Genomic DNA, 56,872 nt, shown 5'->3' with positions numbered 1-56,872 from the left:
CGCTACTTCCCGACGCGCGATGCCGGCATCACCGGCTTCAGCCACATCGGGCTGAACACCACCGATCCCCGTCGCGACGAGCGGTTCTGGACGCAGGTGTGCAATGCCCGGGTCAGCGACCGCATCGGCGACATCGCCCTGATGCGGGTGAACGCCATCCACCACACCATGGCGCTGGCGCCGGCCTCGGGGCCAGGCATCCAGCACATCAACCACCAGGTGGCCAGCAACGACGACGTGCTGCGCTCGTTCTACCATCTGGCGGAGCAGAACGTGCCGATCGTGTTCGGGCCGGGGCGGCACCCGACCTCGGGGGCGCGCTTCCTCTACTTCCTCGGGCCCAACAACATGGTGTTCGAATATTCCGTCGGCGTCGACGCGATCGAGGACGAGGCCAGCCACCGCCCCCGCCAGTTCGGCTTCGAGCCCTCGAGCCTCTGCATGTGGGGGTCCAAATCGACCATGCCGCGGCGCTGAGGGCAGCGTCGGCGGAGTTCGACAAGCGCGATGGCCGCTGCCTGTTGTTCGGTCCGATCCAGACTGCCCATGGGAGGCGGAACCCGGCGGCCGGCAGTGCGATGCCGCTGCAGGGCCGCGCGGCTCGGGTCTCTCGGGTGACTGGGCCGCCGCTGCGGCCGGCTGCGCGCTCGAGGTCGGGCTGGGCGAAATCGACGGTCGCCGCCCAGCGGCAAACCTGCTAGAGCTGGCGCAATGGGACTGTTCCGGCCTCTTATGCGGCTTCTGGCGCTGGCAATCGTATGGGTTGCCGCGAGCTTCGTGCCGGTGACGGCCGAGGCGCATGCGGGGCACGCGGTCGAGCCGTCACACGAGGTTGAGATCAGGCCTATCACGCCGCACGATCTCGTCACGGCTGTGACCGGCGGCTTGACGTCCCGGGGCCTCGTGCTCGCGGGCGCCGACACGATCGTTGTCCAGCATGGCGAAACGGGCTTTCCGCCCACGGCCGTGACATGTCATGGCGGCTGCTGTTCAACCGGCTCGGCCTGCTGCTCGCTCGCCATGCCTCCCGACGCGGCGGGCTTTTGCACACCGGCGCGCCGCGGACAGGCGCTCAGCTGGCCACGCGACCTTGCGCACCCCGGCATCACGCCCGAAGCGCTTCCGGAGCCCCCTCGATCCTTTGCCTGACACCGGCGTCCCGAGGCACCGCATGAGCGGCGCCCCGCTGGAACGTCCTTGTTCAACGGCAAAGGATTCCAGACATGCATGTGAGATTTGCCGCAGCGCTCGGCGCGGCGGCGCTGGCGGCAGCCCTGCTCACCACGGGGGCGCAGGCGCACGAAGGTCATGACCACGGCGAGACGCCCGCCTCCTCGGCGACGCCGGCGGCGCCACGCGGCGAGGCGGCCAGCGCGGAGGTCGAACTCGTTGCGGCGGTGCGCGAGGGTGTATTGTCGGTCTACCTGGACCGGTTCGCCACCAACGAGCCGATCACCGGGGCGAGCGTTGCCGTCGAGGCTCCCGACGGGCCGGTGACGCTCAAGCCCGAGCCCGAGGGCCGGTATACGGTTGCGGTCCCCTGGCTCGGCAAGCAGGGTCGGCATGATCTGCTGCTGACGCTGACCGTCGACGGCGCCGACGACGTATTGCCGGTGACGATCGTCGTTCCGAGTTCGCCCGAGGCCGGAGGGGTGCCGGACGGTGCCGCAACCCATCGCAGCGAGCGTCTCCTCCCCGCGGATCCGCTGCTGTCCGGCGTTGCCCTGCTGGCCTTCGCGCTCGGTGTCGCAGCGACCCTCCTCGTCCGCCGTCGTCGCGCCGCTCCGGCTGTCGCCGTACTCGCGCTCGCCCTCCCGCTCGCAGTAGCGACCGCGCGCGCACATGAGGGCGATGACCATGGCGAGGCTGGCGGTGCGCCGCCGGCGGCCGCAGGCAGTGATCTGGCGCGGCGCCAGCCGGACGGCAGCGTTTTCGTGCCGAAGCCGGTCCAGCGCATTCTCGCCATCCGCACCGTTGTCAGCGAGGCGGAGAGTCACGGCCGCACCACCGAGCTGCCCGGACGCATCGTCCCCGATCCCAACGCGAGCGGCGTGGTGCAGTCATCCGTCGGGGGCCGGCTGTCGGCGCCGAGCGGCGGCTTTCCGCGGCTCGGCACCGCAGTCCGGAAGGGCACCGTCCTTGCCTACGTGACGCCGCCGGTGCAGCGGGTGGACGTGTCGGACATGCGCCAGCGCCAGGGCGAGCTAGATCAGCAGATCGCCACCGTGGAGCGGCGGGTCGCGCGCTATCGACGCCTCGTCGGCTCCGGCGCCGTTTCCCAGGTGCAGCTCGAGGAGGCGACGGACGAACTGCAGGGCCTGCGCGATCGCCGCGCGGCGCTCGACACGGTGCGCCAGGAGCCGGAGCCGCTGGTCGCACCCGTCGATGGCGTCGTCGCCGAATCGACGGCGGTCGCCGGCCAGATGGCGGCGCCGGGCGCCGTGGTGTTCCAGGTGGTCGACCCGGCGCGCCTCTGGGTCGAGGCGCTCAGCTTCGACGCCGTGGCGGGCGCCAGCGCGGCGACGGCCCGCCTGGCGGACGGTCGTGTTCTACAGCTCGCCTACCAGGGGGCGGGGCTGGCCGACCGCAACCAGTCCGTGCCTGTCCAGTTCGCCATCCGCGGCGATACGTCGGGGCTGCGCATCGGCCAGTTCGTCACCGTCCAGGTCGGCACGGGGGGGCGCGAGCATGGGCTTGCGCTGCCCCGCGCCAGCGTCGTGCGCAGCAGCAGCGGCCAGGAGGTCGTCTACGAGCACGTCACTGCCGAGCGCTTCGCGGCCCGGCCGGTGCGGACGACGACGCTCGACGGCGGCCGGGTGCTGATCGAGGCCGGGCTGTCGCCCGGCAAGCGGATCGTCACCCAGGGGGCCGAGCTCCTCGACCAGGTGCGCTGAGGAGGCGGTCATGTTCACCTTCCTGGTCACCCAATCGCTTCGCAACCGCGTGCTGGTGCTCGCGGCCGCAGCTGCGCTCATGGTCTTCGGCGCCCTGACGGCCGCGCGCCTGCCCGTCGACGTGTTTCCCGACCTGAACCGGCCGACCGTCACCATCATGACGGAGGCGGATGGCTACGCACCGCCCGAGGTGGAGCAACTCGTCAGCTTTCCCATCGAGACACGGATGAACGGCGTGCCCGGGGTGACCCGGGTGAGGTCGGTGTCCGGGGTCGGCCTCTCGGTTGTCTACGTGGAGTTCGACTGGGGCACCGACATCTACCGCAACCGTCAGCAGGTCGCCGAGCGCCTCGCCCAGGTGCGCAGCCAGCTGCCGCCGAACGTGGCTCCGCAGATGGCACCGATCAGCTCGATCATGGGCCAGATCGTCATGGTCGCGGTGACCAGCGATCAAGCCTCGCCCATGGAGGTGCGGGAGATCGCCGACTTTGTCATCCGCCCTCGGCTGCTGACGATTCAGGGGGTCGCCCAGGTCATCCCGATCGGGGGCGAGGTGCGCCAGTATCGCGTGAGCCCGCACCCGACGGCCGTCCGCGCCCTGGGGGTGACCTACGGCCAGATCGAGAAGGCTCTCGGTCAGTTCGGTGTCAATGCGGGCGGCGGCTTCGCCGATCAGAATGGCCGTGAATACCTGATCCGCAACATCGGCCGGACCACCCGCCTCGACGACTTGCGCAACATCGTGGTGGCCACCACGGCCAAGGGCCCGGTCTACCTGCACCAGGTGGCCGATGTCGCATTCGCCGCCAGGAGCAAGCGCGGCGATGCCGGCTACAACGGCGCTCCGGCGGTGATCGTGTCGATCGAGAAGCAGCCCGGGGTCGACACGGTCAAGCTGACGGGCGAAGTCGAGCGCGTCCTGCGCGACATCACGGCCACGACGCCAGGCCTGAGCGCCGACAAGATCGTGTTCCGGCAGGCGGATTTTATCCAAACCTCCATCCGCAATCTCGAGCGCGTGCTGGTCGAAGCAGTGCTCGTCGTGGCCGTCGTGCTGTTCGCGTTTCTGCTCAACCTGCGAACTACCGCGATCTCCCTCACGGCGATCCCCGTTTCGGTGCTGGCGACCGCGGTGGTGTTCCATATCGCCGGTCTGTCCATCAACACCATGACGCTGGGCGGCCTCGCCATCGCCATCGGCGAACTGGTTGACGACGCGGTCGTCGACGTGGAGAACATCTTCCGCCGACTGCGGGAGAACCGGGAGCACGGCAACCCTCGCTCCGTCATCGACGTGGTCGTCTCGGCCTCGCAGGAGGTGCGCTCCGGCATCGTCTACGCCACCGTCATCATCGTCCTGGTGTTCGCGCCGCTGTTCGCGCTCTCGGGGATCGAGGGCCGCCTCTTTGCCCCGCTCGGGCAGGCCTACATTATCTCGATCCTGTGCAGCCTGGTGGTGTCCATCACGCTGACGCCGGTCATGGCCTACTACCTCCTGCCGTCGCTCAAGCGGCTGGACGAGCGCGACAGCGGCCTGGTGCGGTGGTTGAAGGCCTGGAACGAGAGGCTCCTGCGCTCCGCCTTCCGCCATCAGGGCCTGTTGTTCGGCGGCGCCGCGCTGGCGGTGGCCACGGCGGCCATCGCCGCGAACCAGCTGCCGCGCGCCTTCCTACCGCCCTTCAACGAGGGCTCGTTCACCATCAACATGACCTTCAACCCCGGGATCTCGCTTGCCGAGTCGAACCGGGTGGGGCTCATCGCCGAAGGGCTGCTTGCCGCCGTCCCCGAGGTGGCGGCCGTCGGGCGGCGCACCGGCCGGGCCGAACTGGACGAGCACGCCGAAGGCGTCCATTCCTCGGATCTCGAGGTGGAGCTCAAGCCCCGCGGGCGGTCCAAGCCGGAGGTGGTCGCCGACCTGCGGCGGCGCCTGGCTGTGCTGCCGGTCTCGGTGAACGTGGGCCAGCCCATTTCGCACCGGCTCGACCACATGCTGTCGGGCGTGCGGGCCGAGATCGCGCTCAAGATCTTCGGCGAGGACCTCGACACGCTGCGCACGCTTGCCGAGGATCTGCGCGGCCGCATGGCGCGCATCCCGGGCCTCGTCGACCTCCAGGTCGAAAAGCAGGTGCGCATCCCGCAGCTCGACGTCCGCGTCGACTACGGCCGGGCGGCGCTCTACGGTGTCCAGCCGGCGGCCGTCGTCGAGCAGCTGAGCAGCCTCTCCAGCGGTCGTGTCGTGTCCACGGTCGTCGACGGCAACCGGCGCTTCGATGTCACCATCCGCCTCCCCGAGCGTCTGCGGACCACGCAAGGCCTCGGCGACCTGCTGGTCGAAACGCCGGCCGGCTGGGTGCCGGCCCGCCAACTCGCCGACATCCGCGAGACCACCGGTCCCAACCAAGTCCTGCGGGAGAACGGGCGCCGGCGCCTGGTCGTCCAGGCCAATACCGACGGCCGCAGCGACATGGCCGCGATCACTGCGCAGATCCGCCAGCAGATTGCCGCGGCGCAGCTGCCTCCGGGCTATTCGGCGAACCTGGAGGGGAGCTTCCAGGCGCAGGAGGAGGCGAGCCGCACCATCGGCGCGCTGTCGGCGCTGTCGCTGGCACTCATCTTCGCCATCCTCTACAGCCGCTACCGGTCGGCGGCGCTCGCGCTGATCATCATGGGCAACGTGCCGCTCGCGCTGATCGGCAGCGTCGCCGGACTCTGGCTCGCCGGTCAGCCGCTGTCCGTGGCCTCGATGATCGGGTTCATCACGCTGACCGGGATCGCCACCCGCAACGGCATTCTCAAGATCAGCCACACCATCAATCTTGCGCTGTACGAGGGCGTGCCGTTTGGCCGCGACCTCGTGGTGCGCGGCAGCCTCGAGCGGCTGGCGCCCGTGCTCATGACCGCGCTGGCGGCCGGCGTGGCGCTCGTGCCATTGCTCGTCGGCGCCGATGCGCCGGGCAAGGAGATCCTGCATCCGGTGGCGGTGACGATCTTCGGCGGCCTGGTCTCCGCCACGCTGCTCGACGCGTTCCTGACACCGGTGCTGTTCCTCAGGTTCGGCCGCAAGCCGCTCGAGCGCCTGCGTTCCACCCAAATCCCGGCGACGGACCGCGCACGCGCCAAGGCGGCGGCCGAGGCGTTCTGACCATGAGAAAGCTTGCCATGAAGATTACGTCGATCACACTAGACCATTTCCGCGTTTCGTTGAATCGCCGAAATGGTCTATCTCTTTGTTTTGGCGCGTTTTCTTCACGCGAACCGGCGTCCACTTCGCTCAAAAGCGCTCTAGCCTCGGCCACGCTTGCCGCGGCGGCCTTCGTGAGCCCGGCATGGGCCCATGACAGCGTCCAGGGCCCAAACGGCGGCCGCGTCGTGGAGGCCGGCGCCTATCACATCGAGCTGGTGGCCAAGGGGCCAGCGCTCGAAGCCTTCCTCACCGACGCGGACGAGAAGCCGCTCTCGCCGGGGAAGTTCAGGGGCGTCGCCGTGCTGCTCGTCGACGGCAAGGTCCAGCGCATCCCCCTGGTGCCGGAGGGCGGTGGCCTGGCCGGCCGGGCGCAAGGTTCGCTGCCGGCCGCTCCCAAGGGGGCCGTGCAGATCACCGCTCCGGACGGACAGGCGATCAGCGCCCGCTTCGATTGAGCGCTCCGATGCAGCTCTGACGAAGCAGACGCCGTCCGGTTATCGTAGCTGGCGGCGGCTCGCAGGCCTCGATCCAGGAGCCCGTTTCGGCACCAGGAGTGATCATGAGTTCAGTACTGGTGACCGGCGGCTCCGGGTTCATCGCCAGTCACACCATCGTGGCGCTCCTCGCCGCCGGCCATCAGGTCCGCACCACGGTGCGCAACCTCGCCCGAGCGGACGAGGTGAGGGCCATGGTGCGGCAGGGCGGCACCGACCGCGGCGGCGAGGTGGCCTTCGTCGTTGCAGACCTCATGGCGGAGGCCGGCTGGCCCCAGGCCGTGGCCGGCTGCGATTACGTCTTGCATGTGGCCTCGCCCTTTCCTGCAAGGGCTCCGGATAGAGAGGACGAACTGATCGGCCCGGCACGGGACGGCACGATGCGCGTGCTGCGTGCGGCACGAGATGCAGGTGTCAAGCGCGTGGTGGTGACGTCTTCGTTCGCCGCGATCGGCTATGGACACGCACCGCGGACGACGCCCTTCGACGAGACCGACTGGACGGATCCGAGCGGACGTGACGTGCAGCCGTACATGAAGTCCAAGACCCTGGCCGAGCGCGCGGCGTGGGACTTCGTCGCCCACGCCGGCGGCCGGCTCGAGCTTGCCGTGGTCAACCCGGTGGCAGTCTTCGGGCCGGTTCTGGGGCCGGATCTGTCGACCTCGGTCACGCTCGTGAAGGCGATGTTGGACGGCGCCGTGCCCGCGACCCCCCGGATTCATTTCGGCATCGTCGATGCGCGCGACGTTGCCGACCTGCATGTCGCGGCGATGACGCATCCCGAGGCCAAGGGGGAACGCTTCATCGCGGCGGCCGGCCCCAACCTGTCGCTGCAGGCGATCGCGCAGGTGCTCAGGGCGAGGCTCGCGGCGCGGGCGCGCCGCGTGCCGCGCCACGACCTGCCGGACTGGCTGGTGCGCCTGCTTGGCCCCTGGGTTCCGACGGCCCGGGCAACGGTGCCGCACCTCGGCATCATCAGGAACGCGACGAGCGACAAAGCCAGGCGCGTGCTCGGCTGGACCCCGCGCTCGTCCGAGGAGGCCATCGTCGCCACCGCGGAAAGCCTGATCCGGCTCGAGCCGGTGAGAGGCCGCCGGGCTGGCGCCTGAGCTGAAGGCCGCCGCGACCGAGCTTGCCAAACGGGGACGGGGACGGGGACGGGGCCGCGGGCCAACTCTGGGCCGAATGGTCCGGTAGCCTCAGCAAAGACGACCGCCCGCCTGAGCGGTAGAACGGACCGTGGATCAACGCGATACGCGCCCAGGTGAGTCATGGTCACGGCTGACACCGACCGCTTCATTGCGGACCTGCAGGATCTCAGACGCATCGGCACCTTCAAGACCGGCGTCGACCGGCCGACCTATGGCGAGGCCGACATGGAGGCGCGCCGCTGGCTGATGGCTCGGATGACGGAGGTAGGCCTGACGCCCGAGATCGACGGGATCGGTACTGTCATCGGCCGTCACCAGGCGCCCGGGCCCAAGCTCCTGGTCGGCTCGCATATCGAGAGCCAGACCGAGGCGGGCTGGCTCGACGGCGCTTACGGCGTGGTCGCCGGGATCGCCCTGGCGCGGGCGGGGCTGGCGGTCGACGTCATTGCCTTCGCCGACGAGGAGGGGCACTACGGCCCGTTCCTGGGCTCACGCTCGTTCACCGGCCTGCTCGGCGACGAGGAGATCGACGCGCTCGCCAACCGCACCCACGGCAAGCCGCTGCGCCAGGCGCTCAGCGAGGCCGGGCTCGCCGGCAAGCCTCGGATCCGGCTCGAGCCGGGGCGATACCGTGCCTTCCTGGAGGCCCACATCGAACAAGGAACGACGCTGGAGACGGCCGATCACCAGATCGGCGTCGTCACCGGTATCGTCGCCATCTGGCAGTACCGCATCCGCTTTCAGGGCCAACAGGACCACGCCGGCGGCACGACCATGATCGAGCGGCGTGACGCGGGCCTCGCCGCGGTGCGCACCCTCGCCTGGGTCGACGCGGAGTTTCCCAAGCATTGCGGCGAGCGCACGGTCTGGACCTGCGGCGGCATCACGCTGAGGCCCGGCGATCCGCACATCATCCCAGGCGAAGCGGAGGTGATCTTTCAGTTCCGCGACATCTCGGAGGACGTGCTGGCTCGGCTCGACGCGCTGCTGCGGCGCGCCGTGCGGGAAAGCAACCGCCGCGACCGCACGGTCGCCACCCTCGAGGTGGTGGGTCAGTCGAAACCGGCGCTCTGCGACGTGGACGTGCAGCGAGCCTTCGTCGCGGCCGCGGAGGCGTTGACGCCCGGACGCTGGACGAGCCTTCCTTCCGGAGCCGGTCATGACGCCCAATACATGGCGCCGCGCCTGCCGACGGGCATGCTGTTCGTGCCGTCGATCGGCGGCATCAGCCACCATTGGAGCGAGGACACCAAGCCGGAGGACCTGGCCATGGGCCTGCGCGTGCTTGCCGCGGCGGCCGGAGATCTGCTGCGCGGGCCGGGCCGCGCGGTGTGAACCGGACGGAGACGCCCCGCCGACGGCCTCCGAATTCGATTCAAGGACGGGGCTTAAGTTGCTGACAAGTTTCGGTTATCCGACAGGTTTTCTCTGATGTTTTGCTTTAGGTGACGCCCTCGATGCGGCGCAGCGCCGGGACGGCGAAGTCGATGAAGGCGCGAACGGCCGGGCGAAGGAACCGCGACGACGGATACGCCAGGTAAAGCTCGGTCGCCTCGATCTCGTAGCGGGGGAGGACACGGGTGAGGCGGCCCGCCGCGAGATCGTCGGCCACGAGCAAGACCTGGGTCGTGCCGACGCCTCGGCCGGCCCGCAGCGCATCGACGAGAACCCGGGCATTGTTGGTCGTCAGCGACGGGCGGACCGGGATCTCGACCGGGGCCTCCGCCGTGCACAGGCGGAGCGTCTTCCGGTCGGAGAGAGCTGCATCCGTGACGATCAACCGATGGTCGCCGAGATCGGCGGGACTGCGCGGCGCGCCGTGACGGCGGAGATAGTCGGGCGAGGCGACCAGGATGCGCTCCACCAGGCCGACCTTTCTGGTGACCAGGTCCTGACCGGCTGGCCGTCCCATGCGGACCGCCAGATCGACATTCTCGTCCACCAGATTGCCCCCCTGATTGTCGAGGATCAGGCTGACGGCGACCTCAGGATGGAGATCCTGAAATGCCATGACGATGCGGTGAAGGTGGCGTTCGCCCAGGCATGCCGGCGCGTGAAGGCGCAGCACGCCGCCGATCGCACCGGCGGCCCCCTGGATCTGCTCCAATGCCGAGTCGAGGGCGGACAGCGCCTGCTGGGAGCTCTCGTAGAGACGCAGGCCCTCGGCGGTGGTGCGCAGGGCGCGCGAGTTCCGCTCGAGCAGCTTGACGCCCACGTGCGCCTCCAGCTTGCGGACAAGCTTGCTCACGGCCGGCTGCGAGATGCCCAGATCGCGCGCGGCGCGCGTCATCGACCTCCTCTCGACGGTTCGAACGAAGGCCTTCAGCGCTGACGTGACGTCCATGAATAACCGGCGGTTATGAGAGTGATGTCGCCACGACCGTAGATGCCTGGACGCTGCTCGACAATCATGCGCGCCGGACATCTCGGGTGGGAGAACATGGACATCAGGCGCCGCGCATTGTGTTTGGGAGCCGCCTCGGCGGCGATTGTCGGACCCGCGCGCTCCACGATCGCGGCGGGCCGCGAAGACGGGGCCGTCCAGGCGGCGCCCTCGCCGCTGCCGGCGGGGGCAGCGAGCCGCTTCGCGCGCATCAACGGCATGGATGCGCACTACGTCATTGCGGGATCGGGACCGCTGGTGATCCTGCTCCACGGCTGGCCGCAGACCTGGTTCGCCTGGTCCGAGACCATCAGGCGGCTGTCGGCGGCGTATACGGTCGTGGCCCCGGACCTTCGAGGCACCGGTCTTTCCGAACGGACGCCTGAGGGATACGACAAGCGCACGATCGCCGAGGACACCAGAGCGCTGATGGCCCATCTGGGCGTGGCGCAAGCCCATATCGTGGCGCATGACATGGGCGGCAAGGCTGCCTACGTGCTGGCCCATGTCGAGCCCACGTGCGTCGCCAAGCTCATCCTGGTCGATTGCCTCATTCCCGGAACGGAGAACACCGACGCGCTGCGCGGCGGCGCCTGGCACTACGGATTCCATATGGCGCCGGACGTGCCCGAGATGCTCACCGAGGGCCGGGAGCGCGCCTATATCCGCGCGCAGGTGCGCGCCTGGTCGCACCGAAAGGACGCGATCTCGGAGGAGGCGATCACCGAATACGCCCGCTTCTATGCGCAGCCGGGAGGAATGACGGCGGGATTCAATTTCTATCGCGCTCTGCCGCAGGACGCAGCGCTGGCTGCGAGCTTCGGCGACCGGACCCTGCCGATGCCGGTCCTCACCATCGGCGGCCAACACAGCGCCGGCTCCAGACTATTTGACGCGCTCCACGGCAAGGCGCCCCGTTTGACCGGAGCGATCGCCGCGGACAGCGGGCATTTCGTGGCGGAGGAAGTGCCCGAGGTCTTCAACGATCTCGTGCAGCGTTTTCTCGCCGGCTGAATCCGACATGCCCGTCGATGCGATCGATCGCACCCGGCCAAGCCCGTGCCGCCTCAGTCGATGTCGAACGAGACGCCCTGGGCCAGCGGCAGCGCCCTGGAATAGTTGATCGTGTTGGTGGCCCGCCGCATGTAGGCCTTCCAGGCGTCGGAGCCGGACTCGCGGCCGCCGCCTGTCTCCTTCTCGCCGCCGAAGGCCCCGCCGATCTCGGCGCCGGAGGTGCCGATGTTGACGTTGGCGATGCCGCAGTCGGAGCCTTCGCTCGCCAGGAAGCGCTCCGCCTCGCCGAGGTCACGGGTGAACACCGAGGACGACAGGCCGGCGGCCACGGCGTTGTGCTTGCGCACTGCATCCTCGAAATCCGTGTAGGGCATTACGTAGAGGATCGGGGCGAAGGTCTCCTCCAGCACCGGGCCCGCCTGCTCGGGCATCTCGACCAGTGCCGGCCGGACGTAATAGGCGTCCGGGCGGCCGAGATCGACGCGCTCGCCGCCGGCGACGGAGCCGCCGGCCAGGCGGGCGGCGGCGAGCGCCTGCTGCATCGCCTCGTAGGCCCCGGCGTCGATCAGCGGTCCGACCAGCGCCGTCGTCGCCAGCGGGTCGCCGACGGCGACGCTGCCGAAGGCGGCCTTCAGGCGTGGCACGAACTGGTTATAGACGCTTTCGTGTACGAAGAGGCGGCGCAAGGTCGTGCAGCGCTGGCCGGCCGTGCCCATGGCGGCGAAGGCGACGGCTCGCACGGTCATGTCCTGGTCGGCGGACGGGCAGACGATGGCGCCGTTGTTGCCGCCGAGTTCGAGGATGGCGCGGGCAAAGCGCCTGGCGAGGCGCGGGCCGACGTCCCGACCCATGCGGGTGGATCCGGTGGCCGAGACGAGCGGCACTTGGGGATGATCGACCAGGACTTCACCGACCGCCCGGTCGCCGACGATGACCTCCGCCAAGCCCTCGGGGGCATCGCTGCCGAACCGCGTCACCGCGCGTGCAAGGATAGCCTGGGTGGCGAGCGCCGTGAGCGACGCCTTCTCGGATGGCTTCCACACCACCGTATTGCCGCAGACCAGCGCCAGTGCCGCGTTCCACGACCACACGGCCACCGGGAAGTTGAACGCCGAGATGACGCCGACCACCCCGAGCGGATGCCAGGTCTCCATCATGCGGTGGCCGGGGCGCTCGGTGGCGATGGTGAGGCCGTAGAGCTGACGCGACAGGCCGACGGCGAAGTCGCAGATGTCGATCATCTCCTGGACTTCGCCCAGGCCCTCCGACGGGATCTTGCCGACCTCGATCGAGACCAACCGCCCGAGGTCTGCCTTGGCGGCCCTGAGCTCCTCGCCGAACAGCCGGACGAGTTCGCCGCGCCGTGGCGCCGGCACGGACCGCCAGACCTGGAACGCCGCGTGCGCCGCCTCGATCTTGCGGGCGGCGTCCGCCGGACCGTCGATGCGGACCCGGCCGATCTGTCCGCCATCGATAGGACTGATGGTGCGCAGCTCGCCGTTCGCGTAGGCCGCCGGGGGCACGCCCAGCCGCCGCAGGATCTCCTGCGCGGGCTCCGCAAGGGGCTCGTGGTGTGCGGCGGCCATCGGCTGCTCCCGATCGAACGGCTGCGGCTCCGATGCAGCCGTCTCCAGACTAGCACGGCGGCGGGCCGGAAACCGCTGGCCCAGGTCGGCTACGGCGGGATGATTGTTTCTTGAATCAGGATCCCGATATAAGCCATTGCTTTAATAATGATATTGTCAAAATCCGACGTCCACTGTTGGGGATCATGCCCTAATGGCGGCTCGCCATGTGCTCGCCGATGACGTGCACGTCGGCGTCGGCGATTGATGTCTCGTAGACGAGTTGGCCGCCGGCCATGACGAGGATGCGGTCGGAGAGCTCCAGAAGCTCGTCCAGATCCTCCGACATCAGCAGCACCGCTGCGCCGCCATTGCGCGCCTTCATGATGCGGGCGCGGATCTCGGCAACCGCGGCGAAGTCGAGCCCGAAGCATGGGTTCGACACGATCAGCAGGTCGACCTCGCCGGAGAGCTCGCGAGCCAGCACCGCCCGCTGCACGTTGCCGCCCGACAGCGCCTCGATGGGCGAGGCGAGCGAGGCGGTCTTGACCTTGAACTGCTGCACCAGCCTGGCCGCGTGGGCCTTGAGACCACCGCTGTTGATCCAGGTGACCGGCCTGCCTTCCGGACCGAGGTCGAAGGTCCGCAGCCCGATATTCTCGGCCACGGTCATGCGCGGCACGCAGGCATTGCGCAGCGGCTCCTCGGGGATGAAGCGGACATGACGATCGCGCGACTGCGCGCGCGTCGCCCCGTAGGGTTCGCCCTTGACCGCGACCTCCCCGGCCTCTCGCCCGCGCTGGCCCGCCAGCACCTCCAGGAGCTCCTTCTGCCCGTTGCCGGAGATACCCGCTATGCCCACGATCTCGCCCGCCCTGACCGTGAGGTCATCGATGCGGATCGACTTGAGGCCCGAGCGATCCTTGGCGCTGAGCCCGGTCACGCTCAGAACCGCCGCGGCCCCTGCGGGGGTGGGGCGGCGGCTATCGATCGGCGCGATCGGCTGATCGCCGATCATCATGGCGGCCAGCGCCTTGTGGTCGAGCTCCGCCACCCGGCCCGTGCCGGCGAGCTTGCCCTTGCGCAGCACGCTGACGTCGTCCGCGAACTGGGTCACCTCATGGAACTTGTGACTGATCATGAGCACCGTGAGCTGGCGCCGCTCGGTCATGCCGCGCACGAGGCCGAGCAGCTCTTCGGCCTCGCCCGGCGTCAGCACGGATGTCGGCTCGTCGAGCACGAGGAAGCGTCGGCCGAGGTAAAGCTGCTTGATGATCTCGAGCTTCTGCTTCTCGCCGGCGGCAAGCTCGCGCACCGGCGCGTCGAGCGAGATCTTGAACGGCATGCGGTCCATGAACGCGGCGAGCGCCTTGCGCTCCTTGGGCCAGGCGATGATCCGCGGCACGTCGGGCCGGGAGATTACCAGGTTTTCGGCGCCGGTGAGCGAGGGCACGAGCGTGAAATGCTGATAGACCATGCCGAGGCCCAGGCGGTCCGCATCCCTTGGGCTGGCGATCGTCGCCTCGCGGCTGCCGACGAGCATCTGGCCCTCAGTCGGCTGGTAGAAGCCCATCATGCACTTGACCAGGGTCGATTTGCCGGCGCCGTTCTCACCGAGCAGCGCGTGGAAGGAGCCCGCGCTCACCTTGATCGAGACGTCGTCGAGTGCCGTGAAGGACCCGAAGCGCATGGTCATGCCGACGGTCTCGACACCGACGGCACCGGCGGATGGCTGGATATCCATGGCAGGTCAGGGCAGTTGCGCGATGAGGGCCCGGGAGTTCGACACGGCGCCGAACACCCCGCCCTGCATCTTGATCATGGCGATCGCTGCAAGGTGGTTGGCGTGATCGGTGGCGCCGCAGCAATCCTCCAGCATGACGCATTCGAAGCCGCGGTCGTTGGCCTCCCGCATCGTCGTGTGCACGCAGACGTCGGTGGTGATGCCGGTGAGCACGATATTCTCGATGCGCCGCTGGCGCAGGATCAGCTCGAGGTCCGTGGCGCAGAACGAGCCCTTGCCGGGCTTGTCGATGACCGGCTCGCCCGCGTGCGGGGAAAGCTCGGGAATGATGTCCCAGCCCGGCTCGCCGCGCACCAGGATGCGGCCGCACGGCCCGGCATCCCCGATGCCGGCGCCGATGCGGCGCGAACGCCAGCGCTTGTTGTCGGGCAGGTCGGCCAGGTCCGGGCGATGGCCCTCGCGGGTATGGAGGATATGGTAGCCCTTGTCCCGCATGGTGGCGAGCACCGCCTTGATCGGCTCGATGGGCGCGCGGGTGAGCGACAGGTCGTAGCCCATGCTGTCGACGTAGCCGCCGGGGCCGCAGAAGTCGGTCTGCATGTCGATGATGATCAGGACGGTGTTGTCGGGCCTGAGATCGCCGTTGTAGGGCCACGGGTAGGGCGCGGCCTCGATGTAGTGCCGGGGGGTGCGGGCGGGGGCATTCATGGCCAAGCTCCGGCTGGGCGAGGGGTTATCGGGTGATGGAGAGCTCGCCCGGCGCCCCGGCGAGAGCACGGCCGGGCGACGAGGTCGCGATCATGATGGCGAGCGTCAGGACGTAGGGCGCCGCGTAGAAGAGATAATAGCCCTGGGTGACGCCGGCCGATTGCAGCGCCGGCCCGAGCGCGCCGGCGGCGCCGAACAGCAGCGCGGCGGCGAGGCAGCCGAGCGGGTTCCAGCGGGCGAAGATCACCAGCGCCACCGCCATGAGCCCCTGGCCGGAGGACAGACGCTCGTTCCAGCTACCGGGATAGTAGAGCGACAGATAGGCGCCGCCGACGGCGGCGAAAGCGCCGCCCACCGCCGTGGCGATGAGGCGGACGGTGGTGGGGTTGAGGCCCATGGCGCGTGCCGCCTCGGCACTGTCGCCGACCACCCGGACGATCAGGCCGGCACGGGTGTTCTTGAAGCACCACCAGAGGGCGACCGCGAGCGCGATGCCGGCCAGGAACAGCACGTTGATGCTGAGGGCTGCCTGGATCTGCGGAAGGTCCGACCAGGCGCCGAAGGGTATGGCGGGCAGGCGCGGGGCGGCGGGCTGGATGTAAGGCTTGCCGAAGAAGAAGGCGAGACCGATGCCGAACAGCATCAGGGCGATCCCGACGGCAATGTCGTTCACCTTCGGGAAGGAGCAGATCCAGGCGTGCAGCAGGCCGAATCCGGCTCCCGCCAGCATGGCGGCGACCACCCCCGTCCACGCCGACCCCGTCTCGACCGCCACGGCGTAGGCCGCCATGGCGCCGAACACCAGGGTGCCCTCCAGCCCCAGGTTGATGCGGCCCGACCGCTCGGTGATGGCTTCGCCCAAGCTGACGAAGATGAACGGCGTGGAGACCCGGATGGCGCCTCCGAGCATGGCGAGCGGAACGCTCCAGAGACCGATGTCGCTCATCGTCATGGCGCCCGCCCCCAGCGATCGGGGTTGAAGATCTTGAAGCGGCCGTAAAGCGTGTCGCTGAGCAGCACGAGGATGAACAGCATGCCTTGCAGCACCAGGATGGTCGCGTCGGGCAGCCCCATGCGCCGTTGCACCAGGCCGCCGGCGGCGGCGATGCCGCCGAGCAGCAGCGATACCGGAATGACGCCGAGCGGGCTTTGGCGCGCCAGGAAGGCGACGAGGATGCCGGTGTAGCCATAGCCGGCAGCGAGCGAGGCGTTGGCATTGCCGTGCACGGCCGCCACCTCGATCATGCCGGCGAGCCCGGCCAGAGCGCCCGCCAGGGCACAGAAGCCGATGATCAACGGCCCGACCGCGAGCCCCTGGATCTGGGCGGCGCGCACATTGCCGCCGGCGACGCGGGCGGCAAAGCCCCAGCGTGTTTTCTCGATCAGCAGCCAGCAGGCGAGACAGGCGACGACGCCCACCACAATGCCCCAGTGCACGTCTGTGCCGGGCACCGCGCCGAGGCGGCCGGCCGCGGTGAGGGGGATGGTGGACGGCTTGTTGAGCGAGGCTGGATCGCGCAACGGGCCTTCGACGAGATGGTTCATCAGCGCGATGGCGATGTAGGCCATGAGCAGGCTGGAGATCGTCTCGTTGACCGCGCGATAGTGGCGCAGCGCGCCGATCGCGCCGATCCAGAGGCCGCCGATGGCCATCGCGGCGAGTGCCATGGCGACAATGACGGCAACGGGGGGCAGACCTGCAACCCAGTGGCCGGCCGCGGCGGCGGCGACGCCGCCGAGCACGATGGCGCCTTCGCCGCCGATGACGACCAGGCCGAGACGGGCCGGCAGCACCACGCACAGGGCCGCCAGCAAGAGAGGCGCCGCGCGCAGCAGCGTGTTCTGGATCGAGAACCAGCTGCCGAAGCCCCCGCGCCACATGAGCTCGATGAATTGCGCCGGGGACTTGCCGAGCGCCAGCAGGAACAGACTGAAGAGCCCGAGACCGACGAGGAGGGCGCCGAGCGGGATGACCAGGCTCTCGGCGCGCCGAGCGAGGGTTTCCAGGGTGCCCCCGGTCGGGGGCGCGGCGAGGGCGGGCGCCGAAGTTGTCGAGGCGGCGGTCACGGAACGACCCGGGCTCAGCCTTGAACACCCTCGACGAGGTAGTTCATGCTCTCCAGCTCGATCGCCGTCTCCGGCAGCGCTTGGCCCGCCGCCACCACCTGATCGCCCTTGTTGCTCTTGAGCGGTCCCTTGATCGCAGCGAATCCGCCCGTCTTCATTTCGGCCAGCGCCGCGTCGAACTGCTTGCGAGCGGCTTCGCCAACAGCCGGGCCAAGCGGGCTCATCTTCACGAATCCCTCGGCAATGCCGCCGCGGACGAAATTGTCGAGCGGCTCGCCTGCGAGCATCTTCTTGGCGAAACCGGTGTAGACCGTCGCCCAGTTCCATTCGGCACCGGTGAGATATTTGTCGGGCGCCAACGGGCTCTGGTTGGCATGGTAGCCGCAGACATACGCACCCCGGCCGGCCGCCGTCTGCACCACCACCTTCGGCCCATCCACGTGGCAGGTGACGACATCGACGCCGCCGTCGACGAGTGCATTGGTCGCCTCCGCCTCCTTGACGGCAAGGGACCATTCGCCGGTGAAGATGACCTGGCAGACGATGGTGGGATCGACGGCACGGGCACCGAGCAGGAACGAGTTGATGTTCATCAGCACCTGCGGAATCGGCTTGGCTGCCACGAAGCCGATCTTCTTCGACTTGCTGGCATGGCCGGCCACAATACCATTCAAGTATTGACCCATACCGATGTAGCCGAAATAGGAGCCTGTGTTCGCTGGATGCTTTGATTTGTCCCACAGCCCGCCGCAATGACGGAACTGGACGTTGGGAAATTTCTTGGCCATGGCGAGCATATGCGGATCGAAATACCCGAACGACGTCGGAAATACGAGCGACGCGCCGTCGAGATTGATCATCGATTCCATCGTCTTCTGGACATCGACGGTCTCCGGCACGTTTTCTTCTTCAACGACCGTCAGTCCAGACAGGCCCTTGACGGCCGCGGCCCCCTCGGCATGGGCCTGATTGTATCCGTAGTCGTCCTTGGGCCCGACATAGATGAAGCCCACCGTGGTCGCCGCTGCGCGCGCCGGCCGGTAGGTGAGGGGCAGGCCGACGGCTCCGAACGCAGCGCCGGCGGCGGAGGTCTTCAGCAGCGAGCGGCGGGTGATCGTGTGCGACGCCTTGATCATCGGAAGCCCTCGTCCAATTCAAACGGTGCCGGACGGCCGGCAGCCGCACTCTGCAAACGGCGGGCCGGCCGCGCGGCGGATGCGGCACGCTCAGGCGGCCCGGTATCGTGGGGTACGCAGCCCTGTGGAACAGCTGGCGAGAGCCAGCTGAGCGTCTCAAGGCCGTCCCGCCGTGCAGCGGTCCGACCTTCCGATGCAGAGATTGCATGCAATTTTCACAAACTGCATGCTCAAATTGGCGACGCGAATGCACAAAGTTTGGGAGCCGAGCGACTAAGGATCGGGCGCCGCGAGTTGCCCATGCGACCCCCGTCCGTTCGGACCGAATGGCGCCGATCCCGCCGGCTGGGCCAGCGGAGCGGCGACGCATCCGCCGAATTGCGTGCACGCGCACCTTCTAAAGGATGAGGTTTGCCCGGCGCCGGTTGATATGTCGCGCCGGCCAGCAGGCGTACTAATGGCGCCGGCCCGGATGCGCGATAAGCCCCCGCGCAACGCGTTCATCCATCGGCCGCCAATCGGGGGAGGATTGCGCCATGACGGCGATCGGCTCGATGAAGGTCCCGAATACTGACTATTCCATATCTCGAACTCTCGACACCCTCTTAGAGGTAAACCGAGATATTTTTAGAAGTAACTTCAATAGAAAATCCTTCAAGTTTAATCATTCGCTCAATGGCGGCGGGCTGTTCGAGATTCCGCGCCTCGTGCAGTTGGCAAAGCGAATGATCGCCGGCGGAACGGCGGCGAATTTCTCTGCGCTGAACTTCAGGCGCGCATCCGTCGACTCAAAATTCACCGCCCTGCCGGAGGAGCAAAGGCTTGCTGAGACCGTCGAGCGGCTCGGCGAGTCGGGATCATGGATCAAACTGACAAGAACGCAGGACTTCGATCCCGAGTATGGGGAGATGCTGACTAGCATCATCGATGAAATTGAAGCGCTCTCCGGGACCCCGCTCAAGCGCGACATAACCTGGCCCACGATGACTCTCTTCCTTGCTTCTCCGAAAATCGCGACACCGTTCCACATCGATCACGAATCCAACTTTCTCTTCCAGGTGCAGGGCGAGAAGGACGTGTGCTTGTTCGATGGGACCGACCGCGAGCTCGTACCCGACCGGGAGGTCGAGCGCTTCTACAACGGCAATGCGGAGGCCGCGAACTACAGGGAGGACCTGCAGGAGCGCGGCACGGTCTATCGGCTCACGCCGGGCACCGTGGTACACCATCCGCCCCTGGCACCTCACTGGGTCAGGAATGCCGACAACATTTCTGTCAGCGTAAGCGTCGGCTTCTGCATGAGGGCGCTGGAGGATCGTGCCCGTGTCTATCAGGCCAACTTCATCCTTCGCATGATCGGGCTGAAGCCGTTGCCGCCCGGACGATCGCCCGCCCGTGACTGGATGAAGACCAGTCTGCTTCGGCCCCTCGAACATCGCCACCCAAAAAACTACGGGGACGTCGTGTTTGCGCCCATGACCCGCCTTAAGGCGCCGCTCAACGTGGCGAGACGGCTGCTCGGGCGTGCCGGCAAATGACCGCGCCATCCTGCGGGCGCGTGGTATCCGTTGAGCGGCGGCCGCGCCGCCTTGCCGGCCGCCTCATGCAACGCCGATCCCCGGCGGGTTTCCAGAACACTCACACGGTTGTTGATTGGTTTCCATGAACAAGCTTATCAGAGCCCTCTTGATGCATAGCGCCCTTGGTACGTGGGTGGGCGCCGTTCCGTTTGCTCAGAGCCTTTATGCCCGGGCTGTTTGGTCGAGGCGCATGAACTTGTTCCAGGGGCTACACCAAAGCCATGGCGAGGCGGAGGCGTTTGCCGCCAGCATGAAGAAAGTCGGCTGGGACGACGAGGCGCTGGCCAAGGTCCTTGTCGGCGATGAGGACCAGTCGAGGTCCGGACCCGAGCTGTCCAAGAGCCTTCAGACGTCGCAGTTCGCCGTCATGCTGTGGCTCACAAAGCTGCTGCGGCCCGGCGATACGATCATCGATCTGGGCGGCGCCGGCGGAACGTTCTACGAGACCTGTACGCGGTACGGGCTGCTGGACATGCCGGTGCTGTGGCACGTGGTGGACATGCCGGAAATGATCGTGCGCGGCCGGGCACGGCACGAGGCGCTCCAGTCGAAAACCATCAGCTTCGGATCGCATCTTGCAGAGGCGCCGGACAGCGACATCCTGCTTGCGCTCGGCGCTATCCAATACATGCCGGATCCCCTGGGCGAAACGGGACCTGGCATTCTGGAATCGATGAAGGCGCTGCCGGAGCATGTGTTGATCAACAAGGTGCCGCTCATCGACGATGATGACGTCTGGACAGTCCAGAGCCATGTGACGACTGCCTGCCCTTACCGCCTCTTCAATCGTCGAAAGTTCATGAGCTACTTCGAGGCGCACGGTTACCGCCTTCACGACGCCTGGCACGTGCCGGAGATCACGGTCGAAATCCCGTTTCATCCGGAACGAGCGTTGCCGGGTTTGGAAGGCGTCTACTTTCGACGTGATGCTAGAACGCGTTCCGATCGGGTGGAACCGGCGGGTTGGAAGGACGCGCTCCAGATCCAATAGGTGGAGTATTTCCTGGCAATCGGATGATGCTCATCCAATTGCGAAAATGCTCAAATCCCCGGGCATGGTGGGGCGGCCCGGAAGCCGCAGGGCACCCTCGGTCGCACGGGAGCGGGCCGACACGCCTCAGACCGCCGACGCGGACGCCGCCTTCGCCTCTTCGGACTGCCCGATCTCGTCGAGCCGGCGCTTGAGGGCAAGGGTGTCGAGTGTGCGAAACGGCAGCGCGGCGAACACCGAGATGCGGTCGTTGAGCATCCGGTGGGCGTCGGCGAAGGCGAGGCCGACCTGCGAGGGGCTACCGGTCTCCCGGGCCGGATCCGGAATCCCCCAGTGGGCCGTCATCGGCTGGCCGGGCCAATAGGGGCACTCTTCCCCCGCCGCGTCGTCGCAGACCGTGAAGACGAAATCGAGATGCGGCGCGCCCGGCTCGGCGAACTCGCCCCAACTCTTCGAGCGAAGCGCGCTCACGTCGTAGTTGAGACTCTTCAGCAGCGACAGCGTCTCGGGCCGGATCTGCCAGGCCGCCTGGCTCCCGGCCGAATAGGCCCTGAAGCGGCCCGCGCCGAGCCGGTTCAGGATGCACTCCGCGATGGTCGAGCGGGCGGAGTTTCGCGTTGAGAGAAACAGCACATTGAACAGCCTGGGTTCGTCCTTCATGCGGGCCTCCCTTGCGCGGTCCGTTGCGTTCGATGCCGCGCCGGATCGAGCGTCCCGCGCCAGGGGCTGACCCGCCCCGGCGGAGCCTTCCCGCACGGCGCGGCGCGACGCCTGGACCCATGCATCGAAAAATAGGGGTGAGGCTGAGGCAATCAACGGCCGAGGCCGAACGCAAAAGAGCCGCCTGCTGCGGGAACAACCTGATCGGGCCGCGGGCCGGGCGGTGCGCGCCCCGCGGCGGCATCAATCACACGAGGCCGCTGCTGATGCGCGTGCGCTCAAAGACCGTCTTCATAGAGTCCGCTGGTCACCGCATAGCGCGCCCAGAAGTCGTCGGGCGTCTGCTCGGCCATGCGCTCGACCAGCATGTCGAGGTGCGCATGCCAGCCGCCGGCCACCTCCCGCATCGCCGCGGAGTCGACGAGACCGTTGTGGGTCATAAGGAGCCGCGTCCCGCTGCCTGTCGCCTCGAGCGTAAAGCAAACCTCGCCGTGATCACCCCAGGTGAAGGCGAGCAACCGCGGCGGATCGTAGGCGGTGACCGCGCCGACGACGCGGTGCAGGTTGTCGCCGCGATAGCGCAGCGCCGCCGCGGCCGGCGGCAGGGACAGGGCGGCATGGTCGAACACGAGCGTGACGCGACCGCCGATCCGCGGTTCGATCTCGCCCGCGGCGAGCCACAGCGCCCGGAACTCCGGCCGCACCAGATAGTCCCAGACGCGCTCCGGCGCGGCGCCGAAATGGCGCTCGGTCCGCACCTCATCGGCGCCGGTACGGTTGATACGGCCGCCGCTCACGCCGGCGGCTCGTAGATCATGATCCAATTGCCGCAGCCGTCGTCGAACATCGCCGTCGTCGGCATCGCCGCGTCGCCGTTACTCGGCTCACTGCGAAAGGTGACGCCGAGGCCCTTGAGGCGCGCGTATTCGGCCCGCACGTCCGCCGCGGCGAAGGCGGTCAGCGGCACGCCGTTCGCCTTCAGCGCCGCCTGATAAGTTGCCACGAACGGAAAGCCGTTAGGCTCCAGCGAGATCTGGGCGCCGTCCGGATCCTCTGGCGAGGCGAGGGTGATCCAGCGCGCCCCGCCCGCCGGGACGTCCGTCTTGAGAACGAAGCCCAGCGTATCGCGATAGAACGCCAGCGCCTTGTCCTGGTCGTCGACGATGATGCTCGACAGCGTGATCCTCATCTGCGCTCCTCCGCTTCGTCGTTCAGCAAGGCCTTGAGCCGGTCGAGACGGTTGTCCCAGAACCGTTGCCACTGCCCGAGCCAAGCCTGCGCTTCGGCCAGTGGCTCGGAGCGCAGGCGGCAGATCTGCGTGCGGCCCACCTTGCGCCGGGCAATGAGGCCAGCGCTCTCGAGCACCTTCACATGCTTGGAGGCGCCGGCGAAACTCATAGCCAACGGCTTGGCCAACTCGCCGACCGAGCGTTCGCCAAGTGCCAGGCTCGCCAACATCGCGCGCCGGGTCGGGTCGGCCAAGGCTTGGAACGTAGCGTCGAGTTGCTCAACCATGCGGTTGAATATGGCGGCGGCGGCCGATTGTCAACCGATCGGTTTAATGATCGATCACCGGAGCCGCCAGATTGGCGAGCGAGCCCGGCGCCGGGCCATGGTGGCGCCGGCCGCACGGGGTGGGCGGCCGCGCGCAAGCGAACCATCTAGTGCATTTCCGCGTTTCTTCGAATCGCCGAAATGCACTATCTGTTTGATTTGTCGCGTTTTCTTCACGCGAACCGGCGTCCACTTCGCTCGAAAACGCTCTAAACGACTCACGGCCGGGCAAACAGCCCGGCCGTGGCGAGGGAAGTGCTGAACTCGGCCTCAGGCGCGCTCGAACACGGCGGCGATGCCCTGGCCGCCGCCGATGCACATGGTCTCCAACCCGTAACGCCCGTCACGGCGCTTCAGTTCGTGCATCAGGTTGGCCAGGATGCGGCCGCCGGTGGCGCCGATCGGATGCCCCAGGGAGATGCCGGAACCGTTGACGTTCAGCCGCTCGTGCAAGGGCGACTGGTCGGGCCACTGCCAGCCCTTGAGCACGGCCAGCACCTGCGAGGCGAACGCCTCGTTCAGCTCGACCAGGTCGATGTCGTCCCAGGTGAGCCCCGTGCGGCCGAACAGCCGCTCGACCGCCGGCACCGGCCCGATGCCCATGCGCGAGGGTTCGCAGCCTGCCGCGGCCCAGGCCACGAACCAGCCCATCGGGTCGAGGTTCAATTCGGCGAGCTTGTCCTCGGCGACCACCAGGCAGGCCGACGCGGCATCGTTCTGCTGGCTGGCGTTGCCGGCGGTGACGACGCCGCCCTTCTCGATCGGCCTGAGCTGCCCGAGGCTCTCCGGCGTCGCATCGGAGCGAATGCCCTCGTCGTGATCGAAGACGATCGGCTCGCCGCGCCGCTGCGGTACCGCCACGGGCACCAGCTCGTCGGCGAACTTGCCCTCGGCCCACGCGGCCGTGGCGCGCCGATGGCTCGCAGCTGCGTAGACGTCGCACGCTTCGCGGGAGATGCCGTAGTCCTTGGCGAGGTTTTCGGCCGTCTCGATCATGCCGGTGATGACGCCGAAGCGGCTGATCGGCTGGCTCATCACCCGGCCGCGCGTCAGCCGGTCGTGCAGCGTGACCGAGCCGGAGCGGGCGCCGCCGCGCATGTCGGTCGAATAATACTCGACGTTGCTCATGCTCTCGACCCCGCCGGCGATGACCACGTCCGCGACACCGGTCTGCACCATCATGGCGGCGTCGATGACCGCCTGCAGGCCCGAGCCGCAGCGCCGGTCGAGCTGATAGCCGGGGACGGAGATCGGCAGGCCGGCGGCCAAGAGCGACCAGCGCGCGATGCAGGGCGCTTCGCCGTTGCCGTAGCCCTGGGCGAAGACGACGTCGTCGATCCGCTCCGGATCGATCTTGGTGCGCTCGACCAGCGCCTTGATGATGACGGCGCCGAGGTCGCCGGCCGACATGCCGGCGAGCCCGCCCTGAAACTTGCCGACCGCGGTGCGCAGCGGCGTCACGATCGCTGCGCGGCGAAGACCTTTGGGCTGAGGATTCATGATCGTGGCTCCCATTCGGGCTGGCCGGAAAGCAACGCCGGCGGCGGACGATATGCCGGGAATCTGTTGCGTTTTCGGCTCGGCTTCAAGGCGAACGCCATCGATCCTGCAGGCGCGAGGCGTACTGCCCGACCACACCGGAGAGGTCAAGCGGTGCCCGCCGGCGCCGCCGCGGAGCAGCCGCCATCCTGGCGTGATAGCATACGTCCGATCGCTCGCAGCCGGAGGTCGGTCATGAGGAACCCGTGGATGAGCGCCTGGTTGAGCGGCGCCAATGCGGTTGCTGGTCGGGCCCGCTCGGCCTGGCTGAGAGAGGCGCGCAAGCGGCAAGCGAAGACGGCGGCCGAGGCGCGCAGGCGCGTTGCCAAATTCTGGGCGTTCGGCAAGGGTCGGCGCTCGAGCTGAACGGCGGGTGTTCCCGAACGTTGCGGAAATGCCGCATCGGGTGATCGAGCCGCGCGTGCGGCATGAATTGGGTTGACGGCGATCTTTCATCTGCAATGTAATAACGTTGCATTTGGAGTAGCCGATGTCATTCAACAGGTCTCGTCGTCTCGGTCTGGTCGCCTCGCTTGGCGTGCCGCTCACCTGCCTTGCAGGGACGGCCCGCGGCGAGGATGTCGCGCTGCCGGAGATCACGGTGAGCGCGCCGAGCCCGATCGTGGCGCCGTCTACTGGTGCGGCGCCGGCCGAGGTGCCGGCGGGCCTGCTCGTCATTCCCAGCCGGACCTTCGCGCCGGTGACGGTGGTCGAGCGCAACGAGATCGAGCGCAATCAGTATCTGACGCTGGGGGATGTGACCTTCAGCAAGCCCGGGACGACGTCGACGACGTTCGCGCCGGGCGCCGGCCGGCCGGTCATCCGCGGCCTCGACAATTTCCGCGTGCGTCTCCAGGAGAACGGGGTCAGCACCTTCGACGTGTCGAGCTTCGGCGAGGATCACGGCGTGCCGACCAATCCGCTGACGGCGGACCGAATCGAGATCATTCGCGGACCGGCTACGCTGCGCTTCGGTTCGCAGGCGATCGGCGGTGTGGTCGATGTCACGAACAACCGGGTGCCGAGCGCACTGCCGCCGGGCGGCATCACGGCGCGTGCCACCGGCGGCGTAAATTCGGTCAACCGGGGCTACGATACGGCCGGTACGATCGATGCCGGGGCGGGCAACGTCGCCGTCCATGCCGACTACTTCGCCCAGAAGGGCGGCGACTACCGCATCCCCGGCGGCACCCAGGCGAATTCGGGCTTCGACACGAGAGGGGTGGCCATTGGCGGCTCGGTCATCCTCGACAGCGGTTTTGCCGGGATCGCCTATTCGCACGTGAACAGCATCTATGAGATCCCGGGCGGCGAATCGGCGGCCAACCGCACGCGCATCGACATGGTGCAGGACAAGGTGGTGGCGAAAGGCGAGATCCGCCCCCCCACGGAATACATCGACGCCATCCGCTTTTGGGCCGGTGCCTCCAACTACCGGCACTTCGAGATCGGCGCCCCGCACACGGAGCACGGTCACGATCACGGGGATGACCACAACCACGACCACGACCATGCGGAAGGGCCGCTTGCGGCTCTTGGGGATCAGATCCACAGCACGTTCAAGAGCCAGGAGCAGGAGGCGCGGGTGGAGGTCCAGCACAAGACCTTCACGACGCCCTTCGGCGCTTTGAGCGGCTCGGTCGGGCTGCAGGTGGCGCACCAGAGTCTGGGCACTTCGGGCGAGGCGGGCGGGCTGCTGGCGCCGGCCCAGACCAAGACCGCGGCCGTCTACCTGTTCGAAGAGCTGGCCTTGAGCGATACCTTGAAGCTCCAGGCCGCCGGCCGCATCGAGCGCGCCAGCATCAGCGGCACGGCCGACATCTTCCCCGGGAGCTATCTGCCCACCAGTGAGGATCCCCTTCAAACATTGCACCGCAACCGCGATTTCGCCCCCAAGAGCATCAGCGCCGGCATCCTCAAGGTGCTGCCCTGGTGGAACATCGTGGCGACGCTGAACGCCCAATACGTGGAGCGGGCTCCGTCCGCGCCCGAGCTGTTCTCCAAGGGGCCGCACGAAGCGTCCGGCACCTTCGAGATCGGTGACCCCAACCTGAACATCGAGCGGGCCAGGACCGTGGAGTTCAGCCTCAAGAAGGGCGACGGCCCGTTCCGCTTCGAAGCGAGCGTCTATTACACGAAGTTCTCGGGCTTCATCTACAAGCGTCTCACCGGAATCATGTGCGGGGAAACCTTCGCCACCTGCGGGGTCGAGGACGAACTCACCCAGATCGCCTACGCGCAGCAGAACGCCACCTTCAAAGGCGCCGAGGTCATCGGGCAGTACGACGTCATGCCGCTTGGCGCCGGCGTCATCGGCGTCGAGGGGCAGTACGACATCGTCCAGGCCAAGTTCGCGGACGGCACCTACGTGCCGCGCCTGCCGCCGCAGCGGCTGGGCGGTGCCCTCTACTTCCGCAGCGACGAATGGTTCGCCAAGATCGGGCTGCTGCACGCCTACGCCCAGAACGACGTGGCGTCCTACGAGACCCGCACGCCCGGCTACAACCTGCTCAAGGCTGAGGTCAACTATACCCGCAAGCTCGCGGCCAACCAGTTCGGTTTGACGGAGGTTAGCTTCGGCGTTGTCGGCGACAACCTGCTGAACGACGACATCCGCAACAGCGTCTCCTTCAAGAAAGACGAAGTGCTGTTGCCGGGCCGCGGTGTGAAGGCCTACGCCTCGGTGCGGTTCTAGAGCATTTCCGCGTTTCTTCGAATCGCCGAAATGCTCTATTCGTTTGATTTGTCGAGTTTTCTTCACACGAACCGGCGTCCACTTCGCTCGAAAACGCTCTAAAGCATTCGTCGATTGGACGAGTTCGTCCAATCGCGCAGAATTACTCCAGGTCCGTCGATCTGGAGTGGTCGGCGTTTGGGTGCTTCGCGGCATCGCCACGTGCCTGGCTTCCGTTCATGCGGCCTTCGCCGACGCGAGCGCGCGGGCAAGGAGCGCGATGCCGCGGTCGATTTCAACCTCGTCCAGCGCCGCGTAGCCGAGCACCAGCCCGGCCCTCGGGGGCGGCTCGACGTAGTAGGAGGTGACCGGATAGATGCCGACGCCGCTCGCCTCGGCGCGAGCCACGACGTCCGGCAGCTCGGCGCTCCCATGCTCGTTGAGCCACAGCATCAGGTGCAGGCCGGCGTTGGCGCCCTGCACCTCGACCCTGTCGCCGAACTCGCGCTCGACGGCCGCGATCACGGCGGCTCTCCGCCGGCCGTTGCTGACGCGGGCGCGCCGCAGGTGGCGCTCGAAGTGACCCTCGCCGATGAAGTCGGTCAGCACGTCCTGCTGCAACGTCGAGGTATGCCGGTCGGCCAGCAGCTTGATCGTGCGCAACGGGCCGACCAGGGTCGGCGGCACCACGAGGTAACCCATGCGCAAGGCCGGATACAGTGTCTTCGACAGGGTGCCGAGGTAGATCACCTGCCCGGAGCGGTCGAGCGCCTGGACCGCCTCGACGGGGCGGCCGTCGTAGCGGAATTCGCTGTCGTAATCGTCCTCCACCACGTAGCAGCCGGTCGCCTTGGCCCAGGCCAGCAGTGACAGGCGGCGCGCCAGGGGCATCACGGCCCCACCCGGGAACTGGTGCGAGGGGGTGACGTGGACCAGGCGGGCGCGTCTGGCGATGGGCGGCAGGCCGTCGAGCGTCAGCCCGTCGGCGTCGACGCTGCCGAGGACAAGGCGGGCACCGGCCGCGCGAAACACCTCGCGGGCGCCGGGATAGCTCGGCTCCTCGATCAGGACCACGTCGCCCGGGTCGAGCAGCGCCCGCGCCACGAGGTCGAGCCCCTGTTGCGAGCCGTTGACGATGATGACCTGCTCGGGAGAGCACCTGACGCCGCGCGACCGGCCGAGATAGCCGGCGATGGCGTGCCGAAGCTCGGCGCGTCCTTCAGGGGGACCGTAGGTGAAGGTGTCCAACTCAGCGTTGCGGGCCCGGCGCGTGAGCAGCCGGCGCCAGACTTCGAAGGGAAACTCGCGGATGCCGGGGAGCCCATAGCGAAAATCGTAGCGCAGGGGACGGGCGCGCGGGGTCAGCGGCGAATGCCACGTCTGCGCCCGTTGGGCGTAAGCGGAGAGGCCGAACTCGGTCTGGTCGGCGGGCACGGGCTCGGCCGCGGCTATGGGTGGCGCGGTCAGGCTGTCGGGCAACTCGTCGGCCACGAAGGTTCCCGCCCCGATCCGGCCGACCACATAGCCCTCGGCCAGGAGCTGCTCGTAGGCCTGGAGGACGGTGTTGCGTGCGACCCCCAGGTCCCGCGCCATGGCGCGGGACGATGCGAGACGGGTACCCGCCGGCAGCGCGTGCGTGAGGATCCTCTCGCGCAGAGCGCGGTAGATCTGCTGATAGACGGGGCCCGCCCCGTCGAGGGCCACGAGCATCAAAATGGCTCCACGCAATAACCGGAAAGCGGATCTTCTCCAGGGCCTGCCACGCCGGCAGCGTCGGCACATCGGAGCCCGCGCCGGTGACGGGCTCTTAGCTGCGATGGTGACCATGACTCGCACCGCAAACAAGAGAGACGGCGAACTCAGGACCGGCAGGGTCACCGTCCGCCGCAGGCCGCAACGGGGTTTCTACGATCACGAGACGGTGGCGGCGATCCTCGACGCGACCTTCCTATGTCATGTGGGCATCGTCGTCGACGGGCAGCCCTATGTCATTCCGACGAGCTTTGGGCGAGACGGGAGGCGGCTCTATATTCATGGCTCGGCGGCCAGCCGCACGCTGCGCCATTTGAGCCGCGCGCTGCCGATCTGCGTGACCGTGACCCTGCTCGACGGCCTGGTGCTTGCCCGCTCCGCCTTCAACCATTCCATGAATTACCGCTCGGTCGTCGTGCTTGGGGAGGCGAGCCTGGTGGAGGGCGAGGAAAAGCTGCGCGCCCTGGAAATCATGTCCGAGCACATCATCCCGGGACGCTGGGCGCAGGTGCGGGCACCGACCGAGGCGGAGATGCGGGCGACGAGCGTCCTCAAGATCGATATTGCCGAGGCCTCGGCGAAGATCCGCAGCGGGCCGCCGCTCGACGACGAGGAAGATCTCGGCTGGCCGTGCTGGGCCGGTGAGCTGCCCTTCACGGTCGAGCGCCAGCCCCCGATCCCGGATCCGAAGCTGCCTGCTGGAGTTGCGGCGCCGGACTACGTCACCGCCGCCGGCCATCGTCCGCGTCCGGACAGCGCTCGATAGCAGGAACATCGCCCGCCGGATCGCCGCCGGCGGGCGATGGCTTCGCCACATCGAGGTAAAGGGGCTGTTGCCCTACGCCTTTTTGCCGATAATTCATAGCTGTTGTGCGGCCGTGCGCCGCGGACGCAAATGTATTATTCTCATCGCCATAATATTTCGACGGATTCTGAAGATCTGAAGTCCGCGAACACCATTTGGGGCAGGAAGATGGCGATGCGGATGATCGCGAGCGCATCCCAATGACGGGGCGTCGCAATGGAATCGCGCTGAAGTGCCCTCGATGTGGCCGTGAGGGCATCGCGCGCTTCTCCCGCGCCGAGGCGCTGGCGTACTTGGAGGGCGACGCGGAGGCGAGCATCGATCACGTCCCGCACGGTTTTCTGATCGTGTTGCGCGAGAGCTGGCAGGTCGAGGTTGACGTGATCTGCGCCGCGCACGACGTTTCGGCCCTCGTGATGCCCCCGCTGGCGGTCGATGAGGAAGCACCGCTGCGCGATCGCCTGCTCCGCAGCTGGAGCGGGGCTGCCCCGACACGAACGAGGCTGCCGTTTTATCTCATTGACTAAGCGTTGGAATCTTCCACACGTCCGGTGTCGCTGCCGGGGCCGAGGCTCTAGCGGCGGGATGCGATCGACGTTAAGAGCGGGCCATGAAGAAGCCCGACTCCACGCGCCTCGACCCGGCCATTTACCCATACGCGATCGAGGTCAGCACCCGCTTCGGCGACATGGACGCCAACCGCCATCTCAACAACGTCGCCTACGCGCGCTTTTTCGAGGAAGCGCGGGTGCGGTTCAATGCTGATCTCCTGAACGGGTCTGACGGTGAGCGGCTTCCGGAGTTCGCGGAGCATCGTATCGTGGTCGCCGCAGTCCAGATCGCCTACCTGCATGAGGGTCGCTACGGACCGCTGGTGAAGATCGGCATCGGTGTCAGCCGCATCGGCAATCGCTCGTTCGAAATGGCAGCGGCGGCCTTCCAGGACGGGCTGTGCATCGCGACCCATGATGTCGTCATCGCGGCGAGCAGCGGCCGCGAGGGCGTGCCGGGGACGCTGAAGGTGAAGCTCGAGGAGCGCATGCTGCGGCTCTAGGAGCGCTGACCGATCGGAGCCTGCCGAAGCCGAAGCCGAAGCCGCCGCATGGGCTCTCGGTCCCGCCATCGACGCGACCTCTCATCGGAGTGAGACGAGCGGTCCCGGCGAGCCGGGATACCAGCCGCAGTGCGCTTGCGCTGGGCCTTCGCCGGCAAAGCCGCCGAATTGCGACTAAATGCGTGGCAAAATATCGCGTGCCAAACTAGGTCCGTCGCCTTACCAGTGACGCTTGCGTGTTGTGGCTGTACTGCGGGGGTTGCTTCCTGCCGCAGGGATGGGGCGTGAATCGCGTAACGGAAAATTTGATTTTGAAGAGTGGGTTCTTCCAACTAGAGGATACCATGGGTTGATTTCTCGATCGTGCCGAGTGTTGCTGAATGGCCACTTCATTTAGAGCGCGCCTCTCGGCGCTCGGCTTGGCGCGTGGCTCCAACGGCTCGGCAAGCTGCACGGCACTGATCGAGGATCGGACCTTTTTTCGCGAGTGTGTTCTCGCCTCGCTCCGGGCGAATGAGCCGGAGCGCGAGTTCGTGGCGTTCGAGAGCGTGGCCGATTGGGCCGGGAGCACTGATGCGGCGCGGACCTCGCTGCTGATCCTGTGGACGTCGGCGCGGCCGGCGGCGCCGGATGCGGTTTTCGATGACCGGTTGCGGCAGGTGGTGGAGCGGCCGGGGTCTCCGCCTGTCGCCGTCATGTCCGATTGCGAGGATCCCGGACTGATCGCGCAGGTCATCGCCGGCGGCGCGCGCGCCTTCCTGCCGACGGGCAGCATGGGGCTTGCGGTTGCCTCCAAGGTGCTGGAACTCGTGCGTTCGGGAGGCACCTTCATTCCCGCAAGCACGCTCATGGGGGCGCCAGCGAGCAATGGGCACGCCCCGGCCGTCTCCGAGGCCTCCCTGCTCCTCTCGCCGCGGCAGCTCGAAGTGGCCAAGGCGATGAGCATGGGGCTCTCGAACAAGATGATTGCCCATGAACTCGCCATGTCCGAGGGCACGGTCAAGGTGCATGTGAAGCACATCATGCGGAAACTGAATGCCAGGAACCGCACTGAGGTTGCCATCCGGATACGCGAGACGGACGGTGGTCTCGCCGGTGCGCCGGTATAGCGGCCGCGGCGAGCCCGGCTAACTGCGGCCCTCAACGGCCAAGGCCGATTGCCAAGAGGCGATGGCTCTGCGCGGAAGCCGGAGCGGGCCGACGGCCCGTCGCCATCGATCTCATGGTTCCCCCGCGCATCAGTGCCGTCATATAGAGGCCATCGCCGCGGATGGTGCCGCTGCCTCCGCCTGAACCCGTTCTGGCTCGCGAACCGTTGTCGGTACAGTCGCCGCCGCCACCGCGATCGCCGCAACAGGGCCTGTACCTCTCAGTTGCCCGGAGGAATCGGGACCCGCTCCGTCGGCTGCCGGGCGCGGCGGGTGGTGCCTCTTTCCTTCGAAGCGCCGCGTTCTCCCCATCCGGTTGGCGGCTTTTGCGCGAGTAGCCATTTGCGGCCGTTCGCTGTCGCGGTCGGGCGAGGCGGGCAACCTCGGGGATAAGTGACTGCATTGATTCGTGCGACAGTGTCACACATTGATGCAGTCATTTATGCATACTACTTGGCTCAATGTGGGTACTTGAATGGATCCTGCCCCAGGCAGTCCTTTCCAGGAGGCCAACCCTTTCCAGGAGGCATCGACGCAGATGGCAAAGTCCGCTTTCCAGGCCGATTGGCCGGTGCTGTCCCCGCTCCAGACGGGCTTGCGCGGGCGCTGTCCGCGCTGCGGAGAAGGCCGCCTGTTCCATGGCTTCCTGAACCTGCGCGACACATGCGACGTCTGCGGCCTTGACTACCGGTTTGCGGATCCAGCCGACGGCCCCGCCTTCTTCGTCATGATGTTCGCATGTATCCCTTCGGTCGTCTTCGCGCTCTGGGTCGAGACGCAATTCGAGCCGACGCTGTGGGTGCATCTGGTGACCAGCCTGCCTGTCCTGCTGATCACCTGCATCCCGCCGCTGCGGCCGTTGAAAGGCTGGCTGGTCGCGAGTCAGTTTTTCTACAAGGCCGAGGAGGGACGTCTGGCCGCGCCGGCGCTCAAGGCGACGGCCGCCGAATAACGCCGGCGCATCCCTTATCCGCGTGCGCGGCGTGAGGTCGGAGAGTGCGAGGCGATGGGCCTGGCGCTAAGGCCTGAGCGACAAGACCCATCCCGAGCCGGCGTTGTGCCAGCGCTAGGCGAGCGCGCGCCGGTCCAGAAGCATCGTGCGCCTGCGGCGCGCTTGTCTGGCAACTGATCGCCTGGCAAAGGGGCGGCTCCGCCAGGGGCCGGTGCCGGCGGCCCGGACCTCGGCAGGCCGAGTTGGCGCCGCCGGCTGAACATACGACGGCAAAGCCGCCCGGGGGCGGCTGACCCGCGCGGTGAGACACGCTCCTGGCGTCCCATTCGAGTAACTCGCCGATCGGGCTGTTTTCATCCGATGGGAACGCGTTCTAGCAAGCGCGGACCAGCTCCAGAGCTCCCGACATGCGCGTGGTGAGGTCGCCGAACGTTGCCTCGATCGTCGTCCTGGACAGCCCGTCCGCCTCAGCCTCGGCGAGGCAGGCGGACACGAGGCGCTGCGCGTCCGTTTCGGCGGGCGCCGGGTCGCGAAACAGCGTGTGGACGTTGTTGGAGATCCAAGTCTCCACGAACTCGGCTGCCTTGTCGCTCATTGCTGCTCCTATTGCGCGCCGGTGTGTCGGCCGGCTCGCCACCTCGCCCAGCGAGAGGCCCGGCCCTGCGGGCGAACTCGATGATGCGCTCGCAATGGCGGCGGCCGGCTTGAACTCCAGGGCGCCAGTTTAACGATAATGCTGCGATGCACAATAGACCGTTGCGGCGCGCAGCTGCGGTCGCCACATCGTAGCTGCGCGCGCGCAGCGGATCCAAGACCCCGAATTCCGGTGTGCGACCACCGATCAGGCGCCACGCCTTCACCAGCCAGACGTCATCTCAGTCCGTCGGCCGGCGTGCTGGTGGCGCGACTTTCGGCGTATTGCGAGGACGTGCTGCAGCGCGCTATCACGTCTCCGTGATGGGAGGGCGCGGCGTGCCGGACCGCTTGGGAGAGATCGCGCTGATCGTGGCGCTCGCGGGTGCCACGCTATTTCTTTACGTTGCCATCTGGCAGCGCCTTCTGGGCTAGGCCTTCCCGTGCGAGCGAGTTCATTCGGCGGGATCGCAACTCCTCTCCGCCAAGGCGCCGAACCATCAAGCATGAGCTCTGCGATAATCGGCATTGCGTAGCCAACAAATGGTTGCGTTGCCTATGATCAATACGTTAGCGTTGCAACGCCAGCAGCGGAGATTGCGGAGAGGAGGTGTAGAATGCAGCGCGTGTCCTATGCGCAGACCGGCCAGGATGTTTTGACCGAGTATCTGCTTAGGAAGCACCGCCGAATTCCTCACGATAAAGACTATAAAGGTACTTACGTCGACGTCGGCGCCTGTTATCCGGTTCGTGTTTCGAATACATACTACTTCTATCAGCGAGGGTGGGACGGGATTTGCATCGACGCAAATCCGGACACCGCAGACGAATTCGCGGAGAAGCGGCCTCGAGATCACTTCGATGCCGTTGCCATCAGCGATCAAGAAGCCGAGCTGCCGTTCTATATATTCCGCAATCCGCAGCTCAACTGCTTCGATCCGAACCGCAAGCGGCGCATGGCCGAGCACTTTGTCAAGGAAGTCACGGTCCGCTCGCGCCCGTTGTCGTCCGTCATCGCCGATAGCCCTCTCCACGACAGGCCGATCGATTTCATGTCCATCGATACCGAAGGCCATGAGCTGAACGTGTTACGCTCGCTCGATTTCGACCGGCATGCCCCCAAGCTCGTGGTGCTCGAGTGCATCGCGGACGTGGGAAAGGCGCCGGGGCTGGCGCATATCAAGTATCTCGTCGACAAAGGCTACAAGCTGATCGCCCACACGGGGCACGACGCCTTCATGCTGCGAGAGCTGGACAGCTGACATCGACGATGACCGGGGCGGCGACGCCCGTCGACGCTTAGTCCGCCAAGATTATCGAAGGACGATCTGAAGACGCCCCCCGCGCTTGTCCGCAGCAGGCGATCAGCCGGCGAAGGCGGGCGGCGTACAACAAGGGCCACCCCACTCACCACCAGGACGCAAAATCCCCCGCCCGCTTGCGCGGACGGGGGAAGTCTGGAAGTCACGCCGGTGACCCGGCACGCGCGGGGTCTTGCGCGAAGGCCTACACTCTGCCTCGGGAATGTCACGACCGCATGACGCGGCGGCAGCAGCGCCGCCGCAGGCAGAACCGCTGCTCATCTCATCCGATCACACCCTGCTGGTGGCAAGCGCGCTGGTGCAGGCCGCGCCTTGGTCAGCGGAGCGACCGCCACCCGCTGTGGCCGTCGGCTCCCGGGTAAGGCACGGCGCCCTCGGGCCAGTTCAGCTGGTTTTCCAATCGTCGCTGACCGCGTCGGCCCGCGTTGCCATCGTCTGACCCCCAGCGCCATGCGGTCAGGCTCCGCCATGTTTATGCCCGCGCCAGGCGGCGGACAAATGACCTAAGGCGGATCTGCGTATCGCAGCGGAACTCCGCCAGCGGCCGAGCCGTTCCTGAACACGAGATCAGGACGGAGGAGGCTTCGATGCCGAGAGGTGACAAGTCCAAGTATACCGACAAGCAGGAGCGCAAGGCCGAGCATATCGCCGAGAGCTACGAGGATCACGGCGTGCCGGATAAGGAGGCGGAACGCCGTGCCTGGGCCACCGTGAACAAGGATGACGGGGGCGGCAAGAAATCGGGATCAGGCCGCGGCAAGCATACGGGCCACCCGGCGGCGCACCGCGGTGGCGAGGCCTCAGCGCACCGTTCCGCAGCCGATCGTTCCGCATCGGCGAAGAAAGCTGCCGCCACGCGCAAACGTAACGCCGAGCATCACGCCCACCGTTGATCGGGCCCAGGGCAGGACACAAGCACGAGCCATCGCGACCGGAAACAAGTCTTCCCTTTCGTGAGGTCCGCTGCCCTCGACACCCTGAGCGGGTCCCCCCTGCCAAGGGCGCGCTTTCGACAGGCCCATACCGGTTGCGGCAACGCCCGACCTTTTCCGCACCTGCAGGGGTTTCTAGACCATGTTGCGTAATAAGGCTCTCGTCGTGGACGACGAAGCGATGATCAGGATGCTAGCGGCCGAGGCTGTACTGGAAGCCGGCCTGGAGGTGATCGAATGTGGAAACGCCGACGGCGCCCTGGACTATCTGTCCAATAGCAGCCGCGCGGACGAGGTCTGCCTCGTGGTGACTGACGTGCGCATGCCCGGCACGCTGAATGGGGTGGAGCTGGCACATTACGTGGCGGAGCATTGCCCCTGGGTCCACATCATCATCACGTCCGGCTGGCACGACGATCTCGGACGTCTGCCGCCCAAGGCCGAGTTCCTGCCCAAACCCTGGCTGATCAACAGGATTACTCAGACTGCGCAACGGGCGCGAGCGGAGTGCTAGATCCGGCCGGTGGCAGGGCTGGGCTTGGGCCATTCTCCGCCGCCCGCTTCTTTGCGCTTCCGCTAATAATGCCGAGTGACGAGAGCGCTTTTCGGCCGAACGGCCCTCGGCGTCACGGGCGGGGAAGGTTGAACGCCTCGGCTAGCGATGGCATACAGGCCCCGGGTGCTTTTCCCTCATCACGAGGAGAGCAGGTTCAGGCGTTGGTCGGGCCGCCGCGCGGAGCGCGCTCATCATGCACCGACGGCCCCTTCGGACTGACCTCCCACGGACGCAGCAACTGGCACAGCGGGCCTTCGCTACGCTGGAGCGCTTCCTGCATATCGAATCCGTCAGCGGCATCACGCTGCTGATCGCGGCGGCGGCGGCCCTGATCTGGGCGAATTCGCCCTTAGCTTACGGCTATCATGCACTTTGGCACCTGCCGGTTTTGATCGGCATCGGCGATTTCGCATTCTCCCAATCCTTGCACTTCTGGATCAACGACGGCCTGATGACCGTCTTCTTTCTGCTGGTCGGCATGGAGATCCGGCGTGAGATCCACGAGGGAGCGCTGAGCAATCTCCAGCAGGCGAGCCTGCCGATCGCGGCCGCCCTGGGCGGGGTCATCGTCCCCGCGCTGATCTATGTCGGCTTCAACGGCGCCCCGGCTCGGCTTCCCGGCTGGGCCATCCCCACGGCGACCGACATCGCCTTCGCCGTCGGCGTGCTGGCCCTGCTCGGCCGGTCGATCCCGGTCAACATTCGCGTTTTTCTGCTGGCCCTGGCGATCATCGACGACGTCATCGCCGTCCTCGTCATCGCATTCGTCTATTCCGGCGGGCTTTCCTACGGGGGCTTCGGGATCGCCGGCGCGGGCATCCTGATGATCCTCGCGCTCCAGCGCGCCGGCATCGGCTCGGCCTATGCCTACGTGCTTCCGGGCGCGGTCATCTGGGCCGGTCTTTGGATGACCGGCGCTCACCCCACGCTCGCCGGCGTCGTGCTCGGGCTGATGACGCCTGTCGTCGCCACCGCGATGCGCGAGCACCCCGTGGACGTGGTGTCCCGCGTCGCGACGGAGCTGCGCAGCGGCGAGGTGAGCAAGGACCCGCACGAGGTGGCGAAACCCCTGCGGCAGCTCCGGCTGGCCAACCGCGAACTGTTGCCGCCGGTGGTGCGGGTGCAGATGGCTCTGCATCCCTGGGTCGCCTATGGCGTAATGCCCCTGTTCGCACTGGCCAACGCTGGTGTCAGTCTCGGCGGCATCGACCTGACGGCCGGGGGCGCGCACCTGGTGACGATCGGCATCGCGCTCGCCCTCATCGCCGGCAAGCCCATCGGTGTGATCAGCGCCACGTGGCTCATGGTGCGCATGGGATGGGGCCGGCTGCCGCCGGGCGCATCATGGGCCGGGATCTGCCTCGTCGGCCTGCTCGCCGGCATCGGCTTCACCATGTCGATCTTCGTCGCCATGCTCGCCTTTGCCGACGAGAACCTGCTGGGCGCGGCCAAGCTCGGCGTCCTCATCGGCTCGGTGGTGGCGGCCTGCCTTGGTCTGTGCTGGGGGGCTGTGTACACGCGGCGGCTGAAGGCGCACGCGCGTCCGTGACGGCTCGCGCAGAGCCAAGCCGCTTCCAAGCGTCACCGGCCTTTTTTAAGCGGCTGCCGCGCTCGCGAGGCCGAGTGCTTCGGCCCGCGCCGCCAGCCTCTCGCGAACGGGCCGCGGCAGCTGCCGCACCGACTTGATGCGCGGCAGCTCGAGTTCCGGCATGTAGGCGCGACTCTCGCCGAACAGCGCCTCGTACTGCGCGTAGTTGTCGAAGCGGCGACGGGTGACGTTGTCGACGAAGGTCTCGGCAGGGGCGCCCTCGGCCAGCACCAGGGCGTGGTCGGCGAGCTCGATATGGTAGTAGGTGAAACGCGCTTCCGGCGTTGCGCCGCGGGTGATGGTGGCGCCGTTGACCAGCGCGCCGGCCTGCACCAGCACGCCCTCCACCAGCAGGGCATGATCGGGCGAGACGTGGAGGTCACGGACAGGCACGCCCTCGGCCAGGGCGCCGGCGGATATGCGGATGGGATGGGTCCGCAGCGGGTCGGCGCAGGCGGTGGCGACGGTCTGCCGGCCGATCCACAGCACGGGGTGGGTTTTGCCCTGCGCGGTCAGCACGATGTCGCCCGCCGTCAGCGTCTCCACTGGCTGCTCGCCCGCCGGCGTGGCGATGCGGGTGCCGCGGCAGAAGCAGGTCACCGTGATGTCGGTGCCGCCGTCCCCGTCGTCGAGCAGCTGGTAGGCGACCCCGCCATAGCTGCCGGCCGGATCGAGCTGCAAGCGGATGGTGCTGCCGTCCTCGACCTGGGTGATCTGCAGGACGTTGCCGGCGAGCAAGGACACCGTGTCGCCGGCGTCGAACTGCACGTTGGCCAGCGTGATGACATCGGCGACATCGTCGAAGTCGTCGATGGTGGCCGCGAAGGCTTGACTGTTGGTGAGCGTGAGGCGGCCGTCGATGACGGCAACGGTCTGCTCGGCGGCGACCGTGCCCAGCGTGACGGCGGCGCCGTCCTCGATCGCGATGGTGCCCGTGCCGGTGAGGGGGCCGGTCAGGTTCGCTTTGCCGCCGGCCACGAGCGTGAAGGTGCCGTTGTTGATGAAGTCTGCGTCGCTGAAGGTACCGGCAGAGCCGACCGTGATGGCGCCCTCGTTGGTGATGTTGGCGTTACTGCCGTCGAAACCGTGGGTGATGTTGACTTGCCCCTGGTTGACGAAACTTCCAAAGAAGCTCGTGAGGCCCGAAACATTAAGAACAGCATTGGCTCCGAATGTGACGACGCTGTCAGAAAAGAAGTACATTCGAGCGGTTCCGGTGTTGAAAATGACGTTGTCGATGGTCTCCGGACCGGGGAAGGTAACAAAATAGCCTCCGCCGCCGGTATTGATGGTGCCGGGCGCCTGACCGTCCACGTCAACCACCGTCAAGCCGTCCACGACGGTCAAGTTGCCCCCGATGGTCAGGTCGCCCTGGTAGGTCATCCCCTGGAACGTTCCGGACCACGCCGACGCACCGCTACCGTCGTCGACGATGGTGCCGTGCGCGATGGTACTGTTGGAGCTATCCAGCCGACCGAAGGCGGCCAGCTCCAGGGTTTCCCCGCCCAACTCGAGCACGCTGCCGGCGACCAGGCCAATCGTCCCCTCGTTTTGCACCCCGGCGAAATCCGCCAGCGTCAGGTCGACGCTGCTGAACTGGAGGGTGGCGCCAGCCGCCACATCGATCGTGCCGGTGTTGGAGAATTCGCCGCCGTTCACAAGGAGAGTGCCGCCGCTCGCCTCGATGTGACCGCCGTTGACCAGACCGGTGGGGTTCACCTGGCCGCCTGATTGGATCGTCAGTGCGCCCGCCGCGCCAATGGCGATCGAGGCGACGGTGCCCACGGAGCCGCTCACGATCGGATTGCCGCTGTCGATGACGACATCATCGCCCGCACCCGGAACCCCCTCCGGCTGCCAGTTCGCCGCCACGTTCCAGTCTCCGCCGCCGCCGGCCCAGTTCTTCGTCGCCATCGAACGCCCCTCAGCTCGCCGTGCCCCGCGAACGGAGCCCCCTTGCGCGCTGCATCATCAAACAGAGGCTCGGCAACAGGCAAGTGACGGAGGGGCCGGCCCCACGAAGACGGCTCCCGGCACCTCGCGATGGCGGCCTTCGCGGCAAATCGCGCCAGCCCTCCAGGGCGATCTCACCGACGGCACGAGGAACCTAAGAGGGGGCGGCGGCGTTGGGTGACCATGCATTCTTCGAGCCCCGGCCCCAAAACCCACATCGTCCTCGTTCTCCGCAAGCCCCCGGGCTTCGGCTATGAGATCAGGCTCTACAGGCGTGCCCTGCCGGTGCAGACCAGCGGGACCTTCGCGACCGAGATCGAGGCGCGCGCCGCCGGGGATGCGGCCCTCTCGGCGCTGCAGCGCGAGCTGGCCATGCCGGACGCACGGTAACGCCAGCGGTAGGCGCTGATCTGCCGAAGATTCCGAGATGCCAACGAACGCGTGGATTGTGGATTGTGGGGGCGCCGCCCATGGCTAATGTCCATCGGATATTGGTGGAAATCGAGGCCGACATCCATGTCGGCGACGTGCAACTCACTCGCCAACGCGAGCTCATCGCCTCACTCGAGCTACTCGGCCGCGCCTCGCCCTTCGCATGCGAGATCCTCAAGGAGCTCGAGGCAATTCAAGCCAAGCAAATTATCCTGCGGGACCGACTGAGGGCGGATCTGGACAGGTCGCGCCCGGCGGTCGGACATGGGCATCCGGCGCCCGATCACCCCGCGGCCAGCGATACGCGCGGGCAGCTCAGCTCGGATGCACAGGCACTCGGGCCGGTTGGGGACAAGCTCTTTTCCCTTGACAGTCCGGACCGAATCTGCTCTATATAACGACGATGAAGATTTGCGCCCGGAGCTATTTCAGCTGCCGGGCGTTTTGATTCCAGGGGGAGAGACGAGGCGAGCCATGCCGGATGCATCTACGCGGTAATTGTTTGCCGATGGAGCGCTCGGCCCTGGAATATGCTCTTGTCGGCCCCATCTCATGGCGTGGAGGAGGAGAGTCCCATGCGCATTCTAGGAACGACGGCTGCAGGTCTGGCTCTTGCGCTGTCCGCCTCGGCCGCCATCGCCCAACCGGCGGCGTGGAACCGGCAGGAGCCCACCCGGTACTCCGACAGTTACCAGCGCACGTACGCCGACGGGCGGATTTGCCAACGGATTTGCCCTGGGGACAACCAGCCGTGCGATCCCATCAACTTCAAGATCGCCGACGCGCGCTGCAACCCCAACTTCCAGGGCCGCTAGGCTTCTGCGACCAGGCGGATCGCCCGATCCGCTGGCGCGCCTTACGGCCGCAGGCCCTCATCCTCGATCTTTGCTGACCAGCTGCAGGGCTGGCGTCGCACCGGCGCCGGCCCTGGTTCGTATCAGACGCCCTCGTTCTTGCGACGCGCCTGATGGCAGCGCCGCGCCGCACAGTCCGCAAAAGCATAGATTCGACCATGCCCGCGCTTCGCAATGCCCGTCACGAGAGCTTCGCTCAAGCGCTGGCGCGGGGAGCGAGTGCGATCGAGGCTTACGCCGAGGCGGGCTACAGCGTGCGGGGACGCCCCGCTGCGATCCTGCGCGCCTCGGATCTGCTGCGTGACGCCGCCATCGCGCGGCGCGCTGCCGAGCTCAGGGACGGGGCTATCGCGCCGGCTGGCGCCGACGCCGCATCGGAGGCCGGAACGCCGGTTACCGTCGACACACTGATCGCCGAAGCCGAGCACGTGCGCCGACTGGCGCTCGAAGCCGGCCGCTTCGCCGATGCGATAGCCGCCATCAAGGAAAAGGGCGTGTTGGCCGGCGTGCGCGTCGACAAGCGGGATGGCGCCACGCCGATCGACCCCAAGACATTGAGCGACGATGAACTCGCCCTTATCGCCCGCGGCGGCGGCGGCGGAGCTGTTGCGCCGCCGCCTGGCCAGGAGGTCCCTGACTGAGTGGTGCCGGGCGTGCGGCTTCGCGCCCGCCGCGCATCACCGGCTGATCATCGCGGAGCTGGAGCGTGTGGCGCGAGGCGAGACCGACCGGCTGGCGCTGTTCCTGCCGCCGGGATCGGCGAAGAGCACCTATGCCAGCGTGCTGTTCCCGCCGTGGTACCTGGCCCGCGAGCCCTCGCGGGCGGTGATCGTCGGATCGCACACAGCCGAGCTGGCCGAGCGCTGGGGCCGCAAGGTGCGCAACCTGGTGGCGCGGCACGGGCCGCTGCTCGGCTACGGCGTCGCCCGTGACAACCGGGCCGCGGGGCGCTGGGAGACCACGGGCGGTGGTGAATACTACGCAGCCGGCGTGGGCGGCGCGATCACCGGCCGCCGGGCCGATCTCGCCATCATCGACGACCCGCTGCGCGGCCGTGAGGACGCCGACAGCCGCGCCGTCCGCGACGCCCAGTGGGACTGGTACAAGTTCGACGTGATGACCCGGCTCAAGCCGGGCGCCGCCGTGGTTCTGATCCAGACACGCTGGCACGAGGACGACCTGGCGGGCCGCATCCTGGCGGAAGAGGGCGGCCGCTGGCGCGTGCTGGCGCTCGCCATGGAGGCGCTTGCGGGTGATCCCCTGGGTCGCGGCGTGGGCGAGCCGCTGTGGCCCGAATGGTTTACCGACGTGATGCGACGCGATGCCAAGCGCGAGCCGCGCCTGTGGTCGGCGCTCTATCAGCAGCAGCCGACCCCCGACGAGGGGGCCTTCTTCAAGCTGGACATGTTCGGCACCGCGCCGCCGCCGGCACGAGCCGAAATGCGCATCTACGGGGCCTCGGACTACGCCGTGACGGCGGACGGCGGCGACTACACCGTCCACGTGGTGGTCGGCCTCGATTCCAGAGGGCGCATGCACTTGCTCGACGTCTGGCGTCGGCAGGCGGCCTCCGACGAGTGGGTGGAAGCCTGGTGCGACCTGGTGCTGAAGTGGAAGCCCATGGCCTGGGCCGAGGAGACCGGCCAGATCAAGGCCGGGGTCGGCCCCTTCCTCGACGGGCGGGCGCGCGAGCGCAAGGCCTATTGCTATCGCCAACAGTTTCCGACGCGCGGCGACAAGGCGGTGCGGGCCCAATCCATCCGCGGCCGCATGGCCATGGACGGATTGCTCATCGATGCGGCGGCGCCCTGGCGGGCGGACCTGGTCGGCGAATGCCTGCGCTTCCCGGCCGGTGTCAACGACGATCAGGTCGACGCACTCGGGCTCGTCGGCCAGTTGCTCGACCAGATGACGAATGGACCGCCGGTCAAACCCGGCGCGGCTCAGCGGACGGACCCGGGCTACGGGCCGCGGCCCTCGACCGGGTCCACTGACATTGGGATCATCTGATGGACATCGCCGAGGATCTCCGCACGCCTGCGGCCGCAGCGCCCCAGGAAGACCTTGCGCCGCTCGAGCGCCTGCGCTCGCAGTTCCAGGATTACGTGGGCCTCAAGGCAGACGAGACGAAGGAGCAGCGCCAGGCACGGCTGTACTATCACGGATCGCAATGGAGCGCCGAGCAACTGCGCGAGCTCAGGAAGCGCAAGCAGCCGCCGACGACCACGCCCGCGTTCGCGCGCAAGATCAACGGCTTCGTCGGCCTGGTCGAGCGCCTGCGCCAGGACCCCAAGGCCTATCCGCGCACGCCCGACCACGATGCGGGCGCCGAGCTGAGCACCGCGGCGCTGCGCTACGCGCTCGACGCGCAGGAATGGCCGTCGCGGTCCCCCCTGATCTCCTGCAACGGTGCCGTCGACGGCATCGGCGGGCTCGAGCTGAGCCTGACCGCGGGCGACGGCGGCGTGCCCGGCGACTTCGACATCGAGATCGACGTTGTCGATCCCGAGACGTTCTTCTACGACCCGCGTTCGTTCCGTCCCGATTTCTCCGACGCCCGCTACATGGGCGTGTCGAAGTGGATGGACGCAGACAGCGCGGCCGAGCTGTTTCCCGAGCACGCGGACGCGCTGCGGGCGCTCTCGGCTGCCTCCGGCTCCGAGTTCGCGATCGAGTCCGAGCGCGAGATCAAGTGGGTGAATACCCGCGAGCGGCAAGTCCGCGTTGTCGAGCACTGGTATCGGCAAGGCACCCGGCGCTGGTGCTATTGCTTCTATACCGGCAATCTGAAGCTCGCTGAGGGCCGCTCCTTCCTGCGCGACGAGAAGGGCCGTGACCAGTGCCGCTTCATCATGTGGAGTGCCTTCGTCGACCAGGACGGCGACCGCTACGGCTTCTTCCGCCACATGAAGTCGCTGGTGGACGAGATCAACCACCGCAACTCCAAGGCCCTGCACCTGCTCAACATGCGCCGCATCAAGGCACCGCGCGGAGCCTTCGACGACATCGAGCTCGCCCGCCGTGAGAGCGTCAGGCCCGACGGTGTCATCGAGTACAACCCGGGCATCGGCCCGGTGGAGTTCGACGACGCCAAGACCCTCGCCGACATGCGCGGCCAGCTCCAGATGCAGGACCGCGCCAGGACGGAACTGGAGAATTTCGGACCCAATCCGGCGTTGGTGGGGCAGGGGGTGGAAGCCAGATCGGGCCGTGCCATCGCGCTGCTCCAGCAGGCCGGCATGGCGGAGCTCGGGCCGTTCATCATCGCCTACCGCGGCTGGAAGATCCGAGTCTACCGGGCCGTGTGGAACGCCATCCGGCAGCACTGGACGGCGCAGCGATGGATTCGCGTCACCGACGACGGCGGCCTGATGCAGCAGGTCGAGGTCAACGGCCGGCAAGTCGACCCGGTGACCGGGCAAATGCAGATCGTCAACAGCCTGGGGGCCCTCGACGTCGACATCATCATCGACGAGGGGCCTGACGCGGTGAACATGCAGGCCGACGCGCTCGACGTGCTGCAGGCGGCGGCGGCACAGGGCCAGCAGATTCCGCCGCAGATCATGATCGAGCTGCTGCCGCTGCCAGACAGCCTGAAGAAGAAGCTGCTCGGGCTGCTGCAGCAGGCCCAGCACCCGGCGCCCGTGGCGGCGCAGGCCCAGCAGATCCAGCTGGCCGGGGCGGCGGCGCAGGTCGACGAGCGGCGAGCCAGCGCCGAGCTGAAGCAGGCCCAGGCGCAGAAGGCCGCACGCGAGGCTGCGCTCGCGCCGCCGGCACCGTGAATGTGACCCTTTGAGCGGGTGGATGGTCGGGGCAAGCCCGACCATGACGGGGTGGGGAACGGAAAGCTTTTTATTCTCAACGTCATGGTTGGGCTTGACCGCCGATCCATCGCCTGGAGAGCCCGCCACCAGCTCTCGTCCGCGCCACGACACGGCGCCCACGCGCATCGCCCCGGCGAGACAGGGGCTCACGTTGCCGCCCGACACGCGGAAAGGACCACCCATGAGCATCGAACCCGCCGCCGTCGGCATGGCCGACGCGGACCTGATGGCGCATGCCCTGGCCGATGATGAGCCGGCCAGGGAGCTTGCCGGCGCGACCACGCCCGATGGCGGTGCGTGGCCGCCCGATCCCTCCGCCGCCGGGCCGGGCGAGGGGCCCGCGCAGTGGCTCCGCGAAGTCGCCGAGGCGCACCGGCAGGCGGAGGAGAGGGCCTATCACCTGGAGGTGCAGAACCGCGCCCTCATGGAGATGATGCAGCGCGCCCAGCCGCAGGCCGCAGCGCAGCCGCCGGATCAGCAGGGCACCGGCGCGGGCGCCGATGCGGCGCCGGCGCCGCCGAACGACCCGGAGGGGGGCGTCGGCAGCCAGCTCGGCGGGGTGGTCGACGCCCTGCTGCAGCAGCGCGAATACTATTCGCGCCGCGATGCCGAGCGGACGCACGGCGGCGACAAGGTGTCCCAGGCCTACGAGGCCTTGCAGCAGATGATCGGCGCCGGCGCCATGGACGGGCCGGCCGTGGTCTCGGCGCTGCGCCAGTCGATGGACCCCTATGGGGAGATCATGGACTGGTACGAGGAGCATCTGGAACACGCCGACCCGGAGCTGGCCGAACAGCGGGCCATGGAACGGCTGCTCGCCGATCCGGCCCGCCGCGAGCGCCTGATGGCGTTGCTCGGCGGAGCGACCCCCGGAGCGGCCCCCGCCGGCGCCAATTCCGTCGTCAAGCTGCCGCCGTCGCTCAACCGCGCCACCTCGGCCTCGTCCGACCGGGCGGGCAGCGGCGGCGACATGAGCGATGCGGCGCTCTTCGCCTACGCCACCCAGAGCTGACCACACCGCCGGGCCACGCGGCAACCGCTGCGCAAGCGGCGCCAGCCTGGCGGGGCGGTTTCACCAACCACGAGAGGATGATCGAACATGGCCGTCACGGCTGTTCAGGACAACAACAAGCTTGTCCAGTATACCAAGCAGATCAATCGCGAATACGTGCGCGAGAACCTGTTCTCGCCGTACATGTCCGCCGACCTCAATGCTATCATCCGGCTGCGCATGGAGTTGAAGAACGGCGGCGAGCAGATGAACATTCCGTTCGTCACCCGCCTCAACGGCAAGGGCCGCGGCACCGGCACGCTGGTCGGCAACGAGGAGAAGATCGACAACTACGGCATGCGCGTATGGCTCGACTGGGCCCGCCATGCGGTGGTGACCAACAAGGCGGAGAAGCACAAGGACAGCGCCGACATCTTCGGCGAGGCCCGGCCACTGCTCAGCGACTGGGGCAAGGAGCTCCAGCGCGACGAGCTGATCGAGGCGCTGCTGGCGCTGCCGAGCGAAAGCTCGCCCACCAACCTGGGCACCGACGACGGCGACCGCGTCAACGGCCTGCGTTACGAGTTGGCGTCGGCGGCGCAGCGCAACGCCTGGAACGCGGCGAACGCCGACCGCGTGCTCTACGGCAACGCCGTGGGCAACTACAACGCCACGCACGCGACCGCGCTCGCCAACGTCGATGGCGCCAGCGACAAGCTGGGCTCGACCTCGATCTCCCTGATGAAGCGCGTGGCCAAGACCGCCTCACCCAAGATCAGGCCCTACAAGCTCACCGACGGGCGCGAATACTTCGTGGCGTTTGCCGGCTCGTTCACCTTCCGCGACCTCAAGATCAGCCTGGACGGCGTCAACCGCGACGCCCGGCCCCGCGAAGGCGACGGCATGGAGAAGAACCCGATCTTCCAGGACGGCGACCTCATCCACGACGGCGTCATCATCCGCGAGGTGCCGGAGATCTCGTCCATGGTGAGCGACAGATGGACCTCGCTGCTGACGGCGGGTGCGGCCTCCGCCCGGGTCGAGCCGGTGTTCTTCTGCGGCCAGCAGGCGGCGGTGTTCGCCTGGGGCCAGATGGCCAAGCCCACGTTCCGCAAGGAGGATGACTACGGCTTCGTCGACGGCGTCGGCACCGAGATGGCCTATGGCGTGTCGAAGATGTTCAAGAAGCCGCAGGGCGGCACCAGCCTGGTGCAGTGGGGCCTGCTGACCGGCTTCTTCTCCGGCGCCGCCGACGCGTGATCCTCGGGTCAAGCCCGAGGACGAGCCCTCGGGGCAGGCCCGATGATGCCGGCCGGCCCGACAGCCGGCCGCTCCGCTCCCCCCAACCCAGAAGGATCCTGGCCATGGCCGCAAGGACCGTGCCGGCGCGCGACGTCGGCTATAGCGTCAAGCAATGTCTCGCCAAGCGCATCGGCTTCGGCGACGGCGCCACGGGCGTCGTGACCGTGGGCGTGCTGCCACCGAAGGCGTTGGTGACCGCCGTCAGCGTGGCGATTACCACGGCGTTCAACGCCGGCACGACGAACACGCTCAACCTCGGCACGGCGGCCGACGCGGACGGCTTCGCCAGCGCGATTCCCACCGGCACCGCCGGCCTGATCGCGGCCGACGATCTGGCGACGTCCGACGACCTCTACGCGACGGCCGAGGTGACGGTGACGGCGACGCATGCCCAATCCGGCACCGCCGCGACGGTGGGCGCCGGCATCGTCTGCGTCGAGTATGTGGTGGTAGGCTGATGCCCTTCGGCTACGACGATGTGGCCGCAGCCGCGCTGCGGGACCTCCTGGTCCTGGATGCCGCGGACACGCCCGCGCACGAGGACATGGCCGTCGCGACCGCTCGTGCCGGGACGGTCGCGGCGGAGCTGGTGGCCCGGCGCATCTGGGCCGCCGGCGACCCCGACGCGATCGGCGACGATTGCTTCGAGCCGTTCGTCGCCGTCGTCGTCGAGCATCTGCGGGCGCAGTTCGGCGGCCAGGACAATCCGCAGGCCCGTGCGGACGCCGAGGGCCGGCTGGCGCGCATCGACCGCCTGTCGCGCGGCGGAACGCCGGGCCTCGCCGCAGCGGTGCTGGAGCGCCTGGAGAGCCTCGGCCTGTCCACCGAGGCGCTCGACGCGACGGCCATCGGCGCCATCGTCCCACAGGTGCTTGCCGACCTCGCCGCCCGGCGCATCGCCGCCATAGCCGCGGAAGGCGCGATGTCGGCGGCGCAGCGGCCGCACATCGTCACGCTGGTCGCCGCCCGCGCGCAGCCCAAGGCCTATGACGCGGCGGCGATCGCCCTGGTCGAGGGGCAGCTGGCGGAGCTGACGCGGCGCGACCGCACGCCGGCCTCCGGCCTCGCCAAGGCGGTGCTGGAGCGGCTGGACGCGGCCGGCGCCGGCACCGCCGCGATCGACTACGCCGCCGTAGCCGGGGCCGTCCAGGGCGTGCTGGATGAGCTGGCGGCCCGCCGCATCGTGGCGATCGCCGACGAGGCGGCGGTGAGCGGCGCGCAGACCCCGGCGCTGGTGACGCTGATTGCGGCGCGCATGCTGCCCAGGGCAGTCGATCCGGCCGCGGTGCAGGCCGCCGAGCAGGCGCTGTCCGACATCGCGCGGCTCGATCGCTCGGTCGCCACGGCGCTGGTGCGGGGCATCCTGGGCCGGCTGCGGCTGAGCTATCCGCAGGCGCTGGCGGTGGCCGATGCGCAGTTCGTGGCCGATGCGATGCAGGACATCCTCGACGATCTGAGCGCCCGGCTCGAGAACGTCTACATCCCCGATGTGGACAGTGTGCCGCAGGGTTGGACGGCAGAGCTCACGCGGTTCGCCGCGGCCTCGATCGCCGGCGACCGCGACGGGATGGCCGCGAGCGAGCGGCAATTCAAGCTGATGGCCGCCAAGGCGCCGAGCCTCCTGCCTCTGGAGGACCCGGACGGCGACCGGGCGGATCCGGGCGGCCACTTCTGGGACTATCGCTGATGGCCGCGCTTCCCATCCCGCGCAGCTCGACGCCCGGCAGCCGCCCGGGCGAAGGGCAGGGGCGCCTGATCAACTGCTACTCGGTGCGCGAGGGCGACGTCGACGTCGTTCGCCGCTGCCCCGGGCTGCTGAGCGTGTTCGCCACGACCGGCACGGGCCTGCGCGGCATGATCGAGGCGAACTTCGGCTTCTACGCCGTGTTTGGCGACAAGGTCGCCTACATCAGCTATCCCGGCCCGACGGTGGCCTATCTCGCCGGCACGATCCCCGGCACCGATCCGGTGACGCTGGCCATCAACAACCGCACGCCGGCGGCCGATGTGGTGGCGGTGCGGCGCGACGGCGGCGCCTACGTGCTCACGCCGACGGCGGTGAGCCCCTACCCGCTGACGCAGACGGCGGAGATCACGGCCTCGATCACCGGGACGACCTTGGACGTGACCTTCCTGGCCACCGGCGCGCTCGCCGTGGGTGACGGCATCGTCGGCCCGGGCGTCGCCGCCAACACCTTCATCACGGCGCTGGGCACCGGCACTGGCGGCACCGGCGCCTATACCGTCGGCATCGCGCAGAGCGCGGGCTCTGCCGGCATGGCCGGCTACCGCAGCATCCTGCCGGCGAACGTCAACTCGGTCGCCTTCCTCGACGGCTATTTCCTCTTCACGGTGCCGGACGGCCGCATCTATGCCAGCGCGCTCAACAGCACGGACATCGACGCGCTGTCGTTCGCCACCGCGGAGTCGCGGGCCGACGGCCTGCGGCGCGGCATCGTCTGCGGCGCGCTGTTCTATGCCATGGGCGGCTCGACCATCGAGCCCTGGCAGAACGTGGGATCCAGCCCGTTCCCGCTGCAGCGGGCGCAGACCATCCTGCCGACCGGCATCCGCGCCACCATGGCCGCGGCCGGCGACGGCCCCGGCTGGGACCACGGCCTCATCTTCGTCGCCGCCGACGGCAGCGTGCGCACGCTCGACGGCTATTCCGACGCGGTGATCTCCACCCCGGACGTGGAGCGCTTCATCGCCGCCTCGGTGCCGGCCGAGCTCGACATGATGGCGCACATCGCCCGCGGCCGGCCGCTCGTGACCGTGTCCAGCCCGCTCGGCAGCTGGGCCTACGACGTGCGCGGCCGGGCCTGGCACGAGCGGGTGAGCGCCGGCCTGGCGCGGTGGCGCGCCGGCGGCGCGCTGTTCACCTCATCGGGCGCCTGGCTGCTCGGCGACCGGCTGAGCGGCCACATCCTGGCGCCGGCCGGCGACTTCCGCGAGGCGGGCGCGGCCATGACCGTGGTGATCGAAAGCGGCCCGCTGAAGGACTATCCCGCCCGCCTCGCCATCCCGAGCCTGTTCGCCGACTTTACCGCGGCGGATGCAGGCCAAATCGACGTCTCCTGGTCGCACGACGGCGGCAAGACCTTCTCGGCGCCGCTCAGCCGCTCGCTGGCCATGGCCGATCGCGTGCCCGTGCGCGTCAATCGCCTGGGCCTGTCGACGCACCACGGCCTGCGCGCGCGGCTCGCCAGCTCATCGGACGCCGACTTCGCCTTCATGGGCGCCGGCGTGCCCGACCCGCAGGTGCGGCCGCGCGCCCGCGCCGCCGCGGGGCAATAGCCATGGGCGACCTTCCGCCCGCCATCGACCCCACCGCCTCGCCGGCGGTGATGCCGGTGAGCGTCGCCCGCGTCGACCCGGCCACGGGCAGGCCGACGCAGGCGCTGCTGAACTGGGAGCAGGCGCTCCGCAACTACACCGTCAAGACCGTCGTCGATCTCCAGACCAGGATCACGACGGTGAGCGAGGAGAGCGGCGACAGCGCGGCCAAGGCCGAGGAGCTGATCAAGGCCGTCACCGGCGAGGACGGCGCCTATTCCGCCTACATCCTCGCCCTGCGGGCCGCCACCGATGGCAATACGGCGGCGGCCGACGAGATCATCGAGAGCATCACCACCACGACCGGCGCCTACTCGGGCCGCCTCAACACGGTGGAGGCGACGGCCAACGGCGGCACCGCCCACGGCCAGGTCTACCTGGTGGCCCAGGCGGCGCCGGCGGGCTGGACGGCGGCCTACGGCGTGGAGCTGACCGCCCCCGGCCTCTACGCCGGCATGCAGATCCTGGTGGACACCCCGACCGGCACGGCTGCCATCTCGCTCACGGCCAACCAGCTGTTGATGACCGACCCTTCATGGAACGGGGGCGAGCCGGGCAACGTGTTCCAATACGCCGGCGGGGTCTTCCGCTTCCTGGTGCCGGTGCGCGTGGGGAACCAGGAGATCGAGGACCACGCCGTCACCAACTCCGATGCCGACAGCGGCGCCTCGCCCCAATCCGTGACCCTCGACATCCGCGGGACGACCTCGCGCATCTGCATCATCGGCACGTTCGACGGATCGCCCTCGGCCGGCCTCGGCTTTTCGACGCTCAACATTCTGCGGCTGCGCATCAGGGACACGGCGGGCACGGCGGTGAAGGATGTGCCGCTGGTCACGACAGTGACCAATGTCAGCGGAACGAACTACGCCAACTACTACCCGACGCCGATCATCTATTACGCCGAAGGGCTGGCGGCGGGACACCACACCTACACGATCGAACTCTATGCATCCACGGGGACGATACCCTTGGGGCTGACGACGGATTGTTCGATCATCGGCATCGAGCTTTCGAGGTAAACCATGGCATCTGCTTTTTCCGGCTCGGGCGGCCGCAACGCGGCCATCTGGGGCGCGCAACAGGCTGTGCAGAACGCGCAGCTGATCCAGAACCTGCTCGGCGAGGCCAAGGGCGCGGCGCTGGACGCCATCGCGAGCGCCCAGCCGCAGACCCTTTCGGCGCTCGACCAAGGCTACGCCGCCGGCCGCGGCGCCTATCAGGGCGCGCTCGACCGCTATCAGCCCTGGACCGCCGCCGGCGCCAGGGCGCTGGACCTCTACGGCGACAGCCTCGGCCTCGACGGCGCCGGGGGCAACGCCGGCGCCGTGGCGGCATTCCAGGCTTCTCCCGGCTATCGCTACCAGGTGGACCAGGCCACCGACGCCGTGGCGCGCAAGAACAGCGCCCTGGGCATCCTGGGCTCGGGCAACACCCAGCAGGCCATTGCCGACCGGGCCCGCCAGCTGGCCAACCAGGACTACGGCAGCTGGCAGAGCCAGCTCGGCGGCCTGGCCAACACCGGCTTCCAGGCGGCCGGCGCCCAGGCCGGCCTGCAGAAGGGCATCGGCGATCTCGACGTGGGCCGCGGCCGCGACATCGCCAACATCTACGCGGCGGACGCCGGGCGGCGCGCGAACACCATCAACACCTACGCACAGCTTGGCGCCAACAACCTGTCGGGCATGGGCCAGAGCATCCTCGGCCTCGGCACCAAGGCCTTCACGGCCGGCGACGACGCCAGCGCCAACCGCCTCAACTTCGGGCTGAACACGGCCGGCACGCTGATCAACGCCCTGAAGCTGATCCCCGGCGTCGGCGGCACCGGAGGCAAATGAGCCATGACGGTCTATGATTTTTGAGTGGAGCGCCCTCCAGATGCGCACTGCGCCGGCGTTGATGCCAACCGCCCTGGCAATCAATTCTGCCCCTCAATTAGTTGCCTCACCCAACGGTCGACTCGCATCAGAACCACCACGCGCCCCGCCACCGCGGGTCCGAGCGGCTCTATCCGGGAGGGTCGGGTCTCGTCGCGCAAGAGCCAGGTGACGCCAGCCGTCAAGAACCGTTCCTGCCGGGGCCAGACGCAGGTTATCGATCTGCCGGTCTAGGGTATGAACTTGTTGGTGCCGATGCCGCCCGATCTCAGCCGCACGGTCATCGTCTGGCGGGAATGATTCTGGGCGCCGTCGGCGGTTCCTAGCCAGCGCCTCGGAGCTGGCGATCAGATGGCGTGAGGCAGACGGTTGATTTGGGCCAATGGCAGGAAAATTACCTAACAAAATATATCTATTCGGCAAGTCAGGCCTCGTTTCAGCTTCAAGGGCGCGCCCAGCCTGTTAGATGCTCCAGCACGTCGAGACCGCTGAACCGGCAGTTCAATTGCTAACTTAGAGGCTGTTATGAACTAGCTGCTATGTGAGCGGCGTTTTTGAGCATGATGCAAACGAATGCGATGAGACGCAGGTGTGCCAGAGTTTCGGCACATCGCTCGTAGTCCTTGACGAGGCGTCGGAAGCGCGTGGCCCATGCAAACGATCGCTCGACCACCCATAGGCGGGGCAGAAACACGAAGCCGCGCTTGGCCTGGGGCAGTTTCACGACTTCCAGTTCGATCCCGTGTGCGCAGCCCGCTCTCCCGTATAGCCTTGATCGGCGATGTCCACGCTCTCGTCGGTCGCCGCCTTGATGGCCTCGGCCATGCGGCCGACCTGCGACCGGTCGTCGTCGCTGGCCGGCGTGACGTGGAGCGCCAGCATGTGGCCGAGGGTGTCCACGGCCATGTGGAGCTTAGAACCCTTCTTGCGCTTGGCGCCGTCGTATCCGGCCCGCGCGTCGCTCTCTGGCGTGGAGCGCAGCGTGCGGCTGTCGATGAAGGCGGCGCTCGGCTGGGCCGGCCGCCGGGCGGCCAAGCGCAGCACGGTGCGCAGATCTTCGACCAGCGCCACGAAGCATCCGGCCTGAAGCCAGCGCTGGGCTTGTTGATAGACAATCTCCCAAGGCGGCAGATCGTTGGGCATCCAACGCCAGGGCGCCCCGGCCTTTACGATGTAGCGCAGGCCGTTGAACACCTCGCGCAGCGAATGGCAGCGCTGACCGCTCTCCTCCGGCAGCAAGGTGAGATACGCCGCAAGCAGCGCCCATTCATCGTCCGAAACGTCGGACGGATAAGGTTTGCAAGGCCGTAGTGGGAGGGCTGTGCAGCACGTCGTCCGGGAACATCGGTGCACACCTCCTGTTCCTTCCAGAATATTCGAAAAATATAAATCTCATCTGGCACGCTTTCGCATAGTTAAAATTCATGCAGCGAGGCTCGAGGCATGATTTGCGAAGCAACTGACAGAGCATGCGTCACAACCCTCCCCAGTATGCTCCACCGGAGTGCGGCGCATGCCTGGATATGCGTAAACCCTACGTGGAACGCTCGAGCTAAAGATCTCGGTCAACTCAGTGCGCCGACGGGGCCTTTAGGGACCCAATCAATCTCCCCCCAACGCAGATGATGCAAGAACCATGACCTACCGCACATCTTATCTGCTCCAGCGCAGCCTCGAGAACCCGGCCTTAAGGTACGACCTGCGGCAGGATGTGGTCTCTGGCGAAGACGGCATTCCGCGTGATAGCGATACGGGTGCTGCCGTACCCGCGCTACGACGGACTCCGATGCAGCGCCTCACGGCCGCCGTCCAACCTCAGCTTGGCACGATCGGCTCGACGGGCCGACAGCAGCTGTCGACACCATTCGCGGGGGCCGCGTCAGCAAGATTGAAACAGCTAACTGGGCGCTCGCGAGCAGGCTCGGATCCACTAGGACGTAGCCCGGCACCGAACGGCGCGTGGCACGACGGAGCACCCAGAAAACTTCTTGCACAACTCACTGGACCGGCCCGTGTTGATCGCACCCCGTTTTCGATGGTCGAAAGATCTGGCCGCACATCGCTCGCCATACTCCCAGAATTTTCTCAAGCGGAGACGAGCAAACCACTCGTTATGACAAGCGTACCTCCCGCGGCGGAGAAGACATCATTGTTCGGAAAAGCATATCACGTTTACAAGCTGGGATCGGCCGCCGCAAAGGTAGCGCCAATGGCCGTGGACGCAGCGTGGAGCATGCTTGCTCGGCCAACGGATGCGCGCGCTCCCAAGCCTAGCCCGTCACGCACACCGTATTATGTCGAGCCGACCTTGATGGACAAGCTGGCATATCAACACGGGGCTGAAGGTACAGCTGGAATGGGCTTGAATATACCGCAAGACATAGAACTGCAACAGCGCGACGATGGTGCATACTTGGTCTACAAGGGGACCGACGAGCAGGTTCCTATCGTCCGTCGAAGTGCCGTTCTCCCTTGGTCGTGGACTCCAGATGGGAGTTGGACTTGGACGATGCCGGCTGCGCTCGACCTTCTGCCTCTGCGCGGGGTGAGGGTTCCCCAGGCGGTCCGGGGCGCTATTGAAGTTGCCCCACTAGCCAAAGGTGCGAGCGAAGCCGCTGCAGCGCGAGGTGTAAGCAAGGGCGGACTTAAATCTAGCTGGGGTGTCGCCAGCTCGGCGCAAAACACCTCACATGCCGCGGCCGCCGTTCCAAAGGCTGGCCAGCTCGAAGAGGCTCTGAAAGGCTCGTTCGCCCGAACCTCGGGAGCCTATGATGAGATCTCCGCCACGGCACCACAGATGGCCGCACGAAATATGATGAGACCTCAGAGCGAGTTCCTTCAAGTCGGTGCGAAGAATAATAGGTGGCAAGATGCGCCATACGGACGATCGGAGTTCCAGCGTGGTGCACAGTCACATGTTGAGGATGCGCATAGCGCCGCCAAGACTGCGCAGCAGGCGATAGAAAAATTTGATCGGGCACCATCGCTAGAGCCGTTGACACTTCGCCGGGGTGCCAAAGATTCGCTCTCAAGCTATAATGTAAAGATATACGATCCACCCCCACTGCCACCACGTCCGTTTGAGCATGACTACACAAGTCTATCTCACGTGGCAAAACGTGGAAAAAAACTTACAGTCGATATGGATGATCGTATCCTATCCGCTAAGTACATTGCCGGTAGACGTCGCTCTGGAGGGGCTGATTTTCCGATTCCCTTCAGTGAGCATAGCAACTTAATAAAGCGCATCATAAATAGTAAACCAAAAGCGGTTTCGCGCGATCGATTGCAGCCAAGGTCCATCGGCGCGTACTATCCCCTCGGACGGCCTGACGGTCCCGCAGTTAGATATCTTCGCGATCTGTCGCCGCGCGCCGCTGAAAGGGTGATCGCGCATGAAATAGGGCATATTATTGATCAGTATAGTGGATACAGAATACGGCAGCCCCATATTGAGATTGAGCTATATCAAAATTATGACAATTTGCTCCTAGGTCGACGCCACCCCTACAATGTTCCCGGTCCGTATATGGGCCCAGAAAGCCGCGGATATACCGCCAAGATGATTTGGCCTGAGCTAGTGGCAGAGGCTATTCGCGCTTACATGACAAATCCGAATTACTTCAAAGCAACTGCGCCAAACGCGGCTGCTGAAATAAGGCAAGCAGTCAATCGCCATCCAAAGTTATCAAAGGTGATCCAGTTTAACACTTCAACGCCAGCCGGATCGATAGCCGGAGCTATTGGCCGCGAGTTCGAACACGGGCCGGCCGGCCAATACAACAACCCTTCCACGCAAACTATACCTTAAGCGCGTTCGTGGCTCGGGCTGTCACCCGCGCCATGCAATTCCAACTCGACGAGATCGCCTGCACCTTCAAACGCAGCTCCCATGCCTTGTTGCTTCTCGATCGAGCCGGCTAGGAGCGTGTCTGGATAATTGTCGGCTATGGGCTGATTGATGTGCTTGGGAGGCGGCAGGCTTTGGTCAGGCTGCCGCTGCCGCCAGCTTCAGGAGATTGTGGGCGGTGCAGATCAGCGCCCATTCGCCTCTGACCTTGGCGAGGCCTCTGAGCAGGAACTGTCGGAAGCCTCTGGCCTGCTTGATCTGGCCGAAGACGGGTTCGACGACCTGCTTTCTGAGGCGATAGCGCGAGCGCCGTCCGGCGCGCTTCAGGCTTTGGGCCATGGCCGTCATCCGGGGCTTGTCCTTGAAGCTCCGT

Annotated in this window: 50 protein-coding genes and 1 pseudogene; 34 read left to right on the top strand and 17 right to left on the bottom strand. The window is 67.3% G+C overall.

The genetic code is table 11. The features are described from left to right. The 7 genes from IEW34_RS08470 to IEW34_RS08440 all read left to right on the top strand — a co-directional run. The coding region (locus IEW34_RS08470) for a VOC family protein (RefSeq protein ID WP_188608743.1) at positions 1-477 on the top strand (477 nt) is incomplete at its 5' end. Positions 478-711: 234 nt separating this feature from the next. Next, entirely contained in the window at positions 712-1,149 is a 438-nt protein-coding gene (locus IEW34_RS08465; RefSeq protein ID WP_188608742.1) for a hypothetical protein, read from the top strand. 74 nt (positions 1,150-1,223) lie between these two features. Further along, positions 1,224-2,894 carry an efflux RND transporter periplasmic adaptor subunit gene (locus IEW34_RS08460; RefSeq protein WP_188608741.1) on the top strand — a complete coding sequence of 557 codons (1,671 nt, stop codon included), beginning with the start codon at positions 1,224-1,226 and terminating at the stop codon, positions 2,892-2,894. Between the two features lie 10 nt (positions 2,895-2,904). Further along, positions 2,905-6,036, top strand: coding sequence for an efflux RND transporter permease subunit (locus IEW34_RS08455; RefSeq protein WP_188608740.1), 3,132 nt, complete (start codon positions 2,905-2,907; stop codon positions 6,034-6,036). Positions 6,037-6,209: 173 nt separating this feature from the next. Then, positions 6,210-6,533, top strand: coding sequence for a hypothetical protein (locus IEW34_RS08450; protein WP_188608739.1), 324 nt, complete (start codon positions 6,210-6,212; stop codon positions 6,531-6,533). Positions 6,534-6,637: 104 nt separating this feature from the next. Beyond that, a complete protein-coding gene (locus IEW34_RS08445) occupies positions 6,638-7,681 on the top strand; it encodes an SDR family oxidoreductase (protein ID WP_188608738.1) in 1,044 nt (347 codons plus the stop codon). Positions 7,682-7,843: 162 nt separating this feature from the next. Further along, the gene (locus tag IEW34_RS08440) at positions 7,844-9,058 is read left to right on the top strand and encodes a hydantoinase/carbamoylase family amidase (protein ID WP_188608737.1); all 1,215 of its coding nucleotides are present in this window, start codon (positions 7,844-7,846) and stop codon (positions 9,056-9,058) included. 106 nt (positions 9,059-9,164) lie between these two features. Here IEW34_RS08440 and IEW34_RS08435 read toward each other — a convergent pair whose 3' ends face one another. Then, positions 9,165-10,067: a LysR family transcriptional regulator gene (locus tag IEW34_RS08435; protein WP_188608736.1), complete on the bottom strand. Its 903-nt coding sequence runs from the start codon at positions 10,065-10,067 to the stop codon at positions 9,165-9,167. A 96-nt stretch (positions 10,068-10,163) separates the two neighbouring features. Between IEW34_RS08435 and IEW34_RS08430 the strand changes: the two genes are divergently transcribed. After that, complete coding sequence (locus IEW34_RS08430) at positions 10,164-11,120, top strand: alpha/beta fold hydrolase (protein ID WP_188608735.1); 957 nt, start codon at positions 10,164-10,166, stop codon at positions 11,118-11,120. A gap of 53 nt (positions 11,121-11,173) precedes the next feature. On the opposite strand, the gene amaB is transcribed toward IEW34_RS08430, so the two are convergent. From amaB to IEW34_RS08400, 6 genes are all read right to left on the bottom strand, one after another. Beyond that, positions 11,174-12,706 carry an L-piperidine-6-carboxylate dehydrogenase gene (gene amaB / locus IEW34_RS08425; RefSeq protein ID WP_188608734.1) on the bottom strand — a complete coding sequence of 511 codons (1,533 nt, stop codon included), beginning with the start codon at positions 12,704-12,706 and terminating at the stop codon, positions 11,174-11,176. A 190-nt stretch (positions 12,707-12,896) separates the two neighbouring features. After that, positions 12,897-14,429 carry an ABC transporter ATP-binding protein gene (locus IEW34_RS08420; RefSeq protein ID WP_188608733.1) on the bottom strand — a complete coding sequence of 511 codons (1,533 nt, stop codon included), beginning with the start codon at positions 14,427-14,429 and terminating at the stop codon, positions 12,897-12,899. 6 nt (positions 14,430-14,435) lie between these two features. Then, positions 14,436-15,137 carry a biuret amidohydrolase gene (gene biuH, locus IEW34_RS08415; protein ID WP_188608732.1) on the bottom strand — a complete coding sequence of 234 codons (702 nt, stop codon included), beginning with the start codon at positions 15,135-15,137 and terminating at the stop codon, positions 14,436-14,438. A 25-nt stretch (positions 15,138-15,162) separates the two neighbouring features. After that, a complete protein-coding gene (locus tag IEW34_RS08410) occupies positions 15,163-16,089 on the bottom strand; it encodes an ABC transporter permease (protein WP_188608731.1) in 927 nt (308 codons plus the stop codon). Further along, complete coding sequence (locus IEW34_RS08405; protein WP_188608730.1) at positions 16,086-17,204, bottom strand: ABC transporter permease; 1,119 nt, start codon at positions 17,202-17,204, stop codon at positions 16,086-16,088. The genes IEW34_RS08410 and IEW34_RS08405 overlap by 4 nt, the downstream gene beginning before the upstream one ends. 14 nt (positions 17,205-17,218) lie before the next feature. Continuing rightward, a complete protein-coding gene (locus IEW34_RS08400; protein WP_188608729.1) occupies positions 17,219-18,340 on the bottom strand; it encodes a BMP family ABC transporter substrate-binding protein in 1,122 nt (373 codons plus the stop codon). A gap of 536 nt (positions 18,341-18,876) precedes the next feature. On the opposite strand from IEW34_RS08400, the gene IEW34_RS08395 reads away from it, so the two are divergent. Both IEW34_RS08395 and IEW34_RS08390 read left to right on the top strand, forming a co-directional pair. Next, the gene (locus tag IEW34_RS08395; protein ID WP_188608728.1) at positions 18,877-19,878 is read left to right on the top strand and encodes a transcription factor; all 1,002 of its coding nucleotides are present in this window, start codon (positions 18,877-18,879) and stop codon (positions 19,876-19,878) included. Between the two features lie 232 nt (positions 19,879-20,110). After that, a complete protein-coding gene (locus IEW34_RS08390; protein ID WP_210324473.1) occupies positions 20,111-20,911 on the top strand; it encodes a methyltransferase, TIGR04325 family in 801 nt (266 codons plus the stop codon). Positions 20,912-21,037: 126 nt separating this feature from the next. Here the strand turns inward: IEW34_RS08390 and IEW34_RS08385 are convergent, their stop codons facing one another. The 5 genes from IEW34_RS08385 to IEW34_RS08365 form a co-directional block, all read right to left on the bottom strand. Continuing rightward, positions 21,038-21,571 (bottom strand): arsenate reductase ArsC, encoded by a 534-nt coding sequence (locus tag IEW34_RS08385; protein ID WP_188608726.1) that lies wholly within the window; start codon positions 21,569-21,571, stop codon positions 21,038-21,040. A gap of 278 nt (positions 21,572-21,849) precedes the next feature. Continuing rightward, the gene (locus IEW34_RS08380; protein ID WP_188608725.1) at positions 21,850-22,368 is read right to left on the bottom strand and encodes an SRPBCC family protein; all 519 of its coding nucleotides are present in this window, start codon (positions 22,366-22,368) and stop codon (positions 21,850-21,852) included. Beyond that, positions 22,365-22,760 carry a VOC family protein gene (locus IEW34_RS08375; protein WP_188608724.1) on the bottom strand — a complete coding sequence of 132 codons (396 nt, stop codon included), beginning with the start codon at positions 22,758-22,760 and terminating at the stop codon, positions 22,365-22,367. The genes IEW34_RS08380 and IEW34_RS08375 overlap by 4 nt, the downstream gene beginning before the upstream one ends. Then, positions 22,757-23,086 (bottom strand): ArsR/SmtB family transcription factor, encoded by a 330-nt coding sequence (locus tag IEW34_RS08370; protein WP_188608723.1) that lies wholly within the window; start codon positions 23,084-23,086, stop codon positions 22,757-22,759. The genes IEW34_RS08375 and IEW34_RS08370 overlap by 4 nt, the downstream gene beginning before the upstream one ends. 309 nt (positions 23,087-23,395) lie before the next feature. Continuing rightward, a complete protein-coding gene (locus tag IEW34_RS08365) occupies positions 23,396-24,625 on the bottom strand; it encodes an acetyl-CoA C-acetyltransferase (protein ID WP_188608722.1) in 1,230 nt (409 codons plus the stop codon). A 529-nt stretch (positions 24,626-25,154) separates the two neighbouring features. On the opposite strand from IEW34_RS08365, the gene IEW34_RS08360 reads away from it, so the two are divergent. After that, positions 25,155-27,359 carry a TonB-dependent receptor gene (locus IEW34_RS08360; RefSeq protein ID WP_244641876.1) on the top strand — a complete coding sequence of 735 codons (2,205 nt, stop codon included), beginning with the start codon at positions 25,155-25,157 and terminating at the stop codon, positions 27,357-27,359. 216 nt (positions 27,360-27,575) lie between these two features. Here the strand turns inward: IEW34_RS08360 and pdxR are convergent, their stop codons facing one another. Further along, positions 27,576-29,048: a MocR-like pyridoxine biosynthesis transcription factor PdxR gene (gene pdxR / locus IEW34_RS08355; RefSeq protein ID WP_188608721.1), complete on the bottom strand. Its 1,473-nt coding sequence runs from the start codon at positions 29,046-29,048 to the stop codon at positions 27,576-27,578. A gap of 4 nt (positions 29,049-29,052) precedes the next feature. Between pdxR and IEW34_RS08350 the strand changes: the two genes are divergently transcribed. The 5 genes from IEW34_RS08350 (at position 29,053) to IEW34_RS08330 (ending at position 33,049) form a co-directional block, all read left to right on the top strand. After that, positions 29,053-29,856, top strand: a complete 804-nt coding sequence (locus tag IEW34_RS08350; RefSeq protein ID WP_210324472.1) for a pyridoxamine 5'-phosphate oxidase family protein — start codon at positions 29,053-29,055, stop codon at positions 29,854-29,856. 194 nt (positions 29,857-30,050) lie between these two features. Then, complete coding sequence (locus tag IEW34_RS08345; RefSeq protein ID WP_188608720.1) at positions 30,051-30,422, top strand: hypothetical protein; 372 nt, start codon at positions 30,051-30,053, stop codon at positions 30,420-30,422. Positions 30,423-30,505: 83 nt separating this feature from the next. Then, positions 30,506-30,949 carry an acyl-CoA thioesterase gene (locus IEW34_RS08340; RefSeq protein WP_188608719.1) on the top strand — a complete coding sequence of 148 codons (444 nt, stop codon included), beginning with the start codon at positions 30,506-30,508 and terminating at the stop codon, positions 30,947-30,949. A gap of 533 nt (positions 30,950-31,482) precedes the next feature. After that, on the top strand, positions 31,483-32,058 hold the full coding sequence (locus IEW34_RS08335) for a helix-turn-helix transcriptional regulator (RefSeq protein WP_188608718.1): 576 nt from the start codon (positions 31,483-31,485) through the stop codon (positions 32,056-32,058). 577 nt (positions 32,059-32,635) lie between these two features. Then, complete coding sequence (locus tag IEW34_RS08330; RefSeq protein WP_188608717.1) at positions 32,636-33,049, top strand: DUF983 domain-containing protein; 414 nt, start codon at positions 32,636-32,638, stop codon at positions 33,047-33,049. A 373-nt stretch (positions 33,050-33,422) separates the two neighbouring features. Here IEW34_RS08330 and IEW34_RS08325 read toward each other — a convergent pair whose 3' ends face one another. After that, positions 33,423-33,644: a DUF768 domain-containing protein gene (locus IEW34_RS08325; protein WP_188608716.1), complete on the bottom strand. Its 222-nt coding sequence runs from the start codon at positions 33,642-33,644 to the stop codon at positions 33,423-33,425. 655 nt (positions 33,645-34,299) lie between these two features. On the opposite strand from IEW34_RS08325, the gene IEW34_RS08320 reads away from it, so the two are divergent. From IEW34_RS08320 to nhaA, 4 genes are all read left to right on the top strand, one after another. Beyond that, complete coding sequence (locus IEW34_RS08320) at positions 34,300-34,944, top strand: FkbM family methyltransferase (RefSeq protein WP_188608715.1); 645 nt, start codon at positions 34,300-34,302, stop codon at positions 34,942-34,944. A 647-nt stretch (positions 34,945-35,591) separates the two neighbouring features. After that, positions 35,592-35,897 (top strand): plasmid stabilization protein, encoded by a 306-nt coding sequence (locus IEW34_RS08315; protein WP_188608714.1) that lies wholly within the window; start codon positions 35,592-35,594, stop codon positions 35,895-35,897. A gap of 205 nt (positions 35,898-36,102) precedes the next feature. Then, positions 36,103-36,450 (top strand): response regulator, encoded by a 348-nt coding sequence (locus IEW34_RS08310; RefSeq protein WP_188608713.1) that lies wholly within the window; start codon positions 36,103-36,105, stop codon positions 36,448-36,450. A 235-nt stretch (positions 36,451-36,685) separates the two neighbouring features. After that, positions 36,686-38,041, top strand: coding sequence for a Na+/H+ antiporter NhaA (gene nhaA, locus IEW34_RS08305; protein ID WP_188608712.1), 1,356 nt, complete (start codon positions 36,686-36,688; stop codon positions 38,039-38,041). A gap of 45 nt (positions 38,042-38,086) precedes the next feature. Here nhaA and IEW34_RS08300 read toward each other — a convergent pair whose 3' ends face one another. Beyond that, positions 38,087-39,994 (bottom strand): Hint domain-containing protein, encoded by a 1,908-nt coding sequence (locus tag IEW34_RS08300; RefSeq protein WP_188608711.1) that lies wholly within the window; start codon positions 39,992-39,994, stop codon positions 38,087-38,089. Between the two features lie 216 nt (positions 39,995-40,210). Between IEW34_RS08300 and IEW34_RS08295 the strand changes: the two genes are divergently transcribed. From IEW34_RS08295 to IEW34_RS08235, 13 genes are all read left to right on the top strand, one after another. Next, positions 40,211-40,423, top strand: coding sequence for a hypothetical protein (locus IEW34_RS08295; RefSeq protein ID WP_188608710.1), 213 nt, complete (start codon positions 40,211-40,213; stop codon positions 40,421-40,423). An 80-nt stretch (positions 40,424-40,503) separates the two neighbouring features. After that, positions 40,504-40,863, top strand: coding sequence for a hypothetical protein (locus tag IEW34_RS08290; protein ID WP_188608709.1), 360 nt, complete (start codon positions 40,504-40,506; stop codon positions 40,861-40,863). 177 nt (positions 40,864-41,040) lie between these two features. Then, positions 41,041-41,280, top strand: a complete 240-nt coding sequence (locus tag IEW34_RS08285; RefSeq protein WP_188608708.1) for a hypothetical protein — start codon at positions 41,041-41,043, stop codon at positions 41,278-41,280. A 197-nt stretch (positions 41,281-41,477) separates the two neighbouring features. After that, a complete protein-coding gene (locus IEW34_RS08280) occupies positions 41,478-41,960 on the top strand; it encodes a hypothetical protein (RefSeq protein WP_188608707.1) in 483 nt (160 codons plus the stop codon). Further along, positions 41,884-43,329, top strand: a complete 1,446-nt coding sequence (locus IEW34_RS08275; RefSeq protein WP_188608706.1) for a terminase large subunit domain-containing protein — start codon at positions 41,884-41,886, stop codon at positions 43,327-43,329. Before IEW34_RS08280 ends, IEW34_RS08275 begins: the two co-directional genes overlap by 77 nt. Beyond that, positions 43,329-45,101, top strand: a complete 1,773-nt coding sequence (locus IEW34_RS08270) for a portal protein (protein ID WP_188608705.1) — start codon at positions 43,329-43,331, stop codon at positions 45,099-45,101. Before IEW34_RS08275 ends, IEW34_RS08270 begins: the two co-directional genes overlap by 1 nt. A 223-nt stretch (positions 45,102-45,324) precedes the next feature. Then, positions 45,325-46,155, top strand: a complete 831-nt coding sequence (locus IEW34_RS08265; RefSeq protein WP_188608704.1) for a hypothetical protein — start codon at positions 45,325-45,327, stop codon at positions 46,153-46,155. An 87-nt stretch (positions 46,156-46,242) separates the two neighbouring features. Further along, on the top strand, positions 46,243-47,394 hold the full coding sequence (locus tag IEW34_RS08260) for a phage capsid family protein (RefSeq protein WP_188608703.1): 1,152 nt from the start codon (positions 46,243-46,245) through the stop codon (positions 47,392-47,394). A gap of 104 nt (positions 47,395-47,498) precedes the next feature. After that, positions 47,499-47,894 (top strand): hypothetical protein, encoded by a 396-nt coding sequence (locus tag IEW34_RS08255; protein ID WP_188608702.1) that lies wholly within the window; start codon positions 47,499-47,501, stop codon positions 47,892-47,894. Beyond that, positions 47,894-49,123, top strand: coding sequence for a hypothetical protein (locus tag IEW34_RS08250; protein WP_188608701.1), 1,230 nt, complete (start codon positions 47,894-47,896; stop codon positions 49,121-49,123). The genes IEW34_RS08255 and IEW34_RS08250 overlap by 1 nt, the downstream gene beginning before the upstream one ends. After that, entirely contained in the window at positions 49,123-50,733 is a 1,611-nt protein-coding gene (locus IEW34_RS08245; protein ID WP_188608700.1) for a packaged DNA stabilization protein, read from the top strand. Before IEW34_RS08250 ends, IEW34_RS08245 begins: the two co-directional genes overlap by 1 nt. A gap of 2 nt (positions 50,734-50,735) precedes the next feature. Then, on the top strand, positions 50,736-51,794 hold the full coding sequence (locus tag IEW34_RS08240) for a hypothetical protein (RefSeq protein ID WP_188608699.1): 1,059 nt from the start codon (positions 50,736-50,738) through the stop codon (positions 51,792-51,794). Between the two features lie 3 nt (positions 51,795-51,797). Next, positions 51,798-52,610 carry a hypothetical protein gene (locus IEW34_RS08235; protein ID WP_188608698.1) on the top strand — a complete coding sequence of 271 codons (813 nt, stop codon included), beginning with the start codon at positions 51,798-51,800 and terminating at the stop codon, positions 52,608-52,610. A 562-nt stretch (positions 52,611-53,172) separates the two neighbouring features. Here the strand turns inward: IEW34_RS08235 and IEW34_RS08230 are convergent. Further along, positions 53,173-54,002 (bottom strand): annotated as a pseudogene (locus tag IEW34_RS08230) (IS5 family transposase). A 958-nt stretch (positions 54,003-54,960) separates the two neighbouring features. Between IEW34_RS08230 and IEW34_RS08225 the strand changes: the two are divergent. Continuing rightward, complete coding sequence (locus IEW34_RS08225) at positions 54,961-56,460, top strand: hypothetical protein (RefSeq protein WP_188608697.1); 1,500 nt, start codon at positions 54,961-54,963, stop codon at positions 56,458-56,460. Positions 56,461-56,637: 177 nt separating this feature from the next. On the opposite strand, the gene IEW34_RS30485 is transcribed toward IEW34_RS08225, so the two are convergent. Continuing rightward, on the bottom strand, positions 56,638-56,872 hold a 235-nt coding region (locus IEW34_RS30485; protein WP_244641875.1), incomplete at its 5' end, for a transposase.

The organism is Chelatococcus reniformis, from assembly GCF_014640075.1.
In the GTDB taxonomy this organism is placed as follows: Bacteria; Pseudomonadota; Alphaproteobacteria; order Rhizobiales; family Beijerinckiaceae; genus Camelimonas; species Camelimonas reniformis.
The sequence above is the reverse complement of the archived record's forward strand: the minus strand, read 5'-3'. Positions and strand labels throughout refer to the sequence as shown.

Coding starts and splice junctions, on each gene's coding strand:
- IEW34_RS08430 (WP_188608735.1), top strand. CDS start 10,164: ATGGACATCAGGCGCCGCGCATTGTGTTTGGGAGCCGCCTCGGCGGCG.
- IEW34_RS08240 (WP_188608699.1), top strand. CDS start 50,736: ATGGGCGACCTTCCGCCCGCCATCGACCCCACCGCCTCGCCGGCGGTG.
- IEW34_RS08225 (WP_188608697.1), top strand. CDS start 54,961: ATGGACAAGCTGGCATATCAACACGGGGCTGAAGGTACAGCTGGAATG.
- IEW34_RS08265 (WP_188608704.1), top strand. CDS start 45,325: ATGAGCATCGAACCCGCCGCCGTCGGCATGGCCGACGCGGACCTGATG.
- IEW34_RS08440 (WP_188608737.1), top strand. CDS start 7,844: ATGGTCACGGCTGACACCGACCGCTTCATTGCGGACCTGCAGGATCTC.
- IEW34_RS08465 (WP_188608742.1), top strand. CDS start 712: ATGGGACTGTTCCGGCCTCTTATGCGGCTTCTGGCGCTGGCAATCGTA.
- IEW34_RS08340 (WP_188608719.1), top strand. CDS start 30,506: ATGAAGAAGCCCGACTCCACGCGCCTCGACCCGGCCATTTACCCATAC.
- IEW34_RS08250 (WP_188608701.1), top strand. CDS start 47,894: ATGCCCTTCGGCTACGACGATGTGGCCGCAGCCGCGCTGCGGGACCTC.
- IEW34_RS08315 (WP_188608714.1), top strand. CDS start 35,592: ATGCCGAGAGGTGACAAGTCCAAGTATACCGACAAGCAGGAGCGCAAG.
- IEW34_RS08255 (WP_188608702.1), top strand. CDS start 47,499: ATGGCCGCAAGGACCGTGCCGGCGCGCGACGTCGGCTATAGCGTCAAG.
- IEW34_RS08420 (WP_188608733.1), bottom strand. CDS start 14,429: ATGGATATCCAGCCATCCGCCGGTGCCGTCGGTGTCGAGACCGTCGGC.
- IEW34_RS08330 (WP_188608717.1), top strand. CDS start 32,636: ATGGCAAAGTCCGCTTTCCAGGCCGATTGGCCGGTGCTGTCCCCGCTC.
- IEW34_RS08410 (WP_188608731.1), bottom strand. CDS start 16,089: ATGACGATGAGCGACATCGGTCTCTGGAGCGTTCCGCTCGCCATGCTC.
- amaB (WP_188608734.1), bottom strand. CDS start 12,706: ATGGCCGCCGCACACCACGAGCCCCTTGCGGAGCCCGCGCAGGAGATC.
- IEW34_RS08270 (WP_188608705.1), top strand. CDS start 43,329: ATGGACATCGCCGAGGATCTCCGCACGCCTGCGGCCGCAGCGCCCCAG.
- IEW34_RS08375 (WP_188608724.1), bottom strand. CDS start 22,760: ATGAGGATCACGCTGTCGAGCATCATCGTCGACGACCAGGACAAGGCG.
- IEW34_RS08390 (WP_210324473.1), top strand. CDS start 20,111: ATGAACTTGTTCCAGGGGCTACACCAAAGCCATGGCGAGGCGGAGGCG.
- IEW34_RS08395 (WP_188608728.1), top strand. CDS start 18,877: ATGACGGCGATCGGCTCGATGAAGGTCCCGAATACTGACTATTCCATA.
- IEW34_RS08435 (WP_188608736.1), bottom strand. CDS start 10,067: ATGGACGTCACGTCAGCGCTGAAGGCCTTCGTTCGAACCGTCGAGAGG.
- IEW34_RS08325 (WP_188608716.1), bottom strand. CDS start 33,644: ATGAGCGACAAGGCAGCCGAGTTCGTGGAGACTTGGATCTCCAACAAC.
- IEW34_RS08300 (WP_188608711.1), bottom strand. CDS start 39,994: ATGGCGACGAAGAACTGGGCCGGCGGCGGCGGAGACTGGAACGTGGCG.
- IEW34_RS08245 (WP_188608700.1), top strand. CDS start 49,123: ATGGCCGCGCTTCCCATCCCGCGCAGCTCGACGCCCGGCAGCCGCCCG.
- IEW34_RS08285 (WP_188608708.1), top strand. CDS start 41,041: ATGCGCATTCTAGGAACGACGGCTGCAGGTCTGGCTCTTGCGCTGTCC.
- IEW34_RS08400 (WP_188608729.1), bottom strand. CDS start 18,340: ATGATCAAGGCGTCGCACACGATCACCCGCCGCTCGCTGCTGAAGACC.
- IEW34_RS08360 (WP_244641876.1), top strand. CDS start 25,155: ATGTCATTCAACAGGTCTCGTCGTCTCGGTCTGGTCGCCTCGCTTGGC.
- pdxR (WP_188608721.1), bottom strand. CDS start 29,048: ATGCTCGTGGCCCTCGACGGGGCGGGCCCCGTCTATCAGCAGATCTAC.
- IEW34_RS08260 (WP_188608703.1), top strand. CDS start 46,243: ATGGCCGTCACGGCTGTTCAGGACAACAACAAGCTTGTCCAGTATACC.
- nhaA (WP_188608712.1), top strand. CDS start 36,686: ATGCACCGACGGCCCCTTCGGACTGACCTCCCACGGACGCAGCAACTG.
- IEW34_RS08235 (WP_188608698.1), top strand. CDS start 51,798: ATGGCATCTGCTTTTTCCGGCTCGGGCGGCCGCAACGCGGCCATCTGG.
- IEW34_RS08385 (WP_188608726.1), bottom strand. CDS start 21,571: ATGAAGGACGAACCCAGGCTGTTCAATGTGCTGTTTCTCTCAACGCGA.
- IEW34_RS08455 (WP_188608740.1), top strand. CDS start 2,905: ATGTTCACCTTCCTGGTCACCCAATCGCTTCGCAACCGCGTGCTGGTG.
- IEW34_RS08445 (WP_188608738.1), top strand. CDS start 6,638: ATGAGTTCAGTACTGGTGACCGGCGGCTCCGGGTTCATCGCCAGTCAC.
- IEW34_RS08460 (WP_188608741.1), top strand. CDS start 1,224: ATGCATGTGAGATTTGCCGCAGCGCTCGGCGCGGCGGCGCTGGCGGCA.
- biuH (WP_188608732.1), bottom strand. CDS start 15,137: ATGAATGCCCCCGCCCGCACCCCCCGGCACTACATCGAGGCCGCGCCC.
- IEW34_RS08365 (WP_188608722.1), bottom strand. CDS start 24,625: ATGAATCCTCAGCCCAAAGGTCTTCGCCGCGCAGCGATCGTGACGCCG.
- IEW34_RS08290 (WP_188608709.1), top strand. CDS start 40,504: ATGGCTAATGTCCATCGGATATTGGTGGAAATCGAGGCCGACATCCAT.
- IEW34_RS08350 (WP_210324472.1), top strand. CDS start 29,053: ATGGCTCCACGCAATAACCGGAAAGCGGATCTTCTCCAGGGCCTGCCA.
- IEW34_RS08280 (WP_188608707.1), top strand. CDS start 41,478: ATGCCCGCGCTTCGCAATGCCCGTCACGAGAGCTTCGCTCAAGCGCTG.
- IEW34_RS08275 (WP_188608706.1), top strand. CDS start 41,884: ATGAACTCGCCCTTATCGCCCGCGGCGGCGGCGGCGGAGCTGTTGCGC.
- IEW34_RS08320 (WP_188608715.1), top strand. CDS start 34,300: ATGCAGCGCGTGTCCTATGCGCAGACCGGCCAGGATGTTTTGACCGAG.
- IEW34_RS08370 (WP_188608723.1), bottom strand. CDS start 23,086: ATGGTTGAGCAACTCGACGCTACGTTCCAAGCCTTGGCCGACCCGACC.